We start from the raw sequence: 56,737 nt of genomic DNA on the forward strand, positions 1-56,737 counted from the left end.
ATACTCAGCAATCAGGAACCGCCATTTCTGAAGGTAGTTCCGTTCAATCGTCCGATCGAAGCTATTGTCGCGCATCGAACCCTCCCTGCTGGGCTGGATTCGATCACCGAATTAATGAACTTGCACAGCAACGATGAGTAAGACAAGCGTGTGTGTGAAATACTTCACACGCATCGGAGCCCTAAGGGACAATTGCGACGGCGAAGAGCGATGGGGCTTCGCCAGTCTGCCTATGCTGCAAGCAAGACGCGACGCGGTCTTCTCGCTCGCCTTAGCAACTGATTTGGCCTCGCGGCCGGCGCGGCTTGCGTCCCGAGGACAGAATTCAGACCTGATCGCGCCCAGCTCTGCACCTTCCCCAACTTGGCCAAGTTTCTGCCAATGAAAAGCGCGATACGTTTTGCAATTGCTCCTCATCCTGATACCCCTTGTCGTTCTCCCGGAAAGAAGTGGAGTAAAGTTTGGTGCTGGGCCTTCTTGTCCTCCTGATCCTTCTGTCGATGTCCTTCGCCGCCGGCTATTTCACGCGCGATCATCTCTCGCGTAGACGACGCGAACAGGCGCGCAGGTGGAAGGGCTATGTGGAGCCCGAATGGGTGCGGCCGGCGAACTCGAATGAAGCTATATCTCGCCCGGAAACTTCTCCCGCCGAGCTCGGCGATTTGGGACAAATGCTCGATCGCTGGGAGAGCAGAGCCCGAGCCCGGAAATCAGGGGCCTCTTCTTGACGAGGCGGTGAGACCTGCATCAACCACCGAGCAGGCGCGTTCTGTTCAGCGCGGCTATGACGAGCGACGGCCAATACCCCACGCGCCTTCCTCCCACCTCGCCTACCTGCCATCCCAAAACGCAGCTTGTGCGCCGCAACAGTCCCGCTACATAGGCCTCTGCGAATGCAGAGGTAGCTTCCTTGTCCGACGTCAATGCCGACAGTTGGGTGTCCTCGGGACACCGCCCGATGGGGTTTCCGGAATTCGTCGTCGTGATCGCCGCCATCATGGCGCTGAATCCGCTCGCGATGGACATGATGCTGCCGGCGCTGCCGAACATCGGTGCTGCTTTTCATATTCCCGTCGCCAACCATCTCCAGCTCGTGCTGTCGACATTCCTGATCGGGTTCGGCGCCGGGCAGTTCGTGATGGGGCCGCTATCGGACCGGTTCGGCCGACGGCCGGTGCTGCTCGGCGGCATGACGGTCTATGCGATCGCGAGCGTGCTCGCGGTCGCGGCGCCCTCGTTCGAAACGCTGCTGCTGGCGCGCGCGCTGCAGGGGCTCGGCACCTCGGCGACGCGGGTGATCGCAACCTCGATCGTGCGCGACTGCTATGTCGGCCGGCGCATGGCGAGCGTGATGTCGCTGGCGATGATGGTGTTCATCGCCGTGCCCGTGATCGCACCATCCTTTGGACAAGCCGTGCTGCTGGTGACGCATTGGCGAGGCATCTTCATCGTGCTGATGGCCTATGGCCTGCTCGCGCTCGGCTGGACCGTGCTGCGCCTGCCGGAGACCTTGCCCGAGAGCGAGCGGAAGTCACTGGCGCCGCGCGAGGTGCTCGACGCCTTCCGCCAGACGCTGACCAACCGGCAGACGCTCGGCTACGCGATCGCCGCGGGCTTCGTCATCGGCTCGCTGTTCGCCTTCGTGTTCTGTGCGCAGCAGGTGTTCACCGGCATCTACCATCTGGGCCATTATTTTCCGCTCGCCTTCGCGGCGATCGCTGCCGGCACTGCCATCGCAGGCTTTGCGAATGCGCGGCTCGTCGGCCGCCTCGGCATGCGCGTGATCTCGCACGGTGCGCTGGTCGGCTACGCGCTCGTCGCCGGCCTCATGCTGCTCACCGCGAGCCTGCACGTGCTGCCGCTGTGGCTGTTCATGGCGCTCTCGGCACTGATGATGTTCTCGTTCGGCATGATGATCGCCAATTTCACCGCGCTGGCGATGGAGCCGCAGGGCCACATCGCCGGCACCGCCTCCTCGCTCTACGGCTCGATCACGACGCTGTTCGGCATCGTTGTCGGCATGACGATCGGCCAGAGTTTCAACGGAACATTGCTGCCGTTCTCGGCCGGCTTCTTCCTGTGCACGCTGGCCGCGCTCGCCGTCGTCGCCATCGTGGAGAAGGGCCGGCTGTTCCAGCCGCATTATCGCGCGAACGCTTGAGCCGCGCGCGGGGAACTTCGCCCGCTCCCCCATGTTGTCATGCAGCAATCGGAGTTACGACATGGAACCGAAGACCAAGAACCAACCGGCCAAGAACGCCGAGGAGGTCGAACAGGATAACAGGGAACGGCAAGAGACCACCCTGCCCTTCGCAAGCGAAGGGCTCGAGCAGCTCCGCGACAGCCATTGTTGAGAAAGCGCGCTATCGCTGAGAAACTGCGTTATCGCGGCGCGCGCTTGCTTGCGCTGAAATCATCCGCAGTGCTCGCAGGCGGCTCGGTCACATCATCATGCGGCGGGACGAGCAGCAGGACCAGCTTGCGCGTTACGCCGCCCTGGCCGAGCAGTTGCGCCTGAAGGCTGAATTCGCGCCGAACGAAATCCCCGGCACGCGCAGACGTCTGTTCCATCCAGCGAAGGCAATCGGGCTGGTCGCGGAAGCACAGCGCCGCCCAGCCACGCTCCAGCGTTCTCTTGCGAGGCAGGCCCCATGTATATTGATAGGCGAACGGCCGCGAGTACTGCGGACGATCGGGGCTGTAGAAGGCGGCGGCAAAAGCGAGCGCATCGTCGCCGCTGACGGCTAACAGCGGCACGCCGGTGAGATCGCGCCACTGCCGCGTGAGCTCGGCGGCCGCCTCGTGATAATATTCGCGGCCCTCTTCATAGCCGTGCGCGTTGCGGTAGAGGGCATGGATGGGGGCCACGACCACGAGGGCAACGACGCTGACGCCCGCAACCAACACCGTAGCATTGACGGCATAGAAGCGCTCGATCGGATAGCGCGTGCCGCACACGATCAGCACGACGAACAGGAACAGGCCCTGCAGGGCCCATAGCGACGGCAGGTCGGTGCCCACGGCGAGCGAGGTCAGCATCGGAAAGAGCAACGTGCCGAGCGCGACGTAGAACAGCAGCTTCAATCCCGGATCCATCGCGCCGAAGTCGGCCGGCAGGCGCTTCAAGCGGTCTCCCGCAATCATCACCCAGGTGACCGCTGCCGCGCTCATCGCCGCGACGAGCCCAAGCGCAAACGACTTCACCTCGCCCAATGCCGTGGCGAGGTCGGCATTGGCATGCGCCAAGGCGTAAGAGAAGGTCGGGGCACCCGTGGTCGCGAGCCAGTGAAGATGCGGCGATAGAGCCAGAAGACCCGTGACGGCGGAGATCCAGGGCGAAGCCGAAGCGAAATAGGCTCGCCGCGCCGGATGCGTCGCTGCAGCCAGCACGAAGCTCGCGACCAGGAAAACCGAATAATATTTTCCGACCATCGCCAGCGCCGTCGCAAGACCCACGGCAACGGCCCAGCGCGCCGCGCGCGTCTCGTAGGCACGCAGGAAGCAGAAGGTCGCGAGCGGCCAGGTCGCCAGCAGCACGCTGTTGGCGTTGAAGCGCTGGGCGTGGAATTGATAGGCCGGCGTCAGCATCAACAGCAGCAGCACCAGAATGCGCTTGTGGCCGCTCACGAAGCGGCGCGAGATCAGGTCGACGAACCACAACGCCAGCGCGGCATTCGTCATCGCCATCAACTGCATCGACCAGTCGCTCAAAGGGAAGATCGCGGTCCAGGTGGCCGCTACCCACCCCATCAGCGGCGGATGTTTTGGATAACCCCAGGCAAAATGCCGACCCAGCGTCCAGGCCTCAAGCGTATCGGGATGCAGACCGGCGCCGAAATAGGCGACCACGAGATAGAGCGTCCAGACTGCGGTGAAGGCCGCGAGCAGCAGCGGCACGGCCCAGCCGGCCTCCACACCGTCGAGCCAATGCAGGAAAGGACGGCGCCAGCGCGCAGGCGCGCGGTCCGAGCGTTCGGCCATCGCCTGGAATGCAAAATCTATCGGCACGTCATTTCGAATCGACCGAGGAAAAGAAGCGGCGGAGCGGCGCCATCTATTTCAGCCAACGGAACAAATAGCAACGATCGGAAACTGGAACGGTTAAAGGCGCAGCTCGCCGCACACAAAAAAACTGGCCGGGGCAACTGCCCCGGCCAGTTTCAGCCTCGTCCGCTCGGAAAGGGTCGTGCCCTACTCGGACTTGTCCACGTTCCACCAGACCGGCGTTGCCGGGCCATCCAGCACACCGGTGAGCGACTTGCGCCAGCCGCTCGGCAGCAGATATTGGCCGAGCGGGATGTAGATCACCTGCTCGTAGGCCTCCTGCTGGATGTCGGCAGCGATCTTCTTCTGCTCGTCGAGCGAGCCCGCACGCACAAAGGCATCCTTGAGCTGTTCGATCTTGGCGTCCTCCGCCCAGCCGAACCAGCCGCCCTTCTTGCCCTGACCGCCGATCGAGAGATTGGCGATCGGGTTGGAGACGTCGGCGGCGACCCAGTTGGTGAAGAACATGTTCCAACCGCCCTCTTTCGGCGGCTTCTGGCTGGCACGACGGCTCACCACGGTCTGCCAGTCGGTCGCCTGAAAGTCGACCTTGAATCCGGCTTCACGCAGCAGCTGCGCCACCACGATCGGCTGCGCCTTCAGCGTGGTGACGTCGCCGGGTCCCATGATCACGACCGGCGTGCCGTCATAGCCGGCCTCGGCGAGCAGCTTCTTGGCTTCCGCCATGCCATTGCCCTTGATCAGGGTCTCGGCGCCGGCGTCGGTCGCAAGCGGCGTATCGCACACGAAGAAGGCACCGCAGACCTTCTGGTATTTCGGGTTGCCGACGAGCGCGTCGAGCACGTCCTTCTGGTTCATCGCCAGCAAGGCAGCTCGGCGCAGCTTCACGTTGTCGAACGGCGGATAAAGGAAGTTCATCCGTCCGAGCGTCTGGAAGCCGAACTTGTTCGAGACCTCGATCGTGAGTTCCTTGTTCGCCTCCAGGATCGGCAGCATGTCGTACGGCAGATTTTCGATGAAATCGATGTCGCCCGATTGCAGCGCGTTCACCGCGGTCTGCGAGTCCGGCATCGTGATCCACTCGACGCGGTCGACCTTCACCACCTTAGCCCCGGCGGTCCAGCTCGACGGCTCCTTGCGCGGCACGTAATCGGTGTTCTTCTCGTAGACCGCCTTCACGCCCGGCTGGAACTCAGCCTGCACGAACTTGAAGGGACCGGAGCCGATCTGCTCGGGGATCTGCTTGTCCGGCGGCGTCTCGGCGAGGCGCTTCGGCATCATGAAGGCGACGCGCGAGGACGGCTTGCCGATGGAGTCGAGCACGAGGCCGTAGGGCTCCTTCAGCTTCAGCGTGATGGTCTTGGCATCGGTCGCCTCGAGGCTGGCGGTGAAGTCCATCAGTTTCTGGCCCATGCCGTCGACCTTGGCCCAGCGCTGCAGCGAGGCGACGCAGTCCTCGGCCGTCACGGGCGTGCCGTCATGCCATTTCAAACCGTCGCGCAGCGTGAAGGTGTAGGTGAGCTTGTCGTCGGAGATCTTCCAGTCCGCCATCTGCGGCTGGATCTTGAAATTCGAATCGGTCGCGATCAACGTGTCGTAGACCATGTAGCCATGATCGCGAGTGATGTAGGCCGTGGTGAAGATGGGATCGATGATCCTGAGGTCGGAGTGCATCACCGCCGTGATGGTCTTGCCTGCGGCAAGGACCGGCGAGCCCAGTGCGGTGAGCGCGACGGCCGACAGCGCGAGTTTGGAGACGATTGCGCTGCGTCCCCGGCGCAAGAAGTGGAACATCGAAGTTTCTCCTGACGTGAAACTGGTCAAAGGCAGGTTATTGGTTGAGCATTCGGATCGTTCTTTAGGCGAACCAACCTCATGCGATACCTTTTTCTTTTCGAGACTTGCAGAGCGCATCGAGGGCGTCAATCCGCTTTCGCTGCATGCCCATGCAAGCGCGCGTACGGGCTCCGTGTTTACGCGTTTCGCTCTACAACGAGTTTCACCGGTCGTTTCCTGACTGCACTGCAACGCACGTTCCGCGCGTGCGAAGCCTGAAGAGGCCATCCATGAATCCAGCCAACCTTCCGTTCGATTCCGAAGTGATGCTGCAAGGTCTGCGCGCATGGGTCGAGTGCGAAAGCCCGACCTGGGACGCGGCTGCCGTGAACCGCATGCTCGACCTCGCTGCGCGCGACATGGCGATCATGGGTGCGACGATCGAGCGCATCGCCGGACGACAAGGTTTTGGCGGCGCCGTGCGCGCACGCTTTCCCCATCCGAAGCAAGGCGAGCCCGGCATCCTGATCGCCGGGCACATGGACACCGTGCACCCCGTCGGCACCATCGAGAAGCTGAGATGGCGGCGCGAGGGCAACAAGTGCTACGGCCCCGGCATCTTCGACATGAAGGGCGGCAACTACCTCTCGCTCGAAGCCATCAGGCAATTGGCCCGCGCCTCCTTCGTAACGCCGCTGCCGATCACAGTGCTGTTCACGCCCGACGAGGAAGTCGGCACGCCATCGACCCGCGACATCATCGAGGCCGAGGCTGCCCGCAATAAATACGTTCTGGTGCCCGAGCCGGGCCGTCCCGACAACGGCGTCGTCACCGGCCGCTACGCGATCGCGCGCTTCAACCTCGAAGCAACGGGTCGGCCAAGCCACGCCGGCGCGACGCTCTCGTCGGGTCGTTCAGCGATACGGGAAATGGCCAGGCAGATCCTCGCGATCGACGCGATGACCACGGAGGATTGCACCTTCTCGGTTGGCATCGTGCATGGCGGACAGTGGGTCAATTGCGTCGCCACCACCTGCACCGGCGAAGCGCTCTCGATGGCCAAGCGCCAGGCCGACCTCGACCGTGGGGTAGAGAAGATGCTGGCGTTGTCGGGCACAGCCAACGACGTGAGCTTCAACGTGACGCGCGGCGTCACCCGCCCGGTGTGGGAACCGGATGCCGGCACCATGGCACTCTATGAGAAGGCGCGCGGCATCGCACGCGAGCTCGGCGCCGAGCTGCCGCATGCCAGTGCCGGCGGCGGCTCCGATGGCAATTTCACCGGCGCGATGGGCATCCCGACCCTCGACGGCCTCGGCGTGCGTGGCGCCAATGCCCACACGCTCGACGAGCACATCGAGATCGACAGTCTCGCCGAGCGCGGCCGATTGATGGCGGGGCTGCTCGCGACGCTGGCGTGACGGCGCAGCCGTCATTCCGCGGCGCGTCGAAGATGCGAACCCGGAACGACACTGTGGGGTCTCGCAAAGCGAGTTGGCTGCGTCGCACAAAGCGCGACCACAATGGCATGGGAATTGCTGAATTTGGGTCACAGGCAGAACCATGCCATGATGGCGGGCGCTGCCGGTTTGACTCCAATCTGACGGATCCAACTTGCTCGGATATCTCGTTCGTCGCATCCTCGCCGCCGTTCCCGTGATGGGCGTGGTCGCGCTGTTCGTCTTCCTGCTGCTCCGGCTCACCCCGGGCGATCCCGCCGCGATCCTCGCCGGCGACAACGCGACGCCCGAGCGGCTCGAGCGCATTCGCGCCTCGCTCGGCCTCAACGACCCCTTGATCGTGCAGTTCATCACCTGGATCAACAAGCTGCTGCACGGCGATCTCGGGACATCTCTGATCTCCAACCTGCCGGTGCTGAAGATGATCGGCCAGCGCGTCGAGCCGTCGATCTCGATCGCGCTCTCCACCATCATCCTCGCCGTCGTCGTCGCCGTGCCGCTCGGCGTGATCGCGGCCTGGAAGCACGGCACCTGGATCGACCGCTTCGTGATGGGCCTCTCGGTGCTCGGCTTCTCCGTGCCGGTGTTCGTGGTCGGCTATGTCCTGATCGAGATTTTCGCAATCGACCTGCGCTGGGTGCCGGTGCAAGGCTTCAAGAGCATCACGGCCGGCTTCGGACCGTTCTTCGAGCGCATCATCCTGCCGACCTGCGCACTGTCCTTCATCTATATCGCGCTGATCGCGCGCATGACGCGGGCGGCGATGCTCGACGTGCTCGGCGAAGACTATGTGCGTACCGCACGGGCCAAGGGCATTGGCGAGGTCGCGGTGATGATGCGGCATGCGCTGCGCAATGCCGCGGTACCCGTGATCACCGTGATCGGCACCGGCTTTGCGCTCCTGATCTCCGGCGTCGTCGTCACCGAAAGCGTGTTCAACATTCCCGGCATCGGCCGCCTCACGGTGGATGCGGTGCTGGCGCGTGACTATCCGGTGATCCAGGCCATGATCCTGCTGACGTCGCTGATCTATGTCGTCGTCAACCTCCTGATCGACGTCGCCTACACCCTCCTTGATCCGCGGATCAGGTATTGAGGCTCGAGCATGTCGGTTGGTACTCTTCCCCAGTCGTCCATCCCCATCACCTCGCCGCTACGGCCGCGGTTCGGTTTCCTCACGTCGACGCCGATCATCGCGGCTGCGACGATCTGCCTCGCGCTGATCGCACTGATCTCGATCCTTGCGCCGCTGATCGCGCCGCATGATCCGGTCCTGCTCGCGCCCTCGCAGCGGCTGAAGCCGGCCTCGGCGCAATTCCTGCTCGGCACCGACGCCTTCGGCCGCGATCTATTGTCGCGCGTGATCTATGGCGGCCGCGTCTCGCTGCTGATCGGCATCGGCTCCGCGGTTTTGTCGATCGCCATTGGTCTGGCGATCGGCCTCGTTGCAGGCTTCTTCAAGCTGGTCGATTCCATCATGATGCGCGTCATGGACGGTCTGATGGCGATGCCGAGCATCCTGCTCGCGATTGCCGTCGTATCGCTGTCGGGCGCCAGCATCTGGACCGTACTGGTCGCGATCACGATTCCGGAGATTCCGCGCGTGGCGCGCCTGGTGCGCTCCGTCGTCCTGTCGGCGCGCGAAGAGCCTTACGTGGAAGCGGCGATCTCGGTCGGCTCTTCCCTGCCGAAGATCATGTGGCGCCACCTGATGCCGAACACGATCGCGCCGCTGATCGTGCAAGGTACTTATGTCTGCGCCTCCGCGATCCTCACAGAAGCCATCCTCTCCTTCCTCGGCGCCGGCATCTCGCCGGAGACGCCGACCTGGGGCAACATCATGGCCGAGGGACGCCAGTTCTTCCAGATCAAGCCCTCGCTGATCTTCTGGCCGGGCCTGTTGCTGTCGCTCGCGATCCTCAGCATCAATCTGATCGGCGACGCCGCCCGCGATGCACTCGACCCCCGCATGAAGCAGCGGGAGGGCAAGTGATTTGTCTCGCCGCCCCTCCCCTTGTTCCGTCATTGCGAGCCACCGGGTCCGCGCGAAGCGCGGCCCGATGACAAGCTCCGCGAAGCAATCCAGGCTGTATCCGCGGAAAGATTCTGGATTGCTTCGTCGCTCAACGCAAAATTGCCTCGCAATTTTGTCGCGAGTTCCTCGCAATGACGACGGAGTAATTTGATGACCAACACCGTCCTCGACATCAACGACCTCACCGTCTCCATCGGCAAGACGCCGAATGGCCCGAAGATCATCGACGGCATCTCCATCCAGGTGCGCGAGCGCGAGACGCTGTGCCTCGTCGGCGAAAGCGGCTCCGGCAAGTCGGTGACCTCGCTCACCGTGATGGGCCTGTTGCAGAAGGGCTCGCTGAGGCCGACCGGCGGCAGCGTCAAGCTCGTCGGCGAGGAACTCCTCACCGCAACGGACCGCCGCCTGAGGCAGTTGCGCGCCACGCAAATGGCGATGATCTTCCAGGAGCCGATGACCGCGCTCAACCCGGTCGTTCCTGTCGGCCGCCAGATCGACGAGGTGCTGCGCGCCCACACCAGTCTCGACGCCAAAGCCCGGCGCAAGCGCATCCTGGAGATGATGGAGCAGGTCCGGCTGCCGCAGGTCGAGCGCATCTTCGCCTCCTTTCCGCACCGCCTCTCCGGCGGCCAGCGCCAGCGCATCATGATCGCGATGGCGCTGGTGCTGGAGCCGAAACTGCTGATCGCCGATGAGCCGACCACCGCGCTCGACGTCACCACGCAGAAGCAAATCCTCACCTTGATCCGCGACCTCCAGCGCGACCACGGCACTGCCGTGCTGTTCATCACCCACGACATGGGCGTGGTCGCGGAAATTGCCGACCGCGTCGCAGTGATGCGGCAGGGCCGCCTGGTCGAAACCGGCACGCTTGATTCCGTGCTGCGCAATCCCACGATGGAATACACCCGCAACCTGCTCGCCTCGGTGCCGAGCCTGGTGCCGCGCGCGGCGCGGCCCGAAACCAAGGAGCCGGTGGTGCTGGAGGCCAACGACCTCAGCAAGGTCTATCGCGAGCGCACGTTCTTCGGCAAAGGCCGAGAGGTGGTCGCCGCCGACAAGGTCACCCTGACGCTTCGCAAGGGCCGCACCCTCGGCATCGTCGGCGAAAGCGGCTCGGGCAAGTCGACGGTGGCGCGCTGCATCGTCCGCCTGATCGATCCGACCTCCGGCGGCGTGCGCCTCGCGGGCCGCGAAATCTCCGACCTGTCGCGGCGGCTGCTCCAGCCGCATCGCCAAAAGATCCAGATCGTGTTCCAGGATCCCTACCGCTCGCTCAACCCGCGCGTCAGCGTCGGCGAAAGCATCGCTGAGGGGCCGATCAACTACGGCGTCTCGCGGGTCGATGCGCTGAAGCGGGCGCGTGAGCTCTTGGAGCTGGTCGGCCTGCCGGCTGATGCGGTGGCGCGCTATCCGCACCAGTTTTCGGGCGGCCAGCGCCAGCGCATCGCCATTGCACGCGCGCTCGCGCTCGATCCCGACGTGCTGGTTGCGGATGAAGCGGTCTCCGCACTCGACGTCTCCGTGCAGGCACAGGTGCTGGAACTTCTCGACGAGATCCAGAAGCGGCTCGGCATCGCGATCCTGTTCATCACCCACGACCTGCGCGTTGCCGCGCAAATCTGCGACGAGGTCGTCGTGATGCAGCACGGCCGCGTGGTGGAACAGGGCCCGGCAGCAGAAGTGCTGACGCATCCGAAGGAAGCCTACACCAAGTCCCTGCTCGATGCGGCGCCAGGCCGCGGCTGGGATTTCGCCAATTTCCGGCCGGTGGAAGGCGTGGCGGCAACGGCGTAGCCGCCCCCACGCAACGTCGAGAGTGGAGAGGCACCATTCCTCCCCAATGTCGTCCTGCCGAAAGCCAGGACCCGGCCTTCGCCGGGACGACACTGAAGATGTGGCTGCTTGTCGGCCCCAATAAAAGCGACGCGTCGCACACATTCCCAAAACAGCTTGAGGCCATGCGCAGTGCGATGGCCTCGCTTGCTTGCTCTTGCCGCAAAGGTGCGTAACGTCGCTCGCATCCGCATCAAACCGAATGGGCGGTTTTCACACCTCCGTCACGCCAAGAAATCAAGGACAAGATGCCCACCATCGACCGCATCGACGGCTATGCCGACGAACTCACCGCCATCCGCCGCGACCTGCACGCCCATCCCGAGATCGGCTTCGAGGAGGTCCGCACCTCCGGCATCGTCGCAGACAAGCTGAAGAGCTGGGGCATCGAGGTGCATCGCGGCCTTGGCGGCACCGGCGTCATCGGCGTCATCAGGGGCAAGGGCACCGGCAACAAACGCATTGGCCTTCGCGCGGATATGGACGCGCTGCCGATGGAAGAGAACACCAATCTGAAATGGCGCTCCACCATTCCCGGCCGCTTCCACGGCTGCGGCCATGACGGTCACACCACCATGCTGCTCGGCACCGCGCGCTATCTCGCCGAGACCAGGAACTTCGACGGCACCGTGCATCTGATCTTCCAGCCGGCCGAGGAAGGCCTCGGCGGCGCGCGCGCCATGATCAAGGACGGGCTGTTCGAGAAATTTCCCTGCGACGAGCTCTACGGCCTGCACAACGCGCCCGACCTCAACCACGGCGAGATTGCGATCCTGCCGGGTCCGGCCATGGCCAGCGCCGACTTCTTCGATCTTCGCATCACTGGCTATGGTGCACATGGTGCGATGCCCGAGCGCTCAAAGGACGCTGTGATCATCGCAACCACGCTGGCGCAGGCGATCCAGACCGTCGTCAGCCGCAACGTCGAGCCGCTCCAGGCCGCGGTGGTGTCCATCACCCAGATCCATGCGGGGTCGGCCTACAACGTCATCCCCGGCGAGGCGCATCTTTGCGGCACCATCCGCACCTTCTCGAATGACGTCCGCATCCTGATCAGCGAACGCATCCGCACGATCTGCGCCGGCATCGCGGCTGCCTATCAATGCGAGATCGATGTCGACATTCGCGACACCTTCGGCGTCCTGGTCAACCAGGTCGAGCAGTCCAAGGTCGTCGAAGAGGTCGCGCGCACCGTCGTCGACCCCGCCAAGGTGATCACGCGCACCCAGCCGAAGATGGGCAGCGAGGATTTCGCCGACATGCTGCAGACCATCCCTGGCGCCTATTTCTGGGTCGGCCATGACGGCTCCGTGCCGGTGCACAACCCCGGCTTCGTGCTCGACGACAAGATCCTGCCGATCGGCGCCAGCATGTTCGCCCGCATCATCGAGACCCGCATGCCGGTCGGCGGCCATGCATAAGCACCGCGCCGACGAGAAGGTCACCTCGCTGCACGATCTGTCCGCGGTCGATCTGATCGCGGGCTACAAGGCCAGGCAGTTCTCGCCGAGCGAGGTCCTCGACGATTTGATCGCGCATATTGCAACGTGGGAGCCGCACCTCAAGGCGCTCTACGCCTTCGATCCCGACGGCGCGCGCGAGGCCGCAAAGGCCTCGACCGCGCGCTGGTCCGGCGGCGAGCCGTCCGGTCCGCTCGACGGCGTGCCGGTCACGGTAAAGGACAACATCGCGACCAAGGGCGTGCCGGTGCCGCTGGGCGCGGCGAGCGTGAAGCTCGTGCCGGCGGCGAAGGATGCCCCGCCGGCTGCGCGCCTGCGCGAAGCCGGTGCGATCATCTTCGCCAAGACCACCATGCCGGATTACGGCATGCTGTCGTCGGGACTTTCCAGCTTCCACGCGCTGGCGCGCAACCCCTGGGACCTTTCGAAAAATCCCGGCGGCTCGAGTGCGGGTGCCGGCGCCGCTGCCGCGGCCGGTTACGGTCCCCTGCATCTCGGCACCGATATCGGCGGCTCGGTGCGGCTGCCGGCCGGCTGGTGCGGCCTCGTTGGATTGAAGCCGAGCTTCGGCCGCGTGCCGATCGATCCGGCATATGTCGGCCGTGTCGCAGGGCCGATGACCCGCACCGTCGACGATTGCGCGCTGATGATGAGCGTGATCGCAAAGCCGGACCGCCGCGACGGCATGAGCCTGCCCACCGACACAATCAACTGGAAGACTCTGGAAAAATCGGCGCGAAAACTGCGCATCGGGCTGATGCTCGATCTCGGCGTCGGCCTGCCATTGGAAAAGCCGGTGCGAGACGTCGCGGTGAAAGCCGCCAAGGCGTTCGAATCCGCCGGCGCCGTCGTCACCGAGGTCGACGGCATCTTGACGCGCGAGATGCTCGATGGCCTCGACAATTTCTGGCGTGCGCGGATGTGGGACGATCTTTCGAAGCTCGCACCTGCCGAGCAAGCCAAGGTGCTGCCCTACATCTTCAAATGGGGCGAGTCCGGCGCGAGGCTCTCCGGCGTCGAGGTGATCCACGGCTTCAACCAGACCATGGCGATCCGCACGGCCGCGGCAAAGCTGTTCTGCGAGCTAGACTATGTGATCTCGCCGACCGCGCCGAACGTGAATTTCCCAGCGGAGCTCGCCTCGCCCACCAACGATCCCATGAAGCCGTTCGAGCACATCTGCTATACCGTGCCGTGGAATATGTCGGAGAATCCGGCAATTTCCATCAATGGCGGCTTCGACGCCAAGGGTTTTCCGATCGGCGTGCAGATCGTCGGCCGCCGCTTCGACGACATCGGCGTGCTTGGCCTGGCCAAGGCATTCGAGGGCCTGCGCGGTGCTCAAAGGCCCTGGCCGTCGCCGCCGGCGAAATAGCGACGCAGCACAAATTGTCATGCGCGGGCTCGCCCCCCCGCATCCATCCTTCTCGAAAGATGGATTGCCGGGTCAAGCCCGGCAATGACAGAATTGATTCAAGAAGTCCAAAGGGAAGGAAACCACCATGGCGTATGAGACGATCAAATACGAGGTCGCCGACGAGATCCTGACCATCACGCTGAACAGGCCGGAGAAGCTCAACGCATTCAACGCGAAAATGCAGGCGGAGCTGATCGAGGCGTTCGACGCGGCCGACAGGGACGACAACATCCGCGCCATCATCGTCACCGGCGAAGGCCGCGCCTTCTGCGCCGGTGCCGATCTCTCCTCCGGCGCCGACACCTTCGACCGCGACGCGCGGCGCGGTCCCGTGAAGCGGCTCGCGAGCGGCCAGGTCGACTACAGCGATCCGCAGGCGCGCGATGGCGGCGGCCAGGTGACGCTGCGCATCTTCAAGAGCCTGAAGCCGGTGATTGCCGCGGTGAACGGGCCAGCGGTCGGCATCGGCGTCACGATGCAGCTTGCGATGGACATCCGCATTGCCTCGGAGGCGGCGCGCTTCGGCTTCGTATTCTCCCAGCGCGGCATCGTGCCGGAGGCTGCGTCGAGCTGGTTCCTGCCGCGCCTCGTCGGCATCTCGCAGGCGCTCGAATGGTGCTACACCGGCCGCGTCTTCCCGGCGCAGGAGGCACTGGCCGGGCGGCTGGTGAGTAAAGTGGTGCCACCGGATGACCTCCTGCCGACCGCGCGTGCGCTGGCAAAGGAGATCGCGGCCAAGACCGCGCCGGTGTCGATCGCGCTGATCCGGCAGATGATGTGGCGCATGATGGGCGCCGACGATCCGATGGAAGCGCACAAGGTCGACAGCCGCGGCATCTATACCCGCGGCCGCTCCGACGACGTCAAGGAAGGCGTCATGTCGTTCCTGGAGAAGCGTCCCGCGCAGTTCAAGAACAAGGTGTCGAGCGACATGCCGGACTATTTTCCGTGGTGGACGGAGCGCGAGTACAAGTGAGGCTGGAGCCGACGATGCCGCAAGACGGCGTCGTCCTCCTGCACGGGATCAGCCGGACGGCGCGCTCATTTCGCAAAATGGAAATGGCGATCGAACGCGCCGGCTACGCAACGCTCAACCTCGACTACGCCAGCCGTCGCAGGGCGCTTCAAGAGCTCGCGGACGACATTCATCCCGCGATCGTTTCGTTTGCCGGCGCAGTCGGCGGCTCCGTGCATTTCGTCTGCCACTCCATGGGCGGCCTTGTGGCGCGCGCCTATCTTGCGCGGCACCGGATGCAAAACCTCGGGCGCGTCGTGATGCTGGGAACGCCCAATGGCGGCAGCGAGATCGCCGATCGCCTGATGGGCTCCTTCCCCTACCGCGCGTTCCTCGGTCCGGCCGGACAGCAGCTCGGCACCCATCGCGACGTCGCGACTGCGGCCCTGCTGCCGCCAATCGACTATCCGCTCGGTATTATCGCCGGTGACCGCTCGATCTATCCAGTGGCCGGCGCCTTGCTGCCGCGCCCCCACGACGGGCGCGTCGCGGTCTCGAACACCACGGTCGACGGCATGGCGGACCACATGGTGGTGCACGCCTCGCATCCGTGGCTGATACGAAATGAGGAGGCGATCGCTGCCACCATCGCCTTCCTGCAAAACGGATGCTTCCCGACGCGTTCGTGAGCGTAGTTCGGGATCGTAGGATGGGCAAAGCAACGCGTGCCCACCGCTTCTGTCGAAATCGTTGAGAGATGGTGGGCACGGCGCCAGAGCGCCTTTGCCCACCCCACGCTGCCTCAATCCATCACCAGCGCCACGCGGCCGATCGCCTTGCGGTCGATGAGCAGCCGCATCGCCTTCGCGTAATCCTGCAGCGGCAGGCGATGGGAGACGTTGGGCCGCAGCTTGCCCGCCTCGGCCCATGCGAGCAGCGCCTTGAGGCGCACCTCGCCCAGCGCCGGATTCTTCCGCACCGCTTCACCGGCGCGCACACCCAGCACGCTCGCCCCCTTGATCAGCAGCAGATTTGTCTTCGCCGAGCCGATGCCGCCGGTGAAGCCGATCACCAGGAGGCGCGCGCCCCACGCGATGCATCGCATCGAGTTCTCGAAGACCTCGCCGCCGACCGGATCGAACACCACGTCGGCGCCCCGACCGTCGGTGATGCGCTTGACGGCATCACGGAACGGCTCGCGCGCATAGAGCACGAGGTGATCAGCTCCCCTTTCCTTCGCAATCGCAAGCTTCTCGTCCGATGACGCGCAGGCAATCACCGTCGCGCCCAGCATCTTGCCGAGCTCGACCGCTGCTAACCCCACACCGCCGCCGGCGCCGTGCACAAGCAGCACCTCGCCAGGCTCGACCTTGCCGCGATCGATCAGCGCATGATAGGCGGTGCCGTGGCCGGCGAGAAAAGTCGCACCTTCCGCGTAGTCGAACGTCGACGGCATCGGTACGAGCTGTGAGCTGACGACAACCGCTTCGTCGGCATAGGCGCCGTAGCGCATCTTCACGACGACCCTGTCGCCCACCGCAACGCCGCGCGCCGCAGCGGCAACCTCGGTCACATCGCCCGCGGCCTCGACGCCCGGCGTGAACGGCAACTCGGGCTTGAGCTGATATTCGCCGGCCGCCATCAGAATATCCGGAAAGTTGAGGCCGGCGGCGCGGATCGCAACCCGCACCTCGCCGTCCCCGAGCGGTCGCGACGGGAAGGTTTCGAGCCGCAAGCTTTCGGGCGGGCCAAGCTCGCGGCAAACGACAGCCCGCACCATCAAGCCGCACTCGCCTTGCGACGAAGCAGCGCCTCGCGGATCAGAGGCAGCCGGTCATTGCCGAAATACATGTCGGTCTTGTCGAGAAAGATCGTAGGTGAGCCGAAGCCACCACGCGCAACGATCTCTTCCGTGTTGGCCTTGAGCTGGTCCTTGATCGCCTGCTCGGAAATGCCGGCGAAGAATTTTTGCGCGTCGACGCCGAGCCTCTTGCAGATGTCTGCGAGAACGGCGTCCTGCGAGATATCCTTGTCGGCGTCCCAATAGGTTTCGAACACCGCGGTTGCAAATGGCACCATATCCTTGCCGAGCCAGATGCAACCGCGCATCGCCTTCACGCTGTTCACCGGAAACACCGTCGGCGGCATCTTGATCGACAGGCCAGCCGAGCGCGCCCAGTCGTTGAGGTCCTTCAGCATGTAGCGCGCCTTCAACGGCACCGGCTTCTCGCGCTGCGCGTAGACGCTGGGGTTGACGCTGTTGAAGATGCCGCCGACCAGGATCGGCCGCCAAGACACCTCGACGCCGAGCTCCTTTGCCAGCGGCTGGATGTTGTGGAAGGCGAGATAGGTCCAGGGGCTCGAGCAGTCGAAGAAGAACTCGATCATGGGGTTTCCTGTTCGCCGGAATAGAGGGCGACTTTTGTCGTTCTGTACCTCGACGTTAAGACATGGCAGGAAGGTGCGCAATGACATCAGATGCGGAGGGCGCCATGCTGTTTCCAACCACCATCGCCGGCTCCTTGCCGAAACCTGAATGGCTCGCCGAGCCGAACATGCTCTGGGCGCCCTGGAAATCGAAGGACGACGAGCTCCTGCGCGCCAAGCGCGACGCGACGCTGATCTGGCTGAAGGTCCAGGAAGACGCCGGCATCGACATCGTCACCGAGGGCGAGCAGGCGCGGCAGCATTTCGTGCACGGCTTTCTCGAGAAGATCGAGGGCATCGACTTCGCACACAAGGTCGAGATGGGAATCCGCAAGGATCGCTACAAGGCGATGGTGCCGCAGGTGGTCGCGCCGTTGCAGCTCAAAGATCGCGTCCATCACTTCGAAGCGCGCGTGGCGCGGACGCACACCAGGAAGAAGCTGAAATTCACCCTGCCCGGCCCGATGACCATCATCGACACCATCGCCGACCGCTACTACGGCGATCGCGTGAAGATGGCCTTTGCCTTCGCCGATCTTCTGAACGCGGAAGCCAGAGCGCTGCAGGCCGACGGCGTCGATCTCATCCAGTTCGATGAGCCCGCCTTCAACGTCTACATGGACGAGGTCAACGACTGGGGCATCAAGGCTCTGGAGCGTGCCGCTGAGGGCCTCACTTGCGCAACCGCCGTGCACATCTGCTACGGCTACGGCATCAAGGCCAACACCGACTGGAAAGAAACGCTAGGCAACCAATGGCGGCAGTATGAGCAGATCTTTCCCGCGATCGATGCCAGCTCGATCCAGCAGGTTGCAATCGAATGCCGCAATTCCAAGGTGCCGCTCGATCTGCTCGCGCTTTTGAAGGGCAAGATCGTGCAGGCCGGCGTTATCGATGTTGCCAGCGACACGGTCGAGACGGCCGACGACGTCGTGCAGGTGATCGACGCGGTGTCGAAATTCGTACCCAAGAGCAACATCATCGCGACCACCAATTGCGGCATGGCACCGATGCGGCGGGAGATCGCGGAAGCTAAGCTGATGGCACTCGGCGCCGGCGCCGCGCTCGCGCGCGAGAGGCTGGGTTGATGCTCAGCATCGCGCTGCCGGCAGCGGTCGCGCGACCGAGATACGACCCGGGCAACGAAGCTGCGTGAGGCGAGGACACTGCCCGAACTCCCTTCCCCCTTGCGGGGAAGGGGGTGCCACAAGCGCTGACCTCGCCCGCGGCTACCCCCTCCCTAGCCCTCCCCCGCAAGGGGGGAGGGAACAGACTTTGCGCTGGGATGGAGCACGGGTTCATATCCGGCATTGATCGCCCGCAGCGTCGAGGGAGGTGTAAGCAGCATTCCTTCGTCGAGGTCACGCTTCGCCTCCACATACCCCGCCGGCGACCACAAGAGCACCCTGCCCTGCGTCACCAGAAAGCTCTCCTCGCCTTGGCTCACCATCGCACCGACGGGAAGCTGGTCGAGCGGCATCAGCAGCGCGTGCAGTCGTTTCTTACCGTGATCGAGCCGCTCGTGGTGCAGCACCGCGTCGATGTCGTGCATGCGGACATCATGCACGCGATTGCCTTTTTCCCATGCGGCCCGGAAGCGATTGGCGTCGTCTCGCCGGCAATAGAAGCAGGGACGATGTCCGGCAGCGAGCGCGGTGGCCTCATCCAGGAAGAACAGCTCGGTCCAGCTCCGCGTTGCCATCACCTCGCGGCGACGGCCGCGGAATTCGCACGTGCAGGTCAGCCAGGCCGGCGTCGACCAGCGCTTCCTGAGCAGCGTCTTCGTCGCGGGGTCGTGGATGATGCCGCGGTTGCCCGTGAACATGCCGCGATGCGGGGTGGCGATGATCTCGCCCGTCGGCGTGACGCGGTTTTGCAGCGGCACTATTTTGGTGGCGCCGTGGTGACGCGCATTTTCCACAGGTTCCAGACACGGTCGAGAACCTGCAGATTGATCGCATCAGCCTTGGCGCCCTCGGCTTCCGTCAGATAATTCACCTCGCCGCCAAGCGCGATCGCCTGTGATTGCAGCCGCGCATTGACGTCGGTGTAGTAGGCGCGGAAAACCGCGACTTTTACCGACGGGCCGACGGTGGCATCGCCATGGCCGCGCATCAGCACCACCGACTTGTCGGCGAGCGCGAGCGCCAGCCCCTTGCCGATGGCCGAATTGCTGACCAGCATGTTGGTCTCGCCGAATTCTTTGCGGATATCCCAGACCGGCGCGCCAGCGGCGAGGAACGCCGCATTGTGGAAGACGGGGCGCAAGCCGACCTGGCTGATCGTAAAGGGGATCACGCCAGGCGAGTGCGTATGCACGACCGCCATGACGTCCGGCCGGGCCTTGTAGATCTCACTGTGGATGAAGCGCTCCAGGAAGACGCCGCGCCCCTTGGCATCGACGGCATTGCCGTCGAGATCGAACTCCATGATGTCGCCGGCGCTGACGAGCGCCGGCGCCAGCGAGCGCGACATCAGGAAGTGATTGGGATCCTTGGGATCACGGGCGCTGACATGGCCAAAACCATCAAGCACGCCGAGGTCGGCGAGAACGCGGCTGCCGACCACGATGTCCTCGATCACGGCAGGGTCGAGAGCCGAGGCCTGGCGATCCTGGCATCGGGCCTCAGCCGTGAGCAGCGTCGCCGCGAAGGTGACGACGAAGCCGAACCATGCCAACCGAGCGTGTCCAGCCATGGCCGATCAGCCTGCTTGCTTACGCCGCGCCGTCGCGGAGCGGCGGGTGGTAGGACAGTGCAGTGTCCCAGGGGAAGAAGATCCAGGTGTCCTGCGAGACTTCCGTAATGAAGGTGTCGACCAGCGGACGTCCTTTGGGCTTGGCGTAGACCGTAGCAAAATGCGCATCGGGCAGCATCTCGCGGACGAGCTTGCCAGTCTTGCCGGTGTCGACGAGGTCGTCGACGATCAGAAGACCCTTGCCCGTGCCGCCACCGAGCTTCATCGCCGCTTCGGAAATGCCCTTGAGAACCTGCAAATCACCCTGCTTGTCATGGTCGTAGCTGGCAATGCAGACCGTGTCGATGACGCGCACCCCGAGCTCGCGCGCCACGATCGCAGCCGGCACCAGGCCGCCGCGGGTGATCGCGATCACCGCATGGAACGGGCCCACTTCGTTGAGGCGCCAGGTCAGAGCCCGGCAGTCCCGGTGAAACTGGTCCCATGAGACCGGAAAGGCCTTGCCGGCCCGCTCCTGCGCACTCAGTTCCGGCGCCTGGCCCATCGTCGTCTCCATTCGTCTCAAGCGTCTTCTGCTAGCGGCTAATGTTCAATCCCGCCAGCATTTCCTTCACCGCCGCCATCGCCGCCGCCAGCTTCTCAGGATCGCGCGAGCGCACCACCAGGTTGGTATTCGGCTTCTGCTCCTCGTCCATGAACGGATAGCTGCCGATGATGGTGTCGGGATGGGCGCCGGCGATCGTCCGCAAGGGGCCGCCAATGTCGCCTTCCCGCGCATTGGCGCGGACCGACTCGGAGAGCATGCGCACGCCCGACTTCAGCTTGGGCGAAACGATATCCATCATCGCCTGCATGATCGACGGCACGCCCGCCATCACGATGACGTTGCCGATCTTGAAGCCGGGGGCGAGAATGGTCGCACTCTGGATCAGCTCGGCGCCTTCGGGGATGCGGGCCATGCGCAGGCGCGCCTCGTTGAGGTCCTGCTCGCTCCAGCGCTCGCGAAAGCGTGCGACCACCTCGGGGTGATGGTCGATGCCGACGCCGAAGGCCTTTGCCACGCTGTCGGCGGTGATGTCGTCATGGGTCGGCCCGATGCCGCCGGTGGTGAAGACGTAGGTGTAGCGATGCCGCAGTGCATCCAACGCGGCGATGATGTCGGGCTCGTCATCGGAGACGACACGGACCTCCTTCAGGTCGATGCCGATGTTGGTCAGGTATTCGGCGATGAAGCCGATATTCTTGTCCTTGGTCCGGCCGGACAGGATCTCATCCCCAATGACCAGAATGCCCGCCGTGACGATCTCGCTCATAAAACCTGTCCCTCACCTGTCGCGCCGACTTTGCCGAGGTAACGCCTTGAAGTCACGCGGTTTTGCTGCCGAAATAAGCAGTCTTCAGCCATTTTTTCAGGCACCTTTCCGGCCATCCCCAGCAAATGCCCACAGTCCGTGCTTATCGCGCTGGCCCGGCCCTTGCTACTAGCGGGGTAAGTCATGCACTCTCGCAAGCATGGCCACGGAAAACAGTCGGGATCTATGGCAGTCGCGTTTGACGAAATGAACATTCCCGGCGGGGACCTGCGCCCCGCCTATCAGGAGCTGGCACGCTGGCTCAAGGAGACGCCTCCCGAGGCGCTCGAATATCGCCGTCAGGAAGCGGAGCTGCTGTTCCGCCGGATCGGCATCACCTTCGCGGTCTATGGGGATACCGAGTCAACGGAGCGGCTAATTCCCTTCGACGTGATTCCCAGGATCATGTCGGGCAAGGAATGGGCGCTCCTGGAGAGGGGCCTGAAGCAGCGCGTGCGCGCGCTGAACATGTTCCTGCGCGACATCTATCATGGCCGCGATATCCTGCGGGCCGGGGTCGTGCCCGACGACCTGATCTTCCACAACCCGGTGTTCCGGCCCGAGATGAACGGCCAGCAGGTGCCGCACGACGTCTACGTGCACATCGCCGGCATCGACATCGTCCGGGTCGACGCCAACGACTTCATCGTGCTCGAGGACAATGCGCGCACGCCATCCGGCGTGTCCTACATGCTGGAAAACCGCGAGATCATGATGCGGCTGTTTCCGGACCTGTTCGCCCGCCACAAGGTGGCGCCGGTCGAGCGCTATCCGGACGAGTTGCTTGCGGCCTTGCGCTCGGTCGCGCCGCTCAGCGCCTCGGCCGAGCCGACGGTCGCCCTGCTTACGCCCGGCGTCTACAACTCCGCCTATTACGAGCACTCTTTCCTCGCGGACAAGCTCGGCATCGAGCTCGTCGAGGGCAGAGATCTCATCGTCAAGAACAACGAAGTGTTCATGCGCACGACGGAAGGGTTGAAACGGGTCGACGTGATCTATCGCCGCGTCGACGACGACTTCCTCGATCCCCTCACCTTCCGTCCCGATTCCGTACTCGGCGTGCCGGGGCTGATGTCGGCCTATGCCGCCGGCAACATCACGCTAGCCAACGCCGTCGGCACAGGCATCGCCGACGACAAGGCGATCTACTCCTACATGCCGGACATCGTGAAATTCTATCTCGGCGAGGAGCCGATCCTGAAGAACGTGCCGACCTGGCGCTGCCGCGAGCCGAAAGACCTCGCCTATGTGCTCGACAATTTGAGCGAGCTCGTCGTCAAGGAGGTGCACGGCTCCGGCGGTTACGGCATGCTGATCGGCCCCGCAGCGACGAAGGCAACCATCGAAGCCTTCCGCGAGAAGCTGAAGCGCGAGCCCGAAGGGTTCATCGCGCAGCCGACGCTGGCGCTGTCGACCTGCCCGACCTGCACCGCAAGCGGCCTTGCGCCGCGCCATGTGGACTTGCGGCCCTTCGTGCTGACGGGCAGCGAGCGCACCACCGTCGTGCCGGGCGGGCTGACCCGCGTGGCGCTGAAGGAAGGCTCTCTGGTCGTGAATTCGAGCCAGGGCGGCGGCACCAAAGATACCTGGATACTGGACGAGTAGAGAGAATGCTGTCGCGTACCGCCGAAAACCTCTACTGGCTCGCCCGTTATGTCGAGCGCGCCGAGTATCTCGCGCGCACCATCGATGCGACGCTGCGCGTCACCGCCCTGCCGGCGACCTATGTCGGCAAGACCAACGAATGGGACTCGGCGCTGCTGACCGCCGGCGTCGCCGCAAGCTTCTATCAACAGTATCAGGAAGCCAACGAGACCAACGTCATCGAATATCTCTCGTTCTCTTCGGACAACCCGTCCTCGATCAGGAACTGCATCGAGGCGGCGCGGCTGAACTCGCGCTCGGTGCGCACAGCACTGACCAGCGAGATGTGGGACACCATCAACTCGGCCTGGATCGAGCTCCAGGCCGTCTGGAGCAAGGGGACGTCCACGCGCGAAGACCTGGCGAAGTTCCTGCGCTTCGTGCAGGAGACCTCGCTCCGCTTCGACGGTTCGGCCTATCGGACCATGCTGCGCAACGACGCCTATTGGTTCTCGCGGCTCGGCCTTCATCTCGAACGCGCCGACAACACCGCGCGCATTCTCGACGTGAAATACCACGTGCTGCTGCCGGAGGAAGAACACGTCGGCGGCCCGCTTGACTTCTATCAGTGGAGCTCGATCCTGCGCTCGGTGTCGGCGCTCACCGCCTATCACTGGGTCTATCGCGAGACATTGAAACCCTGGCTGATCGCCGATCTCCTCATCCTCAACGACACGCTGCCGCGGTCGCTGGCGAGCTGCTACGGCAATCTGGTACGCAATCTCGACCAGATCGGCGTCGCCTACGGCCGCCAGGGCCCGGCCCAGCGCCACGCCCGCGGCATCCGCAACCGGCTGGAACACTCCAACATGAACGACATTTTCCAGCACGGCGTGCATGAATTCATTCAGGAATTCATCGCGGACAATTCAAGGCTGGGCGAAATCGTCACGAAGCAGTATTTGATCTGATACACGCTGTCATTCCGGGGCGCGCGAAGCGCGAACCCGGAATCTCGAGATTCCGGGTTCGGCTCTTCGAGCCGCCCCGGAATGACGATGCAAAGAAAACCCGGTCCATCATGCGCCTGCGAATCCAGCACACCACGACCTATCGCTACGAGCCGGCGGCAACGAGCGTGATCCAGATCCTGCGCATGACGCCCGGCAGCCATGACGGGCAATATGTGGCGGAATGGCAGATCGACGTCTCCACCGACACCAAGCTCGACATGCACGAGGACGCATTCGGCAACGTCACTCATGTGCTGTCCTGCGGTCCCGTCGCCGACATCAGGATCAGCGCCGAAGGCCTGATCGAGACCCATGACACGGGCGGCGTGCTGCGCGGCGCCGACGAGCGCTTTCCGGCGGCGCTGTTCTTGCGCTCGACCGAGCTCACGGCGGTCAATCCGGCGATGGCAAGCTTTGCCCGTCAATTGCGCAGCGAGGCCGAGAGCGACACGCTCGGCTTCCTGCACGCGCTGATGTCGGAGGTCAGCGAGCACATGACGTTCGACGAGGACCCGACCAACAGCGGCACCTCGGCGGTGGAGGCGTTCACGCTCAAGCGCGGCGTCTGCCAGGACTACGCGCACATCTTCATCGCCTGCGCCCGCACCGCCGGCGTGCCGGCACGGTTCGTCTCCGGCCATTTCCTGCGCTCGGACGGCACTGTCCATCAGGACGCCGGCCATGCCTGGGCGGAGGCTTTCGTGCCGGATCTCGGCTGGGTCGGTTTCGATCCCGCCAACTGCATCTGCTCGACCGATGCCCATGTCCGCGTCGCGATCGGGCTCGACTATCTCGGCGCGGCGCCGGTGCGCGGCACCCGCTATGGCGGCGGCGCGGAGACGCTGACGGTCGCGGTGAAGGTGGATCAGGCCGGACGTTCGGGACAGTCGCAATCGCAGTGGCAGGGGTAAGACCCCGTCATTGCCGAGGTCTAATACTCGCAATTCCTGTAGTCGGACGCCTCGCAGGCCTGCATCATCTCTTTGGCGCGCGCCATGTCTTCCGGCGTCATCGTCGCGGAGACGGTCTTGAGCTCCGTCTTGGCCGTGGCATCGCCGCGGGAGGCAGCAAGACTGAGCCACATGAAGGCGTGCGCCGAGCTCTTCGCCACACCCTGCCCGCGCCGGTACATCGCGCCCAGCATGCCTTGTGCCTTTGCATTGCCGGCCTTCGCCATGCCGCGGAACACCTGGACCGCCGGCACATAGTCGCCGCGGTTATAGGCGGCCATGCCGTCTTCCCACGGGCCGGCCATGGCCGCATGGCTCGTCACGGCCAGCGCAGCCGCGATCAGGCTGCCGATCACCAGCTTTCTCATCTTCCCCTCCCTCGTCCCCTCGCCTTGCCTTCTAATGGGTTGGTACGGCGCCCGCCAAGGAAAGGTTTCACCGGGCCCGCGCTCGGGGAAATGGGGTTGGAGGGCCCCGCGAAATTGGCTACTAGTCTTGCGCAACTTGTTCGCGTTCGGGGACTGAAATGACCTATTGCTGCGGAATCCTGGTTCGGGAAGGTCTGGTCATGATCGCCGACACCCGGACCAATGCGGGGCTGGACAACGTCTCGACCTTCCGCAAGCTGCACATCTTCTCCAAGCCCGGCGAGCGCATCATGGCGATTGCGAGCGCCGGCAACCTCGCGATCAGCCAGTCGGTGCTGTCGACGCTCACCGAGGGTCTCGAGGACCCCGACACCGGCGACATTGAGACGCTGATGAACGCACCGACCATGTTCCAGGCAGCGCAGCGCATTGGCCGCGCCATCCGGGCCGTGCATTCGACCGAGGCGGCGCCGCTCAAGGCCGAGGACATCAATTTCGACGTCTCGTTCCTGTTCGGCGGCCAGATCAAGGGCTCGCGCATGCGGCTGTTCATGGTCTACCCGGCCGGCAACTTCATCGAATGCACCACCGACACGCCTTACCTGCAGATCGGCGAGCACAAATACGGCAAGCCGGTGCTCGACCGCGCCATGCATTACGACGTCGAGCTTTATGAAGCGCTGAAGACCGGCCTGATCTCGATGGACTCGACCATGCGTTCCAACCTCGGCGTGGGACTTCCCATCGACGTTCTGGTCGCACGCACGGATGTCTGCGACGCCGATCTCAACCATCGTATCGAGGCGGGCGAGCCCTATTTCCACGACCTGCGCTCGCGCTGGTCGGCGGCGTTGCGCGCCGCGCATCAGAACATTCCGCGGCCGCCCTACAAGAACGACAAAGAACCCAAAACCTGACAGAGAAGAAAAGGCAGGAAACGATGAGCGAAGCGAAAAAGATCGCAGTGGTGACCGGCGCCGGCACCGGTGTCGGACGCGCAGCCGCACTGGCGCTGATGAACGCCGGCTTCACCGTGGTGCTGGCGGGACGCCGGCTCGACAAGCTCGAGGAGACCGCAAAGCTCGGCCCTGCCGGCAAAAGTCTCAGCGTCTCCGCCGACATGACCAACCCGGGCTCGATCGCAGCGCTGTTCGCCAAGGTGAAGGATGCCTATGGCAGGCTGGACGTGCTCTTCAACAACGCCGGCATGGGCGCCCCTCCAGTGAACTTCGAGGATCTCAGCCTGGAGCAGTGGCAGGCGGTGGTGAATACCAACCTCACCGGACCGTTCCTCTGCACCCAGCACGCCTTCCGCATCATGAAGGACCAGAACCCGCGCGGCGGCCGCATCATCAACAACGGCTCGATCTCCGCACACGCGCCGCGGCCGTTCTCGGCGGCCTACACCTCGACCAAGCACGCGATCACGGGCCTCACCAGGGCTTCCAACCTCGACGGCCGCGCCTATGACATCGCCGTCGGCCAGGTCGACATCGGCAATGCCGCGACCCCGATGACCGAGCGCATGGTCGACGGCCCCGGCGTGATGCAGCCCGATGGCACGATGAAGCACGAGCCGCGCATGGACGCGAAGGCGGTCGGCGATGCCGTCGCCTACATGGCCGGCTTGCCGCTCGATGCCAACGTGCTGTTCATGACGGTCATGGCAACCAAGATGCCGTTCGTGGGACGCGGGTAGCCTAAAAACTGAAAAAACAACCCGATGCACAGTAGGTGTCGAAGGGACTCCGACCGTCGTCGGCAAGCGGGGTGAAGTGGCTCAAACCCGTGAGCTGCCTCCGCAATCGTCATTGCGAGCGAAGCAATCCAGAATCCCTCCGCGGGAAACAGTCTGGATTGCTTCGTCGCTTCGCTCCTCGCAATGACGGAAGAGACAGCGGTATCGAGTCACTCCAGCCGCTCCACGTTCCGCAGGCTCGGAAACAGCTTCATCCACAACAGCGCGACCGCGATGGTGCCAATGCCGCCGAGCACGGCGGCCGGCATGGCGCCGAACAGCGCGGCGGTGAGCCCGCTCTCGAACTGGCCGAGCTGGTTCGAGGCGTTGATGAAGAGGAAGTTGACCGCCCCGACGCGGCCACGCATCTCGTCTGGCGTTGCGAGCTGCACCAGCGAGAAACGGATCACGACGCTGATCGTGTCGGCCGCTCCCAGCACCGCGAGCGCCAGCACCGACAGCCACATCCACTGCGACAGCGCGAACACCACCGTCCCGATGCCGAACACGATTACCGCCTGAAACATCCTGATGCCGACGTGACGTGAAATGGCGTGACGCGCCAGCACCATGGTCATCAAGAGCGCACCGACCGCAGGCGCGGCGCGCAGGACGCCGAGACCAAGAGGCCCAGCCTCGAGAATATCGCGGGCATAGATCGGCAACAGCGCGGTGACGCCGCCGAACAGCACCGCGAAAAGATCGAGCGAAATGGTGCCGAGGATCGCCGGATTGGATCGGATGAAACGGACGCCGGCGTAGATGTCGTCGTCCGCGGCGTCCTTGGCGATCGCCTGCGGGCCCGGCTGGATGAAACCGGTCAGGACCATGCCGAGAATCCAGAACACCACCATCACGGCATAGGCGAAGTGCGGCGCGACCGCATAGGCAAAGCCGCCGAGCGCCGGTCCGGTGATGGTCGCGACCTGCCCCGCGCCGCTGGCAACCGCAGTCGCCCGCTGGAGCGAGCCCTGTGGCGCGATCAACGGCAGCAGCGCCGCGGTGGTCGGACTTTCGAAGGCACCGGCGATACCGAGTGCGAAGGTGGCGACGAAGATCTGCGCCTCGCCGATGGCGCCCAGATATGTGCTCGCGGCGAGATAGAGCGCGGTCGCGGCTTCCGCGAGCTGGCAGAGCTGGACGACGCGCTTGCGCTCAAAACGGTCGGCTGCGTGGCCCGCGACGAATACCAGAAGCGCGGTCGGCAGGAATTGCACCAGCCCGACCATGCCCAGTGCAAAGGCGCTTCCCGTGAGGTCGTAGATCTGCCAGCCGATCGCGACCGCGGCGATCTGGCTGGAGAAGCGCGACAGGCTGCGCGAAAGCAGGAAGAATAGAAATGGCGGATGCTTGAGGAGTTCGCCGGCGCTGACCGGCGGGTTCGCGGACATTGGCTGCTCTTGAGCGAGGCCCGTGGCGCCCCGTGCGGCTGGTGTTGAGATCGACGCGTGACTGAGGCAGGAGGTCTTGTCAACAACCGGTCGGCCTCCTCCCGCTCCGGCATTGCCTTTGCAACGGCCCGGCTGCCATAATCATTGCGGGATTGGGGACGTCATGCTGCGACTGCAATCGGCACTCGGCATTTTCGCATTGCTGGCGATCGCGTGGACGCTGGCGGAGAACCGTCGCGCGGTTTCGCTGCGCCAGGCGGGAATCGGTCTCATTGTCACCTTCATCACCGCGACCGTCCTGCTCAAGCTGCCGTTCGTCGCGCATGCCTTCGGCGCCATCAACGACGCAGTCAGCGCGATCTCGGCGGCCTCGCGCGCCGGTACGTCGTTCGTATTCGGCTATATCGGCGGCGGCCCCCTGCCCTTCGACCTCAAGGCACCTGGCGCGGACTTCATCCTCGCGTTCCAGGCGCTGCCGATCGTGCTCGTGATGAGCGTACTGACAACGCTGCTGTTCTATTGGCGCGTGCTGCCGCCGATCGTGCGCGGCATGGCGTGGCTGCTCGAACGCACGCTAGGGGTCGGCGGCGCAGTCGGGCTGTCGACCGCGGCGAACATCTTCCTCGGCATGGTGGAGGCGCCGCTGTTCGTGCGGCCGTATCTGGCGCAGATGACGCGCAGCGAATTGTTTCTGGTAATGACCGGCGGCATGGCCGGCATCGCCGGCACGGTGCTGGTGCTCTATGCGACGCTGCTTGCGCCGCTGATTCCGGATGCGGCGGCACATTTCGTCATCGCCTCGGTGCTTGGCGCACCGGCCGCGATCCTCGTCAGCCTGATCATGGTGCCGGAGACCTCTGATCGGCTCACCGGCGGCTCGCTGGAAGACCCTGACATGCACGCTTCCGGCACGATGGACGCGATCGTCAAGGGCACCTCCGCAGGGATCGAGCTGCTGCTCAATATCGTAGCCATGCTGATCGTACTGGTGGCGCTGGTGTACCTGGTCAACGCCGTGCTCGGCCTGCTGCCGAATGTCGGCGGCGCTGCGATCTCGCTGCAACGACTGCTCGGGCTCGTGATGGCACCGGTGTGCTGGCTGTTGGGCCTGCCATGGGACCAGGCGGTCACGGCGGGCAGCCTGATGGGCACCAAGACCGTGCTCAATGAGCTGATCGCCTATGTCGACCTGTCAAAACTCGGCCCCGACGCGCTCGATCCGCGCTCGCGCCTGATCATGCTCTATGCGATGTGCGGCTTCGCCAACTTCGGGAGCCTCGGCATCATGATCGGCGGCCTCGGCGTCATGGCCCCGGAGCGGCGCGATGAGATCAACGCGCTCGGGCTGAAGTCGATCGTATCAGGGACGCTGACGACGTGTCTGATGGGCGCGATCGTGGGCGTGTTGACGTAAACTCTATCCCCACGTCATTCCGGGCTCGCGCTGCGCGCGCCGCGGAATGACAAGTGGAGCACAAGGGAAACCGTCATTGCGAGCGAAGCGAAGCAATCCAGAAATGCATCCCCGCAGATAGTCTGGACTGCTTCGTCGCTTCGCTCCTCGCAATGACGACGAAGAGGGTACTAAGCCTTCATCTCCACCGTCTTGAACTCGGCCGGCAGGATGATCTCCAGCAGTTCGACGTCGTCGGAATAGTCGAGGATCATGTGCTTGATCTTCGGCGGCTGGGTCCAGGCGCTGCCTTGCTTCATCAGCGTCTCGCCCTCACCGTCCATGTAGGTCTTCACCCAGCCCTTGAGCACGTAGACCATCTGGAATTCGACGTCGTGATAGTGGAGCTTTGACACCTCGGCCGGATTGCACGGCGGCAGCAGGCGGATGACATGGGCTTGCGCGAGACCATGCGTTGCCGCAGCGATACCGAGATCGCGATACTGCGCGTAGGCGCGCAGGCCGTCGGCTTTGAAATCTTCTTCGCGGTGATGACTGACGGCGATGCGCTGCTTGGGACGCTGGCGCGCTTTCGCCGGTGTCGTGCGAGCTTTCGCCTTCACCGCCTTGCGGGCTGAAGATCGCGTGGCGACCTTGTTGCCGTGCCACTTCTTCTTCACCGCCGATTGTGCCGCGCTGCGCGATATCACCTTCCGCTTGGCCATTGTCTCCTCCCGTTCTTGTTCTGATGGAGAGAGGCTAGCATACAATTCGAAATCGTAGGTTGGGTTAGCCGAAGGCGTAACCCACCGCTTCTCTCGATGCGTGGAGAGCAAAGAGGTGGGTTACGCTTCCGCCTTCGCTCTGCGAGCTACGGCGGACAAGTCGCCAACCCACCCTGCACGTCCGATCGTCAGTGCAGCCTGAACACGCCATCGACCGCGCGCAGCTCGGCAGGCTTGATCAGCTTGGAATGCGCCACCGTCACCGAATAGAGCGGACCGTCGAGCTTCTCTTCCCAGAAGGCGAGGAAATCCGTCAGCGCCGGGAATTTCGGAAACAGATCGTAGTTCTGCCAGATGTAGGTCTGGAGCAGCGAGGGATGATCCGGCATCCGATAAAGAATTTGCGCCGTCGTCAGCCCGTAACCCAGCAATTGTTTCCGGAAGTCGTCGGAAACACCCCCAACCCGCAAGCCCATGCCAGCCTCCTTTGCAGGAGCGCATTTTCAAGGGGTGGCTTACTCGGACTGCCCCAAAGAGCCACCCGGAAACGATGCGCTCACATGAGAGAAATGTGACGCACACTACCAACCCATCTCAAGCCCAAAAGTTTAACAAGTTGTTGAAATTCAATGCTTTAGCAGCAGATCGCGGCGCCTGCTAATAGCCCGGCGGGGTCCGGTTAACGATGGAAAATGTTTTTGGCAGACGAGACTTCTGAGTGCTGATTTTTCTGCTAGAAGCCCTTGCTCCCGTAAAAAACCTGTCCTATCTCATCCTCGCCCGCGCTAGCACTCGCGGGCAGCGACTGCTAACATCCAAAAATCTCCATCTCGTGCAAATGCTTAGGAGGACTGCATGAAATTCCGTCCGCTTCACGACCGCGTCGTGGTCAAGCGCATCGACGCAGAAGAGAAGACCGCTGGCGGCATCATCATTCCCGATACGGCCAAGGAAAAGCCCTCTCAGGGCGAAGTCATCGCCGTCGGCCCCGGTGGCCGCGACGAAAGCGGCAAGCTGATCCCGATCGACGTCCAGGTCGGCGACCGCGTGCTGTTCGGCAAGTGGTCGGGCACCGAGGTCAAGATCGACGGCCAGGACCTGTTGATCATGAAGGAAAGCGACATCATGGGCGTGCTCGAAGCTCCCGCTTCGAAGAAGAAGGCCGCCTAACTCAACTGCTCGCACCGCTCACCCCTGAGGAGCGCCTGCCGGGCGCCTCGCCAAGGGTGAGATGAGACCAAGACAACTCAGGGAAACCAATATGTCAGCCAAAGAAGTGAAATTCGGCGTCGACGCCCGCGACCGCATGCTGCGCGGCGTCGAGATCCTCGCCAACGCGGTGAAGGTCACGCTCGGTCCGAAGGGCCGCAACGTCGTCCTCGACAAGTCGTTCGGCGCTCCCCGCATCACCAAGGACGGCGTCACCGTCGCCAAGGAGATCGAGCTCGACGACAAGTTCGAGAACATGGGCGCGCAGATGGTGCGCGAAGTCGCCTCCAAGTCCGCTGACGCGGCCGGCGACGGCACCACCACCGCGACCGTGCTCGCGGCTGCGATCGTCCGTGAAGGCGCCAAGGCGGTTGCCGCCGGCATGAACCCGATGGACCTCAAGCGCGGGATCGACCTCGCCGTCGACGCCGTCGTCGCGGACCTCCAGAAGAACTCCAAGAAGGTCACCTCGAACGAGGAGATTGCCCAGGTCGGCACCATCTCGGCCAACGGCGACCAGGAGATCGGCAAGTTCCTCTCCGACGCCATGAAGAAGGTCGGCAACGAGGGTGTCATCACCGTCGAGGAAGCCAAGTCGCTCGAGACCGAGCTCGACGTGGTCGAGGGCATGCAGTTCGACCGCGGCTACATCTCGCCCTACTTCGTCACCAACGCCGACAAGATGCGCGTTGAGATGGACGACGCCTACATCCTCATCAACGAGAAGAAGCTCTCCTCGCTGAACGAGCTGCTGCCGCTGCTCGAGGCCGTGGTGCAGACCGGCAAGCCGCTGGTCATCGTTGCCGAGGACGTCGAAGGCGAAGCGCTCGCGACCCTGGTCGTGAACCGCCTGCGGGGCGGCCTGAAGGTCGCGGCCGTCAAGGCTCCGGGCTTCGGCGATCGCCGCAAGGCCATGCTGCAGGACATCGCGATCCTGACCGGCGGCCAGGCGATCTCGGAAGATCTCGGCATTAAGCTCGAGAACGTCACGCTCAACATGCTCGGTCGCGCCAAGAAGGTGATGATCGACAAGGAGAACACCACGATCGTGAACGGCGCCGGCAAGAAGGCCGACATCGAGGCGCGCGTGGCCCAGATCAAGGCGCAGATCGAGGAAACCACCTCGGACTACGACCGCGAGAAGCTCCAGGAGCGTCTTGCCAAGCTCGCGGGCGGCGTCGCGGTGATCCGCGTCGGCGGCGCGACCGAGGTCGAGGTCAAGGAACGCAAGGATCGCGTTGATGACGCGATGCATGCGACCCGCGCTGCGGTCGAGGAAGGCATTGTCCCGGGCGGCGGCGTCGCCCTGCTCCGTGCCTCCGAGCAGCTCAAGGGTCTGCGCACCAAGAACGACGACCAGAAGACCGGCGTCGAGATCGTGCGCAAGGCGCTGTCCGCGCCGGCCCGCCAGATCGCGATCAACGCCGGTGAAGACGGCTCAGTGATCGTCGGCAAGATCCTCGAGAAGGATCAGTATGCCTACGGCTTCGACTCCCAGACCGGCGAGTACGGCAACCTGGTGTCGAAGGGCATCATCGACCCGACCAAGGTCGTGCGCACCGCGATCCAGAACGCCTCCTCCGTGGCGGCGCTGCTGATCACCACCGAGGCCATGGTCGCCGAGCTGCCGAAGAAGGCCGCTGCCGGCCCCGCCATGCCCCCGGGCGGCGGCATGGGCGGCATGGACTTCTGATCCAGCCGTTCCGGCAAATCCAAGAAATGCGAAACCCCGGCATCGATGCCGGGGTTTTTGTTTTGCTTCGGCATCTCTCCCCTCGTCATTCCGGCGCACGACGAAGTCGCGAGCCCGGAATGACAGCTGAGAGATCCAGCATCCCTCACTTCACCGCACGATCGTGCCGATCCGCTCGTATCGGATGCTGGACGGCTCGCTCGGCCCGCCCGCCTCCCGCGAGAAGAAGATCATACCCACGCGGCCAACGACGTTCTCGATCGGGATGTAGCCCACGGCCGACTGCGTGCGGCTATCGGTCGAGTTGTCCCGGTTGTCGCCAAGCATGAACAGATGCCCGGCTGGCACCGTGAAGACGTTGGTATTGTCGTAGTAGCCGTTGTCGATGCAGTCGAACGTCTCGTAGCTCACGCCGTTCGGCAACGTCTCGCGCCAACGCTTGGCGTAACCCAGCTCCCCGCCGCACGCGCCCTCTCCAAGGACGTCGCTCAAGCGCTCGCGTTTCACCGCCACCCCGTTGATCAAGAGCTGGCCATTCTGCATCTGAATGCGATCGCCGGATAATCCAACGACGCGCTTGACGTAGTCGGTCCTTTCATCCCTCGGCAACCGAAAGACGACCATGTCCCCTAGCGCGGGCGCGGAGCCGAACACGCGGCCCGAGAACGACGGTTGCCCGAATGGCATCGAAAAGCGGGCGTATCCATATGCAAACTTGTTTGCGAAGAAATAGTCGCCGGGCAGCAAGGTGGGAATGTTCGACCCCGACGGAATGCTGAACGGCTGGAACAGAAACGTCCTGATCAAGAGCGCGACGACCGCGGGCAAGCAGAGCGCGGCAATCCCGTAGGCTACGACGCTGCGAAGGACGCCGAAGCGCTCCAAGCGACCCAGCATCAATACGGTCATCACAAGCGACCACAGACTGCAAAGAACACTTGTGAGCACAAGAACTGCCGTCAGCCCCGATGAAGCCCCCCTCACGCCGAGCATGAGCAAGCCCGCAGATACCGCGATGGCCAATACCGCCCCGGCGATTAACGGTAGCATTCCCCACGCCAACGCGGCACGTAGTCCTGCAGCCGATGCCGTCCCTCCCATGACGCGTCCGACACCGCTGGCGACCCAAGCGGAGAGGTACAGATTCAAGATGCTGAGAGCGCCACCTACGACAAGGCTAGTCAGCAGGACACGCCAGTCGGTCAACGTCTGATAGACCCCTAGGCTCAGCAAATAGCTGACGCCGGAGGCTAGCCCTCCAAGTGCTGCCAGCACAAGCACCATCGGGCTAGACGTCCTGTCGACGACACCCTCGATGGTTTGCCGCGGTCTCCACCAGATCGTTAGAAACGGAGACCGTTCTCTCGTCAAATCGTTCAGGGCCGTCTCCGGCATTTTCAAATCCCCGCCACCAAGCTTCGCCAACCGTCGGCCTTTGACCAACAACTTCTCCGACGGAGCGCTACTCTCCCCTCGTCATTCCGGGGCGCGCGAAGCGCGAGCCCGGGATGACGATGTGGATAGTACGCTACCTCACCGCTTTCCAGAACGGCTCCATGCGCGGGTCTCGTAGCTGAGTCGTTGGCCTGCGGCCGGATGGTCTCCTGAAGCGTCGTCATCGCCTGCACTGCCCGAGATTGTCCTCGCCGCAGGATGACGCAACCTGTGCGCGCGCAATCCTGAGCCTGCCTGATTCGGTCGTCTGGCCGTCGGGCTGCGTTCAACGTATCCGCTCGGCGGCGGCCTCCCGACTCAGCCGCTGCGAAAGTCATTCGGCGCGCCGGCGAAGCGGCGGCGGAAGCTACGGTTGAAATAGGAGATGTCGTTGAAGCCACAGGCGAGCGCGATGTCACTGACCCTGAGGGCGTCGTTGCGTCGATCCGACAGCATGGCGCGGGCTTTCCCCAGCCGGAGTTCGAGCACGCGCTCGGTAAAACTCTGGCCGCTCTCGTGCAATAGCTTCTGGATGTAGCTCGGCGAAACGCCGATCAAGGTGGCGAGGCGTTGCACCGAGAAGGCAGGATCGGCAAAGCTTTTGGCGATCATGGCGGTAATCTCGGCATGGCGCGCCGATCGCACGCCGCGCATCTGCGCCATCGCCTCCGCATCGCCGGACGCACCTAGCGCGAGCACCACGAGATCCTCGATCGTGTCGAGCACGTGCCTGGCCAGTGCCGGATCGTCAGTGGCCATATCGGGCTCGTCCAGGAGGCAGAGATAGCGACGCAGATGCCGAAGCGCCGGCAGGTCCCCGTCGAGCGAGTTGCCGACGAGCACCTCAGCGCGGGCGCCAAGCGCACCGAGCATGCGCCGGGGAAACGCCATCACGACATAATCGCTGGCGCCGATATAGCCGTAGGCCTCGTCGGCACGGTAGAATAGCGGCTGCGCGTCCAGCACGAGGGACTCTGTGCCGCGCTGGACAAAACGATGCTGGGTCTTGGCGAGGTTGAAGCCGATGCTGAGCTTCTCGTCGCCCGTCGTCGCGATCTGGTGGGTTTCGCGCTGGCCCGCATGCGGCGTGCCGCGAAACCGGCACATGCCGAAATCACCGATGCGGGTAAAACTCCAGCGGCCGGTGAACGGATCGCTCGACAGCCGCTTGAGGTCATCGATCCGACCGCAATAAGTCTCCTGCCAGAGCCGGAAACGAGTGTCCTCGTCGGATTCGGCCGAAACGCCGCCCGTCGCAATCGTGAATTTCTGAATCGCCAAGCCTTGCCCCAAAAAGCCTTGCCCCAAAAAGCCTTGCCCCAAAAAGCCTTGCCCAAAAAGTCTCGCCCCGATCGCCCTTTCACGCCCTCACATTGGTGCGGTCCGTAACAAAAGGGTTCAAGCCATAACTTCCCGTCGCCTTCAAGCCCCTGCGGGGCGCCGAGCCCGGCGTGGCAGAACGGCGACAAACCGGCGAAATCGGCCCCAGGAGGCTCTAGTCCAAATCCAGTCCGGCCCAGAACAAGACAGCCCCGGTGGCCCATGCAAGTTGACCAAGCCACTTGATTCATTTGCAAATTCTGGGTGCGATGTGAAACTCCTGTCTGCCTCTCGATCCGCGCGCAAGAACGCGCTGCTGGCCTCATCGGCTCTTCTCACCGTCCCGTTCATGGGCGCTCCGCAGGCGATGGCCTGCGTTGCCGATGGCACGACCACAGTCACCATCGACTGTGCCGCCAACGCCGCAACGACGAACACCACCAACACGACCAGCACGAACACAACGACCAACGATCGCATCCAGTCGTTCGATGCCAACCTCGTCGGGACCGTCCGGTCGGGGGTGTCCATGTCAGGAGCAGGGCTCCAACTGACGGCAACGGGCACGACGCCTCACAGCATCGACATGACGAACAGCGGCGCGGTCAGCGTCGGCATCGCCGGCGTCACGACGGGCGCCCTGCAACTCGACGGCAATGGTGGCGCGATCACCTATGGCGGCGCAGGGACGGTGAACGGCGGCAACAGCAATATCGGCGTGTACATCGCCAATGTCGGCGGCAACATCACCTTCAACGGCACCGGCGCGATCTCGTCCGGCTTTTCGTCCGGCATCTATACGCAAACCACACTCAGCGGCGTCACCGCGCTGAACATCGCGAACGACGTGACCGGTACGGGTGTCTTCTTCGGCGCGATCGCAGCTACCGGCGTCAACGGCGCGACCACCGTCAACATGACCGCCGGGACCGTGGCCGGAAACACCGCCGCCATCGAAGCCTCCTCGTTCGGCACCGGCGGCGTGCGCGTCAACATGACGGGCGGCTCGATCGGCACGTCGGCAGGCGCGACCGGCGGCGACAGCGGCATCTACGCGCGAAGCACCGGCACCGCCGGCGACGTCCATGTCACCAGCGGGCAGATCTTCGCAAACTACACCGGCGTCTATGCGGGGATCTCCAACGCCGCGAGCACTGGCAACGTGCGGGTCGACGCCAACGGTGCGATCCTCGTCACCACCACGCCTGCCACCATCGACCAGGGCGCGATCTTCGCCACCAACGCCGGCAGCGGTACGACCACCATCAACGTCAACGCTGCCGTCGTGGCGCAGGGCAACGATGCCGTCGGCGTCAGCGCAAGCGGCAATGGAAGTGGCGCAGTCACCGTGAATATCGGTGCCGATATCAGTGCCGGCCCCACCATCGATAGCCGCGCCGTAACTGCCGGTGGAACCAATGGCACCACCACGATCAACATGACATCAGGCACGATCCTGACCGGCGGCGACGCCTTGCGAGCAACCTCGCTCGGCACCGGCAACGTTGTGGTCAACATGACGGGCGGACAGATCGGAGGACAGGGCTTCTTCACCGTTGGCGGCGTCGGCATTGCGGCGTCGAACCCGACGGGAGCGAGCGGCGGTATCAATGTCACGGCAGGAGCCATCCATACCAACTCGGACGGCATCCAGACCACGATCGGCAATGCCGCGAACAATTCCGACACCGTCATCATCGCGAACGGCGCGATCAGGGCCGAATTGCGCGGCATCTCAGCCACCAGCGGCGCGTTCGGCATCTATGCCAAAACGGCCGGCACGGGCTCGATCAGCATCACCACCAACGCCAGCGTTGTCGGCGCCCAAGGCGTTGGATTCAGCGGCGGCTCCAACAACAGCCTGACCAACTCGGTGACCGGCAACATCTCCACGCTCGCCGGGGTCAACGGCTATGCCGTGCTCGGCAGCACCGGCAACGAGACCGTCAGCAATTTCGGCACGATCAGTGGCATCGTCGACCTCGGTGGCGGCGCCAACAGCCTCACCAACCAGAGCTCCGGACTCTACAATGCGGGCGCTTTCGTCGTGGTCGGAGCCGGCAATAGCTTCACGAATAGCGGCCGCTACGCGCCCGGTGGCGCGGGCACGGTGGCGTACACCAGTGTCACCGGGAACTTCGTCCAGACCAGCAGCGGCATCTATATGGTCGACGTCTCACCGGTTGCGTCCGACAAGACGGGCGTAAGCGGCACCGCAAGCCTTGCCGGCACCGTGCAGGCGACTTTCACGCCGGGCAGCTATATCGCAAAGTCCTACACGATACTGTCGTCGAGCGGGCGCACCGGCACGTTTGCCAATTTGAGCACGATCGGCCTGCCATCGGGCTTCACGGCGAGCCTGTCCTACAACGCGACCGATGCGAAGCTCGACCTCACCGCGGCGCTTGGCAGCACGGGTGGTGGCGGCACCGGTGGCAGCAGCATCAGCATCCCCCTCACCCAAAACCAGTCCGCCGTTGCCACGACGCTGAACAACTATTTCAACGCCGGCAACGCGCTGCCGGCGCAATTCGTGACGCTGTTCGGCCTGAGCGGCACGTCGCTGGCGAACGGCCTCGACCAGATCTCGGGGGAAGTCGCGACCGGTGCGCCGACCGCGGGTTTTCGCGCAACCGATTCATTCCTCAACATGATGCTCGATCCGTTCCTGGAAACCCAGTTCGGCGAAGGACCATCGCGGCGGCGCGCGATCGGCTATGCATCGGAGCCGGCGCTTCCGCCGGCGGTTGCCGCGGCCAACAATGCGGTCGGCGCCACACCGGCGCCGGCCCTTGGCACCATCGAGCAACGCTGGGGCACATGGGCTGCGGCCTATGGCGCGCAAGCCAGGCGCAACGTGGACACGGTAGTCGGCAGCCACGCGCTCGACGCGCGCAATGGCGGCGGCGCGGCCGGTGTCGACTACCGCGTCTCCCCGAGCACGATCATCGGCGCCGCGATATCGGGCGGCTTCACCAATTGGGGCGTGGACACGCTCGGCTCGGGCCGCGGCGAGACATTCCAGGCCGGGCTCTACTCCTCGACCCAGCTCGGCAACGCTTACCTGTCGGCGGCGGCGGCCTATGGTTGGCACGACCTCAGCACAAATCGCACCGTGATGCTGCCGGGCGCGTTCGACCGGCTGGACGCCAGCTTCAAGGCGCAAAATTACGGCGGCCGCATCGAGGCCGGCTATCGCATCGCGCTGATGAATTTCGGTATTACGCCCTATGTCGCCGGACAGGCCCAGAGTTTTCACACGCCCGCCTACGCCGAGAGCGGCGTCGCCGGCGCCGGCGGCTTTGCCCTCGCCTACGCGGCGCAAACCTCGACCCAGATCCGCAGCGAGATCGGATCCCGCTTCGACAGCCAGTTCAGGCTGGACGGCGGTACGGAGCTGATCCTGCGCGGGCGTGCCGCCTGGCTGCACGATTTCTCCGAGCGGATCACCGCAAACGCCGCCTTCCAAGCGCTGCCGGGAACGGAGCTCACGGTGACTGGCGCAGCGCCAGTGCGCGACGCGGCACTCGTGTCACTCGGCAGCGAACTCCGTTTCGCACGCGGCTTCTCGCTCGCCTCGAAAGTGGATGCCGAGCTGTTTGGCCGCGGCAATGCCTATTCGGGAACGGCGACGTTGCGCTACGGCTGGTAGATCATGAAGGGCCGCCCGTGGGCGGCCCTTCAGTTTCACGCGCTCTCGGGAGCCCTCAGACGCACGAGCCGGATCAGGAAGGCATCGAGACCTTCGCCGCTAGCGGCATGGAGATCGATGCGGCCGACCTTCTCGACCAGCGGCTCCAGCTCCTTGAGCCGAAGCGGCAGTCTTCCGCGCGACGTCAAACCGGATTTGCGCGCCGTGGCAGAACTACAACACGGCGCGGGAATTGGCCGGAGCGACAGCCCAGTCCAAGAGCAGTCCTCCCGACGACAAGACAGCGGCCGGCACCCGACACATAAGTCACGCCAGTCGAACGGCGCGTCACCCATGACGAGCGAAACTTCGCGTCGGGCATGCGCCATATTGAACCGGGAATCATGATGAACAAGCCTGCCCTTGGACTGCTCGCCTTCCTTGCCTCGATGACCGCGGCGGCCGCTGCCGACCTGCCGGCGCGCAGCTATACGAAGGCGCCGGTGGCCGAAGCGTCCTACAACTGGACGGGATTCTACGCCGGCCTGAACGCGGGATATGCCTGGGGCACGTCCGATCCGTCGACCACGACAGAACTTACTGCCAGCAACTACTGGAATTCCACCGCCGTTCCGCAAGTCAACGCTTCGGGTGTCGGGAAGGTCAATCCGAAGGGCTTCGTTGGCGGCGGGCAGATCGGCTACAATGTCCAGGCCGGTTACTTCGTCAGCGGTGTCGAAGTCGACTTCGACGCCTTCAAACTCCGTGCCTCGCACACCTCGAGCAGCGTCTTCACCTGCTGCATCCTTCCCTACAGCATGACCCAGCGTGTCGGCACCGATTGGCTGGGCACGGTGCGGGGACGCTTCGGACTGGCCGCCAACAATTGGCTGTTCTACGGCACCGCCGGCGTCGCCTTCACCAATCTCAGCAACAACAGCTCCTATGTCGACAACGCCGCCGCGAGCGAGAACGTGACGCTGTCCGGCGTCAAGACCGGATGGGCAGCAGGCGCCGGCGTCGAGGTCGGTGTTGCGCGCAACTGGACGGTGCGGGCCGAATATCTGCATGTCGACTTCGCCAGCATCTCCAACACGACCCTGCTGGCGATCCCGAGGGACCGCTGCAACTGCACCAACATGTTCCACAGCGTCAACCTGACCGCCGACATGGTTCGCGCCGGGCTGAACTACAAGTTCGACTGACAACCGTGAGCACGGCCGCGGCAACCCGCAGCCGTGCTTAGCCGCTGCGACAATCGTTCGGGGCAGCCCCGAAGCGGCGGCGGAAACACCGGTTGAAATAGGAGATGTCGTTGAAGCCGCAGGTTAGCGCGATCGCGCTGACCTTGAGCCTGTCGTTGCGGCGGTCCGTCAACATGGCGCGGACCTTGGTCAACCTGAGCTCGAGCACCCGCTCGGTAAAGCTCTGGCCGCTCTCGTGCAAGAGCTTCTGGACGTAGTTCGGCGACACGCCGGTCATCGCCGCGACGCGCTGCACCGAGAAGCCCGGATCGGTAAACCCATTGGCGATCAGTGCTGTGATCTCGGCGTAGCGCGCCGAGCGCAGGCCGCGCATCTTCGCCATCGCCTCCGCGTCGCGGGAGGCGCCGAGCGCAAGCACGATCAGATCCTCAACCGTGTCGAGGACGTGATCGGCCAATGACTGATCGGAGGTCGCAAGGTCCGGCTCGTCGAGCAGGCAGAGATAGCGGCGCAGATGCCGCAGCGCCGGCAGCTCTCCATCGAGCGACCGGCCCAGCAGCGCCTCCGCCTTCGAACCCAACCCGCCAAGCATGCGCTTCGGAAACGCCGTCACGACATAGTCGCTGGCGCCCACATACGCGTAGGCCTCGTCCGCGCGATAGAACAGCGGCTGCGTGTCCGGGACGATGTGCTCCTTGCCGAGCTGGGAGAACCGGTGCGGGGTTCGCGCGAGGTTGAAGCCGAGACTGAGCTTCTCGTCGCCGACGGTTTCGATCTGGTGCGCCTCGCGCTGGCCGGCGTGAGGCGTGCCGCGAAACCTGCACATGCCGAAATCCCCGATACGGGTAAAGCTCCAGCTCCCTGCGAACGGATCGTTCGTCACTCGCTTCAGATCGTCGATGCGCCCGCAATAGGTGTCCTGCCAGAGACGGAGGCGCGTGTCCTCATCGAGCTGAGCCGAATGGCCGCCCGTCGAGATCGTGAATTTCTGTATCGCCAAGCCTGCGCCCCGATGCCCTTCTCAACCCCTGAACCATTTGGTCCGTCGAGGCGCGAAAGGGTTCAATGGACTGATCGAACTCGGGAAAAGCCCTTTGAAACAACGACGGGCCGCGCGCAGACGCGGCGCGTCGGGAGAGGCGATCGCAACGGAGATGACGCAGGACGATGGCGCCTTAAGCGTCACTCCACCCGCGCGAGCACGGCGAGCTTTCGGATGCCCTTGTTGCGATAGGCGTCGAGGAAGGCGGAGTAGTCGCGGAACGACACGCAGCCGTTGGAATCGCCGTTCGGTCCGAGCATGAAGGTGTGCGCGAGCAGACCGTCGCGGCCATAGATCGCGTTCTCTCCGCCGATCGGCGTCAGCCGCAACGCGGGCACGCCGTGAAACAGCGCCTCGCGCGGCTTGAGCATATAGATGTGCGGCGGCGTCACGCCGCGCATGCGGACGCGCGAGGAGCGCGGGTCGTCGAGATTGGAGCCGAGGCCGGAATGCGCCTCGAGCTTGGTGCCATCGGGCAGATACACAGTCTTGGCGGTGATGTCGTAGACCGCCGTGTCGCGGTCATAGGGCGGCGCACCGCCGAGCATCGGGTTCTGCTCCTTCGGCGCGATGCTGGCGGTCACGCTGGCGTCAGCCGACGCATAAGCCAGCAAGCCGCCTGACGGCTCGCGCTTGCCCCAGAGCTTCTCGACCATCGACTGCCGCGGTCCGGTGATCGCCATCACCGCCGCCTTCGCGCGATCGGCGAAAGACTTGGACTTCGCCTCCGGCACGCGCGCGGTCTCGGCCGGCTCGGCCGAAGCAACCTGGACCGGCGCATCTGCGCCACGCTTGGCCTTCGCGGCGTCTGCGATCTTGGCGGGGCCTTGCGCCTTGGGCGCTTCCGCAACCTTCACAGGCGCGGCGGGCCTCGTGGTCTCTTTGGCGTCCGCCACCTTGGTCGCCGGAGCCTGGAGCGCTGCGCTTGCCGCGTTGGATTCCACACCCTGCGGGGCGGCGGCGGCAAAACGCTCGTTGAACATTTCGCGGGTCATCGGCGTGACCACCTGCCCGCGATCGGGCAGCATCGCGAAGACTTCCTTCACCGCGGCGCCGGCCTCGCGTAGCGCGACCTTCGGCGCGCGCTTGATCACGGGCTCGTCATAGCCGGCGGTGCCAACGGTCGGATAGACGTTCGCGCCGAAGACATTGTTGTAGACGGTCCAGCCGGCACCCAGCACGAGGCAGCCGATCGCGGCGGCGCCGACGATGGTCTGGGGGGTCACTTTCCGGGAAGACTTCCGAGAAGGTTTCCGAGAAGAATTTTTGGACTTCCGTGCCGCGTTGCTTTGCGCAGCGATACTCGTACTCATTCGCCTTGCGTCCAGGACGGTGTCACTCAGTCCCCCTTCGAAGTGCCGCTGCTGGTCACGGTCCGAGTGCTGCATCTCGCAGAGGGTCGGAGCGTCATTAAGGCGACTTTTAGTTAAATGCGGATTAAGTTCGGGCAGATATGGGGCAACTCGTTCGGGTTGTCCCGTTTCGGGAAAAAGCCCGCAGAATTACGGACTTAGCAAAAACCGTTAACCATATTTCTCGGCCGGTTCAGCCGCATCTCATGACGCACCCAACCGCGGCCTTTTCGTGATCTTCGAGGCCGCCGGATCATAACGACGAAGCGTTGCGCGAGGCTGGCGCACACAACTCCGACGCGACGCGCAATGCGCCCGGTCCCCATCGAGGCGTACCGCGCGTCACGGCGCGCTGACCCAGAGTTGATTGCGCATGATCTGGAAAAGATCCCAGCGACAAATAGGTGCCACCTCGGCACTTTTCGGCAGCCTCCCCGTGTGATACGGTACCGTATCAACATCGCCTTGAAATCTGCCGAGCACGCCGATGGAGGCTGGCATGAGAAGGGTCGTACACGCCGGTTTTTGGACTCTGGCGTCGTGGTTCTTGTTGATCGGACAGGCTGTCGCGCAGCCTGCCGGCACGGGTTGCACGTCATCGCCGTCGGCCGCGGGAACGCAGATATGGCGCTGCGACAACGGCATCACGATCGTCGCGGAAAGTGGCGCCAGATTTGAACTTAAGGACGCCAACCGCGACGGACATATCGACTCGGTCGAATTGAGCAGCAAGGCGCTGCTGGTCGAAGTTCCCAAGAAGCCCGGCGGCAATCCCTTCAAGGTGCTGACGCCGCAGGCGATCGCAGCGGTGCGCGGCACGAAATGGGCCGTCGATGCCGCCGACGGCAGCAAGACGGCCGTGTTCGTTGCCGACGGACGTGTCGGCGTCAGCCGCAGGGCCCGCGGACGGGCCGTCGTGCTGGGACCGGGCGAAGGTGTCGACGTCGATGCGACCAGCATGGCGGAGGTCAAGCGCTGGGGCCAGCCACGCATCGACGCCCTGATGGCAAGGCTAGGACAATAGGACTCGGACAATAGAGGCTCGACAATAGGTGACAACAGAACGACGGGTATGAGTAGCCGACGCCTTCAGATCCTGGTTGCACTCGTCCTCACCGCGCTGTGGGGCGCCGCCATTTACGTCGCTCACGCGAACGGCCATCTGCGATTTCTCGATCGTCTCGAGGCGACGCTGACGGACTTGCGGACGCTGGCGCGCGGCGCGCAGCCTTCCCCCGATCTCGTCACCATCATTGCGATCGACGACACCGTCGTGAAGCGCGGCGGCCGCTATCCGCTTCCCCGCGCCGACCTCGCGCGCGTCGTCGATGCCGTCGCGCAGTTCAAGCCGAAGGTGATCGCCGTCGACCTCCTGCTGGTCGATCGTAGCGGCGAACTCGGCGATGCCGTGCTAGCGCGTTCGCTCGCCGCCGGCCCAATAGTGCTTGCCGCCGCGGCGATCTTTCCAACCGCCAGCGACAGCGTTGCGACGAGCAGCGAAGGCCCGCTCGCCGCCTTGCCGCAGGCTGAACGTTTCCTGCTGCCGCTACCGGCCTTCGCCGATCACGCCGAGGTCGGCATCGTCAACGTTGCGACGGGGCAGTCCGGCTCCCCGCTCTCGGTCCCGATGCTGTTCAGGACGGGCGACAAGGTCGAGCTGTCGTTTCCGCTGCGGGTGGCGAGCCGCGCGCTCGGCCAGCCGCTGACGATTGCGCCTGATCACCTCATGCTCGGCGAGCGCACGATCCCGACCGATACCGACTTTTCGCTGCCGATCACCTATTACGGCCCGCGCCGCACGATCCGCACGTTGAGCGCGCAGAACGTATTCGACGGCACGCTCGATCGCGAGGCGATCGCGAACCGGATCGTCGTGATCGGCGCATCGGTCGCCGGTGGCGGCGATTTCTTCCCGACGCCGTTCGATACCCTGATGCCCGGCGTCGAGGTCGTCTCGACCGCGATCACGCATCTCGTCGCCGGGGACGGTATCGTGCGCGACCGCAAGGTTCATATTGCAGACGCATTCGCCGCGATCCTGCTGCCAATGGTCCTGGTGGGCCTGCTTGCCTGGCGGCGAAGCGCGATCGGCCTCATTGCGGCGACCATGGTGGTGATGGCCTGGGCCGCTCTCAACCTGTTCGCGTTCACGCACGGCATCTGGCTCAACGCCGCAACCACGCTCGCGGCCGCAGTGCCGCCGGTTGCGATCTTCACCGCCGTGCAATTGTGGGCGGGCGGGCGCAGGACGCAGTACCTGACGGCAAGGAGCAGATCGCTGGCGCAATTCCAGGCGCCCGCCGTGCAGGAGTGGCTCGCGCGCGATCCCGATTTCCTCAGCGAGCCGGTCCACCAGAATGCCGCCATCGTCTTCATCGACCTCTCCGGCTTCACTGCGCTGAGCGAACGGCTCGATCCGGACACGCTGCGCGACCTGCTCAAGGCATTTCATGCGCTGGTCGACAGGACCGCGATCTCATCCGGTGGCATGATCACCGGATTTCTCGGCGATGGCGCCATGATCCTGTTCGGCCTGCCGCGCGCAACGCCTGACGACGCAGCCCGTGCCGTCAAATGCTCGATCGACCTGCACCGCATTGTGGAAGACTGGAGGGCATCGCTGCCCGCACCATACAGGGATCAGCTCGGTTTCAAGATCGGCGCGCATTTCGGCCCGATCGTCGCCTCGCGTCTCGGCGGAAGTCACCAGCACATCACCGCGACAGGCGACAACGTCAACGTGGCGAACCGGTTGATGGAGGTCGCCGCCCTGCATCATGCGCGGCTCGCATTCAGCGATACCCTGCTGGACGCGGCCGGCTTCCACGGCGATTCGCACGGCACTCTGACGGGACCGCTGCAGACGCAGGTGCGCGGCCGCGCCAGTGCGGTCACCGTCTGGTTCTGGCACGAAGAGCGGCAGCCGGGACAGGCTGCGGCTGAGGCCGACGTGGCCGGCTGAAAGCCCGACCCCCGTTACCGGGCCTCCGGCGGCGGCGACCGATCGAGAACCTCGCCCTTGGCGCCTTCCAGCAAATCAATCCCGTAGGTCTCGACGACAAGCGGCCCCCGCTTGCGCTGCAATTCCGCAACGCGCGTCACCTGCGAAAAGCTGTCATTGAGGAAGGGGTGACCGTCGGCGCGGATCTCGTCGACGTAGAGCAGCTTGCCGGCCAGGAGTTTCGGATCGGGCTCACCCATATTGACCCAGCGGATGCGCTGGTCCCGCTGCACCACGCAGGTGCCGCGCGGCAGATAGAAGGCCAGCCAGGCCGTAGTGCCATAGTCCGGCGCGAGGATGCAGGTCGCGCCGGTCTTTGCGCGGACCGCCTCGATATCGGATGCGAGCGCGCGCCAGCCGACGCCGACGCTGCGCACGGTGGCGTCGCGGCGATATCCGGAGAGCCAGCCGGTGTTGGCCTGCACGATGAGGGCCACAAACATCACGATGCCCGCGGGCGCTGCCCATTTCAGGCAGAACGCGACGAGGTCCTGCTGCCGCGGCTTCCATTGCCCGATGTGGGCAGCGACCGCGGCTGCGATCGCGAAGGCTGGATAGACCGGCGCGAACCAGTTGGCCTCGACGCGGGCATGCAGCGAATGCCAGACGAAATAGACGACGATGGTCCAGAACATCGTCTCGACCAGAATGCGCGAGGCCGACGCGCCGATCCGCCGCCAGGTCAGCACGTGCAGACCCATCGCACCGAGGATGAAGACGAGCGGCGTTGCGAATGCGAATTGCGTCGGAATGAGCTCGGCGATGAAGACGGGACGGAAATCCTCGACCCGCGCGCGGCCGAACTGCTTGAGGAACGACACCCATTGGTGATCGGCATTCCAGAGCACCACGGGCGAGAAGATCGCGAACGCGACGATGCCGCCGAGATAGGGCCACGGCGAGAGGAACCAGTGCCGAAGCTTCGGCACGGCCGCGAGCCAGATCAGGATCGCAACACCGAAGAACAGCGCGGTGTATTTCGACAGCAGCGCGGCGCCGACCGCAGCACCCACGGCGAGCCACCATACGCCGCGGCCGGTCTCCAGCACCTTTGCGAGGAAGAACAGCACGAAGCTGGAGGCGACCAGCAGCGGCGCATCGGGCGTGACGATCAGCGTGCCGACCGCGGCCATCAGCGTCGCGTTGAGCAGGATCGCGCTGGTTGCGGCAACGCGCGCGCCGCCGAACAGGATCGCGGCGGCGCCATACACCGCATAGCTCATGGGCAGCGCGAGCAGGATCGAGACCACCCGCACGCCGAGCTCGGTGTCTCCAGCGATCATGGTGCCGGCGCGGATGACGTAGGCGACCATCGGCGGGTGGTCGTAATAGCCGCCCGCCAGACTCTTCGACCACATCCAGTAATAGGCTTCGTCGAAGGTGATCGGCGTGAAGGCGGCGGCGACCAGCCGCAGCACGACGAGCCCAGCGATGATGAGCGCGGTGTTACGGACAATCCGCGCGTCGGCCCCGCCCATGATGCGCTATTTCTTGCGCCAGACGAACAGTCCGGACATCGCGTAGTTCCACACCACGCCCATCAGCGCACCGGCCATGCCGGCAAGCCACCAGATCGGTTCCTGGTCGTAGACCGAGAAGGCGACACCGACATTGGCGAACAGGCCGACGCTACAGACGATGTAGAAGGCGATCAGGCCGCGCAGGATCGCAAGGCCCTTCAGCCGCTGGTCGCGATAGGTGAGGAAGTTGTTGAGGACGAAGTTGCTGGTCATGGCGACGAGAGCGCCGGAGGCCTGCGCCTCCGCGAACGGCGCCTTGAAGATCTCGAGCGCGATGAACAGCGTCGCGAGATGCACGACGAGGCCGATGCCGCCGACCATCGCGAACAAGAGGAAGCGCAGCGACACCGCGTCGTTGGTGAGCTTCGCCAGCACCAGGCCCAGGAAGTCGAGCGCGACCATGGAATCGAGCTTGCTCTCGCCATGCTGGCGCGCGCCGAAGGTGTAGGGAATTTCGACTGTGCGCAGGCCACCGCGGGCGGAGGCGACGACATCGAGCAGTATCTTGAAGCCGTGCACCGAGAGCTTTGGCGCCAGTTCCTCGAATCGGTCGGTGCGGATCATGAAGAAGCCGCTCATGGGGTCGGCGACCTCGACCTTGAGCACCTGTTTTGCGACCTCGGTCGCAAGCGCGCTGGCGCCGGCGCGCTGCTTGTTGAAGCCTTCGCTCTTGTAGCCCTCGATATAGCGGCTACCGACCACGAGCTCGGCCTCTCCGCTCGCCAGCAGCGAGAGCATCTTCGGCAGTTGCGTCTCATCATGCTGGAGATCGGCGTCGATCACGGCCGCGTAAGCAGCGCTCGAAGCCAGAATGCCTTCGATGCAGGCGCCCGACAGGCCGCGGCGACCGATGCGGCGAATGCAGCGCACGCGGCTGTCGCGCCTTGCGAGCGAGCGCACCACGTCCCAGGTTCCGTCAGGCGAATTGTCGTCGACGAACACGACTTCCCAGGCGATGCCGGCCAGAGTCGCCTCCAGCCGCCGGTACAGGACCGTGACATTGTCGCGCTCGTTGAAGGTGGGGACGACGACGGAAAGTTCTGGCGACCGCGGCCCCGATTGCGGGGCTTGCGGCGGGGAATCGGGGCCCGGTCTGATCGCTTCATTCATGACGGGCAGCGTATATCCGCCGCGTCCCGCGATGCCAAGCCGGGGTTTTGAGGGTAAAGCACCCCAAAAGGGGCCCAAAAATGCCAACGACCCCAGAATAACGGACAGCGCGTACATCCGGCGCGGCCGAGCTATTCCAAGGTCGTTCCGGCGCCGGAGCGATGGGCTGCAACGTCGCCGTTACAGGGTAGATGGGAACGACAATGCCAGTCCGCAAGAGGGGCTTGGCTTATTGGTTCGGCACTTCTCGAATAACCGGCCCGCGCGGGGCGGGCGCGACCGGAGCTGCGGGTGCCGCGACCGCAGGCTGGGCCGCCGCCTTCGGCTTCGGCGGCTTGCCGTATTGTCCGATCGGACCGAACACGACGGCGACCGCCAGCACGATAGCTGCGACGATCGCGCCAAAAATGCCTCCGATCGACTCAGACGCCATGCCTGCCCATCCCCGTTGCAATGTATCGAAACAATATCATGGAAGCCCCAGCCGCCGGAAGAGGCCAGGTTCCAGCGGTTAATGCTCGAACGGCTAACGCTGAGGCGCCCTGTGCTTGGCGAAGGCCGTCACGATGTCCTTCTGCGCCGATTCTACCGCCCTGTTCGCGGTCGCGAGATGAGCGCCTGCATCGATGTTGGGATATTGCGTCGTCAGGTAGTCGAGCAACGCGACCCGATAATACTGCCGCTCGGAAGGACAGGCGCCCGCGACCGAGCGGGAAAAATCCTGTTCCGAAAGGCCCTGATTGCTGTCGCGTGAATATTCCCGCGCCAGGCAATGCCAATAGTCATCGCGGCCCTGGATCGCCAGCTTGTGCGCGCCTCCCGCATCATCGTCATCGGCAATGGCAGCAGACGTCATCATGACCATCGCCAGCGCGATCAGCATCCGCATCTTGTTCTCCTGTTATCGCAGATCCCGAGAGCGACCTTAGACGGGACGCCGCAACTGGCCAATCACATCTGGTTTGACTAGGATGCTGGCCCTCCCCCCATCCGCGCGAGATCCTCCGGTGGCCAAAGCAAAAACCGCGTCGCAAAAATCGGGCAACATCTTCATCGGCATCGGCGGCTGGACCTTCGAGCCCTGGCGCGGCGTGTTCTATCCCGAGAAGCTCACGCAGGCGAAGGAGCTGTCCTATGCCGCATCGAAGCTGACCTCGATCGAAATCAACGGCACCTATTACGGCTCGCAGAAGCCGGAAAGCTTTCGCAAATGGGCCTCCGAGGTGCCGGACGGATTCGTCTTCTCGGTCAAGGGACCGCGCTTTGCTACCAACCGCAGGGTGCTGGCGGAGGCCGGCGACTCCATCAAGCGATTCTACGATTCCGGCGTGCTGGAGCTGCGCGACCGCCTTGGCCCCGTACTCTGGCAGTTCGCGCCGACCAAGAAGTTCGACGGTGCTGATTTCGGCAAGTTCCTCGAACTGCTGCCGCGCAAGCTCGATGGCCGCGCGCTGCGCCATGTGGTCGAGGTCCGGCACGACAGCTTCTGCACGCCCGACTTCGTCGCGCTGCTGCGCGAGTTCGAGACGCCGGTTGTGTTCGCCGAGCACGGCAAATATCCGGCGATTGCGGATGTCGTCAGCGACTTCGTCTATGCGCGGCTTCAGAAGGGCAATGACGAGCTGAAGACCTGCTATCCGCCCAGGGATCTCGATGCCTGGGGCAAACGGTTTCAGGCCTGGGCTGAGGGAAGTGAACCGGATGACCTGCCGAAAGTTGACAAGGCGAAGCCCAAAAAGGAGCCGCGCGACGTGTTCGCCTATGTCATCCACGAGGGCAAGGTGCGCGCACCGGCCGGCGCCATGGAACTGATCGCGCGAGTCGCCTGAGATCTGGCATGGCCAAAGCGAAAAAGCTCTTCACCATCGGCTATGAGCAGACGCCGCCCAAGGCGGTGCTGGACGAGTTGGAGCAGGCCGGCGTCAAGTTGCTCGTCGACGTGCGCGCGGTGACGTCGTCGCGCCGGCCGGGCTTTTCCAAGAAGCAGCTCGCGGCCGGGCTCGACGAACGCGGCATCGCCTATGTCCATCTCGCAGCCCTGGGCACGCCGAAGGAAGGGCGCCTCGCCGCGCGCAGCGGCGAATACCAGCAGCTCGAGAAGATCTACTCGAAGCATCTCAAGACATCGCAGGCCAAGGAACAGCTCGACGAATTGTCGGCGCTGGTGACGAAGGCCGGTCCAGTCTGCCTGCTCTGCTACGAGCGCGACCACACCCACTGCCACCGCCAGATGATCGCGGAGATCATCGAGGAGCGCGATGGAGTGAAGGTGGAGAATTTGGTGGGGCGGCAGGTTTAGTCGGTTGACAAATGGATTCCGGGCTCAGCGCTTTCGCACTGCCCCGGAATGGCGAATTGTGTGAGATCTTACGCCTCACCCGCGAGCCGGAACGTCCCTTCCATCATCTGCACGCACTGGCCGCCCACGTGGGCCGAGACGATCTTGCCATCCTGCTTCACCACGCGCGTCAGCAGGAGGCTCGGCCGGCCCATGTCAAAACCCTGGCCGACCGTCAGCTTCAACTCGCTATCGCGTGCGGGATCGAGATCAGCGAACAGCGCGGCGGCCGCGACCGTGGCACTGCCGGTGGCGGGATCCTCGACGAGGCCGCTGGCGCCGCGCATGAACATCCGCGCCTGCCGCTCGCAAGGCGCCTCCGCCGCCGGCACGTCTCGGGTGTAGAACCACACCGAGCGGGCGCCGTCGCGCGGCAAGACCTTGCCGAAGGCCGCCGCGTCGGGCCGGGCCCGCTTGAGCGCCTCGCGCGAATGCAGCTCCATCACCAGAAACGCGTTTCCAACGCTGACGACCTGCGGCGCGTGGCTGTCGGTCTTGATGTCATCCGCACCGAGCGAGATGCAGCTCGCGGCTTCGGCAGCCGACAGCTGCGCAAGCCGCGCGAGCGGCTGCGGCGCAGTGAGCTCGGTTCTGGTCACCCGGCCCTCCTCCCTCACGATCTCGACCGGCACCAGCCCGGCCTTCTCCTCGAACAGCAGGCGCGACTTCGGCTCCTTTGCCATCGAGGCAAGCACGAAGGCGGTGCCGACATTGGGATGACCCGCAAAGGCGATCTCCAGCACCGGCGTGAAGATGCGCACCTCGGCATCGTTCGTCTTGTCGCGCGGCGGCAGCACGAAGGTGGTCTCGGAAAAGTTGAACTCGGTCGCGATCGCCTGCATCTGCTGCGTCGACAGCCCGCCGGCATCGAGCACGACGGCGAGCTGGTTGCCGCCAAAGGCGCGGTTGGTGAACACGTCGACGGTGATGTAGCGGCGCTGCATTTCTCTTCCCTCACACAAAGTGCAGCCACGACCAGCCGCATCGGCAGCATGTTACAGGCCGGCGATAGCAGCCGTCATGCCCCAAAATTCGGAGCACTCGGTGCAATCCGCGTGAGAGAAATTAGAAGAAGAGCTGATGCGGCGAGGCCAGCACCTGCGCGCGCTCGCCCTGATCCGGCACGAGTTCGTCGAGGAAGCGGCGGTTCTTCTCGTAAGTCTGCGTCGCCTCGAACTGCGTGTGCGGCCAGTCGCTGCCCCACAACAGGCGGTCGAGACCGTAAGCTGCGCGCAGCAGCGGGTAGGCTTCCTTCGCAAAGCTCTCGCCGGCGACGCCGTTGCGGTACGGCGCGGAGATCTTGAGCCAGACATTTCTGGTGGCACCCAGCTTCAGCACCGACTGGAAGCCGGGATCGGCGACCCCGAGTTTTGGATCGGGCAGCGCGAAGTGGTCGAGCACGACGGTGATGCCGCGATCGAGCAGCTGCGGCGCGAGTATTGCGAGATCGGTGGCGTTGCGCTGGATCTCGACCTGCCAGCTCAGCGACTTGACCGATGCAAGCAGCGCCTTCCATTCGGGCGCGCTGAGATCCGGCAAGGGCTGGCCGACGAGATTGAGACGGATGCCGACGACACCGGCGCGGTCGAGCGCGGCAAGCTCCTCCGAAGGCACCGCGGGATCGACGACGGCGATGCCGCGCAGCCGGCTGCCCGCCGCCTTCAGACATTCGACGAGATAGGAATTGTCGGTGCCGAGAAAGCTCGGCTGCACCAGCACGCCGTTGGTCGTGCCATTGCGATCGAGCTGCCGCAGATAGAGATCGAGCGGCGCGTCATAGTCCGGCGCGTAGCGCCGTCCGGGCGCAAGCTTCAGGCCGCGATGAAAGACGTGGGCATGGGTATCGATCGCAGGCATCATCACCTCACTCACCGCCTTGCCCGCACAGGCTATCACCGAGGCAAGGGCAGCAGCGCCCGCGCCGAATTGACGGCGCGTGAGGCCGCGTTGGCTTGTCGTCATGTTTGCTGCTCCACATTCGAAGGTCAGGCGCGTGAGCCGGCTGCGGCCTGCTCGAACACCTTGCCGCGGGTCTCGGGCAGCAGCAGCACAGCGATCAGCACCAGCGAATAGGCAAAGGCCGCGTCGATGCCGATCGCCGGCCCGAGGCCGATATGATCACTGAGATAGCCGACGAGGAACGGAAAGGCGGCGGAGACGACGCGGCCGAAATTGTAGCAGAAGCCGACGCCGGTACCGCGCACGCCGGCCGGATAGAGTTCGCTGAACAGCGCGGCCATGCTCGCCGGAATGCCCGCAGAGAAGAAGCCGAGGGGAAAGCCCAGCACCAGCATCTGTGAATTGGTCAGCGGCGCGAAGATGTAGACGAGCACGGTGACGATGCAGGCCGAGGCGAACAACGCGACATTCACGCGCCGGCCGATGCGGTCGCTGATGATGCCGCTCATCACGCAGCCGCAGAAGAAGGCGATGATGATGACGGCGAGATAGCCGCTCGAGCCCAGCACCGACAGATGCCGCACCTCGCGCAGGTATGTCGGCAGGAACGTCGTCAGCGCGGCGTAACCGCCATGCGCACCGATACCGAAGAGACCGCCGATCAAGGTCGCGCGCAGCACGTCACGATGGAAGATGCCGGCGAGCGTGGCGAAGAACGGCGGCTGGGTTGCACTCGCTCCCGCCCGCTGCGGCTCCTTCAGGCCACGGCGGATAAAGATGATGAGCAGCGCAGGCAACAGTCCGATCGCGAACAGGATCCGCCAGGCGATATCCGCCGGCGCATAGGTGAAGACCAGCGCGGACAGCAGCACGGCAGCGCCCCAGCCGACCGCCCAGGCGCTCTGCACCGAGCCAAGCGCCTTGCCGCGATGCTCGGGACGGATGATCTCGGCCATCAGCACCGCGCCGCAGGCCCATTCGGCACCGAAGCCGAGGCCCTGAATGGCCTTCAGGACCAGGAGTTGCGCAAAGCTCATCGCGAAAGCGCTGGCAAAGGTCGCAAGCGCGAAGGCAGCGACCGTGATCTGCAACGCCTTGACGCGCCCGAAGCGGTCACCGAGCGCACCGCCAAGCCAGCCGCCGAAGGCGCCGAAGAACAGCGTGACCGAGCCAAGCAGGCCGGCATCGGCCTTGCTGATGCCGAACGCCGCGATCAGCGCGGGGATCGCAAGGCCGAACATCTGCACGTCGAGCGCGTCGAGTGCCCAGCCGCCGAAGCTTGCCCAGAAGGTGCGCCGCTCGAGCGGCGAGCTTTCGCTGTACCAGTTTGCCATCGTCTCTTCCCTGAAATCGTTATTGCTTGGTGTCGTTGACGTCCGCGCTCACCGGATCTCGGCGTGGTAGCGGAAGCGATTGGCCGGCCCGCGCGAGCGGCGCCATTCGATCGGACGGCGTTCGAGATCGAGCGCGAGACGCTCGATGACGATCAGCGGTGCGTGGGCCTCGAGCCGCAACAGACGAGCCTGCATCTCGCTCGCGGTCTCGACCGTCAGGATTTCCTCGGCCGATACCACCACCTCGCCACAGCGCTCTTCATAGAGCGGATAAAGCAGGTCGCCGAACTCGGAGGGGTCGATGTCGAGGATCGCAGCGAAGCGCGACTTTTGCAGCCATATCTCCTCGGCAAGCAGCGGTACGTCGTCGATCAGGCGCAGGCGCGACAGGCTGATCACGGGTTCGCCCGTGGGGATACGCAGCGCGGATGCGACGGCGGAGGTTGCCGGCACGCATTTCCGCCTGAGGATGCGGCTCTGCGGCACGCGGCGCTCGCCGCTCTCGGACTGGAAACGGAAGAAACGGAACAGCGAAGAGTTGAAGCGCGCGCGGCGGACGAAGGTGCCGCGGCCCTGCTGGCGCTCCAGCACGGCATCGCTGACGAGCTGATCGATCGCCTTGCGTACCGTGCCGATCGCGACGCCGAAATGCGCGCCAAGTTCCGCTTCAGACGGGATCGGCTCGCCCGGCCGCCATTCATTCCGATTGATCCGCGCGGCGAGATCGTCGCGCAGGCGCTGATAGCGTGGCAGCCGGTCGTCGAGCGGTACTGAATTCATATAGTCATATAGATGACTAGATGAGAAATGAGTCAATGACTACCATATTACCTTAAACGTACGCCGTTATTCCAAGGCGCGCGAAGGGCGAATCCGGAATCTCGAGATTCCGGGTTCGGTGCTGCGCACCGCCCCGGAATGACGGGTAAGCAGGCTGCAATTCTGACAATTGGAGGATGCACCCTCACCCCAGCTGAAACACCGCCATGGGCCGCTCGTAGCCGCGCACCTCGACCTCTCCAAGCGCAACGGCATCGTCGCCGTCATCGCCGAGCACATCGCGCACCGCGGACGAAATCAGAAGCTGCGAGCCGAAATCCTTGTTCAGCGTCTCCAGTCGCGAGGCGAAGTTCACGGTGTCGCCGATCACGGTGTACTCCTTGCGCCGTGGCGAGCCGATGTTGCCGGCGACCACCTCGCCGAAATGAATGCCGATGCCGATCCGCAGCGGCCAGCTTGATTGCGCGTTGATGTGGTCCATCGCGGCAAGCATCTCGCGGCCGGCAGCCACGGCCCGGTGCGCTGCGTCGGATGCGGCGAGCGGCGCGCCGAACAGCGCGAGAAAGCCATCGCCCAGGAACTTGTTCACGATGCCGCCGTGGCGGTCGAGGATGTCGACCAGCACGGCGAAGGCGCCATCGAGCCGGTCGACCACGTCCTGCGGCGAGCGCGAGCGTGCACCTGCGGTGAAGCCGCGGAAGTCGACGAACATCACCGCGACACGCCTGATATCACCCGCAGTCGTGGTGCCCTCCGCCATCAGCCGCTCGACGACCTGCGGCGAGACATGCTGACCGAACAGGTTCGTCACCCTGTCGCGCGCGGTGGCCGCCATGATGCTTGCCGCGAACTGCCGGCGGAGCTGCGCGCCGACGGCGCCTGCGAGCACGCCGCAGACCAGGATGATGGCACTGCGCACCGCATGGAAATAGGCCTGAGGCTCGCCGGCGCCGCTGACGGGATCAAAATAGAGCGCGACGGCGAGGAGCTGGGCCGCCGCCACGAAGCCGGTGAAGGCCGACAACCAGAAATCGAGGCGCAGCGTCGAGAGAATGATGAAGATGAAATAGACGAGAGGCACCGCAAAACCGAGTGCCGGGATCGCCCCCATGCTCCGGATCTCCAGGACCAGGATGACTGTCGGCAGCGACGTCTCGATCAGCGTCCCGATGTACCGCCTGACCACCGGCACGTCCCGATCGAGCCTGAGATTTCGCCTGATCTGGGACTGAACCCAGACCTCGAACAGGACGAAGCCGATCAGCAAGCCGTAGACCTGGATCAGCC

General features: G+C 64.3%; 51 protein-coding genes and 1 pseudogene (1 of these 52 cut by a window edge). 25 read left to right on the top strand and 27 right to left on the bottom strand.

The features are described from left to right. The first annotated feature begins 910 nt into the window (after window positions 1–910). Window positions 911–2,161: a multidrug effflux MFS transporter gene (locus ACV1FX_RS18925; protein WP_473119066.1), complete on the top strand. Its 1,251-nt coding sequence runs from the start codon at window positions 911–913 to the stop codon at window positions 2,159–2,161. Window positions 2,162–2,222: 61 nt separating this feature from the next. Continuing rightward, window positions 2,223–2,354, top strand: coding sequence for a hypothetical protein (locus tag ACV1FX_RS18930; protein ID WP_473119067.1), 132 nt, complete (start codon window positions 2,223–2,225; stop codon window positions 2,352–2,354). Between the two features lie 28 nt (window positions 2,355–2,382). Here the strand turns inward: ACV1FX_RS18930 and ACV1FX_RS18935 are convergent, their stop codons facing one another. Continuing rightward, on the bottom strand, window positions 2,383–3,981 hold the full coding sequence (locus tag ACV1FX_RS18935; RefSeq protein ID WP_473119240.1) for a glycosyltransferase family 39 protein: 1,599 nt from the start codon (window positions 3,979–3,981) through the stop codon (window positions 2,383–2,385). 210 nt (window positions 3,982–4,191) lie between these two features. After that, window positions 4,192–5,799 (bottom strand): ABC transporter substrate-binding protein, encoded by a 1,608-nt coding sequence (locus tag ACV1FX_RS18940; RefSeq protein ID WP_473119068.1) that lies wholly within the window; start codon window positions 5,797–5,799, stop codon window positions 4,192–4,194. Window positions 5,800–6,071: 272 nt separating this feature from the next. Here ACV1FX_RS18940 and ACV1FX_RS18945 point away from each other — a divergent pair, with 272 nt between their 5' ends. From ACV1FX_RS18945 to ACV1FX_RS18980, 8 genes are all read left to right on the top strand, one after another. Beyond that, a complete protein-coding gene (locus ACV1FX_RS18945; RefSeq protein ID WP_473119069.1) occupies window positions 6,072–7,202 on the top strand; it encodes a M20/M25/M40 family metallo-hydrolase in 1,131 nt (376 codons plus the stop codon). A 193-nt stretch (window positions 7,203–7,395) separates the two neighbouring features. Continuing rightward, window positions 7,396–8,337 carry an ABC transporter permease gene (locus ACV1FX_RS18950; protein ID WP_473119070.1) on the top strand — a complete coding sequence of 314 codons (942 nt, stop codon included), beginning with the start codon at window positions 7,396–7,398 and terminating at the stop codon, window positions 8,335–8,337. 9 nt (window positions 8,338–8,346) lie between these two features. Next, a complete protein-coding gene (locus ACV1FX_RS18955; RefSeq protein ID WP_473119071.1) occupies window positions 8,347–9,234 on the top strand; it encodes an ABC transporter permease in 888 nt (295 codons plus the stop codon). Between the two features lie 192 nt (window positions 9,235–9,426). Next, the gene (locus ACV1FX_RS18960) at window positions 9,427–11,073 is read left to right on the top strand and encodes an ABC transporter ATP-binding protein (RefSeq protein WP_473119072.1); all 1,647 of its coding nucleotides are present in this window, start codon (window positions 9,427–9,429) and stop codon (window positions 11,071–11,073) included. 287 nt (window positions 11,074–11,360) lie between these two features. After that, window positions 11,361–12,533, top strand: coding sequence for a M20 aminoacylase family protein (locus tag ACV1FX_RS18965; RefSeq protein WP_473119073.1), 1,173 nt, complete (start codon window positions 11,361–11,363; stop codon window positions 12,531–12,533). Beyond that, window positions 12,526–13,947 (top strand): amidase, encoded by a 1,422-nt coding sequence (locus tag ACV1FX_RS18970; protein WP_473119074.1) that lies wholly within the window; start codon window positions 12,526–12,528, stop codon window positions 13,945–13,947. The genes ACV1FX_RS18965 and ACV1FX_RS18970 overlap by 8 nt, the downstream gene beginning before the upstream one ends. Window positions 13,948–14,074: 127 nt before the next feature. Further along, entirely contained in the window at window positions 14,075–14,965 is an 891-nt protein-coding gene (locus tag ACV1FX_RS18975) for a crotonase/enoyl-CoA hydratase family protein (RefSeq protein ID WP_473119075.1), read from the top strand. Between the two features lie 14 nt (window positions 14,966–14,979). Next, window positions 14,980–15,633, top strand: coding sequence for an alpha/beta fold hydrolase (locus ACV1FX_RS18980; protein WP_473119076.1), 654 nt, complete (start codon window positions 14,980–14,982; stop codon window positions 15,631–15,633). Between the two features lie 113 nt (window positions 15,634–15,746). Here ACV1FX_RS18980 and ACV1FX_RS18985 read toward each other — a convergent pair whose 3' ends face one another. Continuing rightward, the gene (locus ACV1FX_RS18985) at window positions 15,747–16,724 is read right to left on the bottom strand and encodes an NADPH:quinone oxidoreductase family protein (RefSeq protein ID WP_473119077.1); all 978 of its coding nucleotides are present in this window, start codon (window positions 16,722–16,724) and stop codon (window positions 15,747–15,749) included. After that, window positions 16,724–17,332, bottom strand: a complete 609-nt coding sequence (locus tag ACV1FX_RS18990; protein ID WP_473119078.1) for a DsbA family protein — start codon at window positions 17,330–17,332, stop codon at window positions 16,724–16,726. The genes ACV1FX_RS18985 and ACV1FX_RS18990 overlap by 1 nt, the downstream gene beginning before the upstream one ends. Window positions 17,333–17,436: 104 nt before the next feature. Here ACV1FX_RS18990 and ACV1FX_RS18995 point away from each other — a divergent pair, with 104 nt between their 5' ends. After that, the gene (locus ACV1FX_RS18995; protein ID WP_473119241.1) at window positions 17,437–18,459 is read left to right on the top strand and encodes a methionine synthase; all 1,023 of its coding nucleotides are present in this window, start codon (window positions 17,437–17,439) and stop codon (window positions 18,457–18,459) included. Window positions 18,460–18,611: 152 nt separating this feature from the next. Here the strand turns inward: ACV1FX_RS18995 and ACV1FX_RS19000 are convergent, their stop codons facing one another. From ACV1FX_RS19000 to ACV1FX_RS19015, 4 genes are read right to left on the bottom strand one after another with little or no spacing between them, the layout of a single operon-like run. After that, window positions 18,612–19,256 carry a hypothetical protein gene (locus ACV1FX_RS19000; protein WP_473119079.1) on the bottom strand — a complete coding sequence of 215 codons (645 nt, stop codon included), beginning with the start codon at window positions 19,254–19,256 and terminating at the stop codon, window positions 18,612–18,614. Beyond that, complete coding sequence (locus tag ACV1FX_RS19005) at window positions 19,256–20,068, bottom strand: class II aldolase/adducin family protein (RefSeq protein WP_473119080.1); 813 nt, start codon at window positions 20,066–20,068, stop codon at window positions 19,256–19,258. Before ACV1FX_RS19005 ends, ACV1FX_RS19000 begins: the two co-directional genes overlap by 1 nt. A gap of 19 nt (window positions 20,069–20,087) precedes the next feature. Further along, on the bottom strand, window positions 20,088–20,612 hold the full coding sequence (gpt, locus tag ACV1FX_RS19010) for a xanthine phosphoribosyltransferase (RefSeq protein WP_473119081.1): 525 nt from the start codon (window positions 20,610–20,612) through the stop codon (window positions 20,088–20,090). Between the two features lie 31 nt (window positions 20,613–20,643). Next, window positions 20,644–21,381: a competence/damage-inducible protein A gene (locus ACV1FX_RS19015; protein WP_473119082.1), complete on the bottom strand. Its 738-nt coding sequence runs from the start codon at window positions 21,379–21,381 to the stop codon at window positions 20,644–20,646. Between the two features lie 225 nt (window positions 21,382–21,606). Between ACV1FX_RS19015 and ACV1FX_RS19020 the strand changes: the two genes are divergently transcribed. From ACV1FX_RS19020 to ACV1FX_RS19030, 3 genes are all read left to right on the top strand, one after another. Then, window positions 21,607–23,025, top strand: a complete 1,419-nt coding sequence (locus tag ACV1FX_RS19020; RefSeq protein WP_473119083.1) for a circularly permuted type 2 ATP-grasp protein — start codon at window positions 21,607–21,609, stop codon at window positions 23,023–23,025. A 5-nt stretch (window positions 23,026–23,030) separates the two neighbouring features. Continuing rightward, window positions 23,031–23,975: an alpha-E domain-containing protein gene (locus tag ACV1FX_RS19025; RefSeq protein WP_473119084.1), complete on the top strand. Its 945-nt coding sequence runs from the start codon at window positions 23,031–23,033 to the stop codon at window positions 23,973–23,975. A 110-nt stretch (window positions 23,976–24,085) separates the two neighbouring features. Continuing rightward, on the top strand, window positions 24,086–24,928 hold the full coding sequence (locus tag ACV1FX_RS19030) for a transglutaminase family protein (protein ID WP_473119085.1): 843 nt from the start codon (window positions 24,086–24,088) through the stop codon (window positions 24,926–24,928). A gap of 20 nt (window positions 24,929–24,948) precedes the next feature. Here the strand turns inward: ACV1FX_RS19030 and ACV1FX_RS19035 are convergent, their stop codons facing one another. Beyond that, a complete protein-coding gene (locus ACV1FX_RS19035) occupies window positions 24,949–25,335 on the bottom strand; it encodes a hypothetical protein (RefSeq protein WP_473119086.1) in 387 nt (128 codons plus the stop codon). A 158-nt stretch (window positions 25,336–25,493) separates the two neighbouring features. Between ACV1FX_RS19035 and ACV1FX_RS19040 the strand changes: the two genes are divergently transcribed. Continuing rightward, on the top strand, window positions 25,494–26,252 hold the full coding sequence (locus tag ACV1FX_RS19040; RefSeq protein WP_473119087.1) for a proteasome-type protease: 759 nt from the start codon (window positions 25,494–25,496) through the stop codon (window positions 26,250–26,252). A gap of 23 nt (window positions 26,253–26,275) precedes the next feature. Then, entirely contained in the window at window positions 26,276–27,034 is a 759-nt protein-coding gene (locus ACV1FX_RS19045) for an SDR family oxidoreductase (RefSeq protein ID WP_473119088.1), read from the top strand. A 209-nt stretch (window positions 27,035–27,243) separates the two neighbouring features. Here ACV1FX_RS19045 and ACV1FX_RS19050 read toward each other — a convergent pair whose 3' ends face one another. Beyond that, window positions 27,244–28,464 (bottom strand): MFS transporter, encoded by a 1,221-nt coding sequence (locus ACV1FX_RS19050; protein ID WP_473119089.1) that lies wholly within the window; start codon window positions 28,462–28,464, stop codon window positions 27,244–27,246. 163 nt (window positions 28,465–28,627) lie between these two features. Here ACV1FX_RS19050 and ACV1FX_RS19055 point away from each other — a divergent pair, with 163 nt between their 5' ends. Further along, the gene (locus ACV1FX_RS19055; protein WP_473119090.1) at window positions 28,628–29,878 is read left to right on the top strand and encodes a NupC/NupG family nucleoside CNT transporter; all 1,251 of its coding nucleotides are present in this window, start codon (window positions 28,628–28,630) and stop codon (window positions 29,876–29,878) included. Window positions 29,879–30,048: 170 nt separating this feature from the next. Here the strand turns inward: ACV1FX_RS19055 and ACV1FX_RS19060 are convergent, their stop codons facing one another. Then, on the bottom strand, window positions 30,049–30,582 hold the full coding sequence (locus ACV1FX_RS19060; RefSeq protein WP_473119091.1) for a cupin domain-containing protein: 534 nt from the start codon (window positions 30,580–30,582) through the stop codon (window positions 30,049–30,051). 188 nt (window positions 30,583–30,770) lie between these two features. After that, window positions 30,771–31,058, bottom strand: coding sequence for an usg protein (locus ACV1FX_RS19065; protein ID WP_254105240.1), 288 nt, complete (start codon window positions 31,056–31,058; stop codon window positions 30,771–30,773). Between the two features lie 379 nt (window positions 31,059–31,437). Between ACV1FX_RS19065 and groES the strand changes: the two genes are divergently transcribed. Continuing rightward, on the top strand, window positions 31,438–31,752 hold the full coding sequence (gene groES, locus ACV1FX_RS19070) for a co-chaperone GroES (protein ID WP_212407848.1): 315 nt from the start codon (window positions 31,438–31,440) through the stop codon (window positions 31,750–31,752). A gap of 91 nt (window positions 31,753–31,843) precedes the next feature. Continuing rightward, entirely contained in the window at window positions 31,844–33,484 is a 1,641-nt protein-coding gene (groL, locus tag ACV1FX_RS19075) for a chaperonin GroEL (protein WP_473119092.1), read from the top strand. 150 nt (window positions 33,485–33,634) lie between these two features. On the opposite strand, the gene lepB is transcribed toward groL, so the two are convergent. Further along, on the bottom strand, window positions 33,635–34,393 hold the full coding sequence (lepB, locus tag ACV1FX_RS19080) for a signal peptidase I (RefSeq protein WP_473119242.1): 759 nt from the start codon (window positions 34,391–34,393) through the stop codon (window positions 33,635–33,637). Window positions 34,394–35,236: 843 nt separating this feature from the next. Next, window positions 35,237–36,199, bottom strand: a complete 963-nt coding sequence (locus ACV1FX_RS19085) for a helix-turn-helix transcriptional regulator (RefSeq protein WP_473119093.1) — start codon at window positions 36,197–36,199, stop codon at window positions 35,237–35,239. A gap of 310 nt (window positions 36,200–36,509) precedes the next feature. Between ACV1FX_RS19085 and ACV1FX_RS19090 the strand changes: the two genes are divergently transcribed. Then, the gene (locus ACV1FX_RS19090; protein WP_473119094.1) at window positions 36,510–39,890 is read left to right on the top strand and encodes an autotransporter outer membrane beta-barrel domain-containing protein; all 3,381 of its coding nucleotides are present in this window, start codon (window positions 36,510–36,512) and stop codon (window positions 39,888–39,890) included. A 35-nt stretch (window positions 39,891–39,925) separates the two neighbouring features. Here ACV1FX_RS19090 and ACV1FX_RS19095 read toward each other — a convergent pair. Then, window positions 39,926–40,060 (bottom strand): annotated as a pseudogene (locus ACV1FX_RS19095) (slipin family protein); the annotation flags it as partial. Window positions 40,061–40,276: 216 nt separating this feature from the next. Here ACV1FX_RS19095 and ACV1FX_RS19100 point away from each other — a divergent pair. Further along, window positions 40,277–41,074, top strand: a complete 798-nt coding sequence (locus tag ACV1FX_RS19100) for an outer membrane protein (protein WP_473119095.1) — start codon at window positions 40,277–40,279, stop codon at window positions 41,072–41,074. 37 nt (window positions 41,075–41,111) lie between these two features. On the opposite strand, the gene ACV1FX_RS19105 is transcribed toward ACV1FX_RS19100, so the two are convergent. The 3 genes from ACV1FX_RS19105 to ACV1FX_RS19115 form a co-directional block, all read right to left on the bottom strand. Next, window positions 41,112–42,074 carry a helix-turn-helix transcriptional regulator gene (locus tag ACV1FX_RS19105; protein ID WP_473119096.1) on the bottom strand — a complete coding sequence of 321 codons (963 nt, stop codon included), beginning with the start codon at window positions 42,072–42,074 and terminating at the stop codon, window positions 41,112–41,114. Between the two features lie 182 nt (window positions 42,075–42,256). Next, a complete protein-coding gene (locus ACV1FX_RS19110) occupies window positions 42,257–43,429 on the bottom strand; it encodes a DUF2778 domain-containing protein (protein WP_473119097.1) in 1,173 nt (390 codons plus the stop codon). Window positions 43,430–43,810: 381 nt separating this feature from the next. Next, window positions 43,811–43,969, bottom strand: coding sequence for a hypothetical protein (locus ACV1FX_RS19115; protein WP_473119098.1), 159 nt, complete (start codon window positions 43,967–43,969; stop codon window positions 43,811–43,813). On the opposite strand from ACV1FX_RS19115, the gene ACV1FX_RS19120 reads away from it, so the two are divergent. Both ACV1FX_RS19120 and ACV1FX_RS19125 read left to right on the top strand, forming a co-directional pair. Then, entirely contained in the window at window positions 43,968–44,492 is a 525-nt protein-coding gene (locus ACV1FX_RS19120) for a FecR domain-containing protein (protein ID WP_473119099.1), read from the top strand. The genes ACV1FX_RS19115 and ACV1FX_RS19120 overlap by 2 nt on opposite strands. A 48-nt stretch (window positions 44,493–44,540) precedes the next feature. After that, window positions 44,541–46,430 carry a CHASE2 domain-containing protein gene (locus ACV1FX_RS19125; RefSeq protein WP_473119100.1) on the top strand — a complete coding sequence of 630 codons (1,890 nt, stop codon included), beginning with the start codon at window positions 44,541–44,543 and terminating at the stop codon, window positions 46,428–46,430. Window positions 46,431–46,444: 14 nt separating this feature from the next. Here ACV1FX_RS19125 and ACV1FX_RS19130 read toward each other — a convergent pair whose 3' ends face one another. The 4 genes from ACV1FX_RS19130 to ACV1FX_RS19145 all read right to left on the bottom strand — a co-directional run bounded on the left by ACV1FX_RS19130 (window position 46,445) and on the right by ACV1FX_RS19145 (window position 49,988). Continuing rightward, window positions 46,445–47,947 carry a glycosyltransferase family 39 protein gene (locus ACV1FX_RS19130; RefSeq protein ID WP_473119101.1) on the bottom strand — a complete coding sequence of 501 codons (1,503 nt, stop codon included), beginning with the start codon at window positions 47,945–47,947 and terminating at the stop codon, window positions 46,445–46,447. 6 nt (window positions 47,948–47,953) lie between these two features. Next, a complete protein-coding gene (locus ACV1FX_RS19135; protein WP_473119102.1) occupies window positions 47,954–49,099 on the bottom strand; it encodes a glycosyltransferase family 2 protein in 1,146 nt (381 codons plus the stop codon). A 229-nt stretch (window positions 49,100–49,328) separates the two neighbouring features. Continuing rightward, window positions 49,329–49,532, bottom strand: coding sequence for a hypothetical protein (locus ACV1FX_RS19140; RefSeq protein ID WP_473119103.1), 204 nt, complete (start codon window positions 49,530–49,532; stop codon window positions 49,329–49,331). A gap of 93 nt (window positions 49,533–49,625) precedes the next feature. Further along, the gene (locus ACV1FX_RS19145) at window positions 49,626–49,988 is read right to left on the bottom strand and encodes a hypothetical protein (RefSeq protein WP_473119104.1); all 363 of its coding nucleotides are present in this window, start codon (window positions 49,986–49,988) and stop codon (window positions 49,626–49,628) included. Window positions 49,989–50,070: 82 nt separating this feature from the next. Here ACV1FX_RS19145 and ACV1FX_RS19150 point away from each other — a divergent pair, with 82 nt between their 5' ends. Beyond that, complete coding sequence (locus ACV1FX_RS19150; RefSeq protein ID WP_473119105.1) at window positions 50,071–50,928, top strand: DUF72 domain-containing protein; 858 nt, start codon at window positions 50,071–50,073, stop codon at window positions 50,926–50,928. 8 nt (window positions 50,929–50,936) lie between these two features. Next, entirely contained in the window at window positions 50,937–51,398 is a 462-nt protein-coding gene (locus ACV1FX_RS19155; RefSeq protein WP_473119106.1) for a DUF488 domain-containing protein, read from the top strand. A 68-nt stretch (window positions 51,399–51,466) separates the two neighbouring features. Here the strand turns inward: ACV1FX_RS19155 and ACV1FX_RS19160 are convergent, their stop codons facing one another. From ACV1FX_RS19160 to ACV1FX_RS19180, 5 genes are all read right to left on the bottom strand, one after another. After that, window positions 51,467–52,381: a PhzF family phenazine biosynthesis protein gene (locus tag ACV1FX_RS19160; protein ID WP_473119107.1), complete on the bottom strand. Its 915-nt coding sequence runs from the start codon at window positions 52,379–52,381 to the stop codon at window positions 51,467–51,469. A 121-nt stretch (window positions 52,382–52,502) separates the two neighbouring features. Further along, entirely contained in the window at window positions 52,503–53,399 is an 897-nt protein-coding gene (locus tag ACV1FX_RS19165) for an amidohydrolase family protein (protein WP_473119108.1), read from the bottom strand. A 23-nt stretch (window positions 53,400–53,422) separates the two neighbouring features. Further along, window positions 53,423–54,670 (bottom strand): MFS transporter, encoded by a 1,248-nt coding sequence (locus tag ACV1FX_RS19170; protein ID WP_473119109.1) that lies wholly within the window; start codon window positions 54,668–54,670, stop codon window positions 53,423–53,425. A gap of 48 nt (window positions 54,671–54,718) precedes the next feature. Further along, window positions 54,719–55,450, bottom strand: a complete 732-nt coding sequence (locus ACV1FX_RS19175; protein WP_473119110.1) for a GntR family transcriptional regulator — start codon at window positions 55,448–55,450, stop codon at window positions 54,719–54,721. A 184-nt stretch (window positions 55,451–55,634) separates the two neighbouring features. Continuing rightward, window positions 55,635–56,737 carry the 3' portion of an adenylate/guanylate cyclase domain-containing protein gene (locus ACV1FX_RS19180; RefSeq protein ID WP_473119111.1) on the bottom strand. The gene runs 205 nt beyond the window's last position, so 1,103 of the gene's 1,308 nt are visible here — the last part of the coding sequence; the start codon falls outside the window, past its right edge; the stop codon is at window positions 55,635–55,637.

The sequence above is a fragment of the Bradyrhizobium ingae genome, assembly GCF_055791185.1.

Coding starts and splice junctions, on each gene's coding strand:
- ACV1FX_RS18930 (WP_473119067.1), top strand. CDS start 2,223: ATGGAACCGAAGACCAAGAACCAACCGGCCAAGAACGCCGAGGAGGTC.
- ACV1FX_RS18935 (WP_473119240.1), bottom strand. CDS start 3,981: ATGGCCGAACGCTCGGACCGCGCGCCTGCGCGCTGGCGCCGTCCTTTC.
- ACV1FX_RS18940 (WP_473119068.1), bottom strand. CDS start 5,799: ATGTTCCACTTCTTGCGCCGGGGACGCAGCGCAATCGTCTCCAAACTC.
- ACV1FX_RS18945 (WP_473119069.1), top strand. CDS start 6,072: ATGAATCCAGCCAACCTTCCGTTCGATTCCGAAGTGATGCTGCAAGGT.
- ACV1FX_RS18955 (WP_473119071.1), top strand. CDS start 8,347: ATGTCGGTTGGTACTCTTCCCCAGTCGTCCATCCCCATCACCTCGCCG.
- ACV1FX_RS18960 (WP_473119072.1), top strand. CDS start 9,427: ATGACCAACACCGTCCTCGACATCAACGACCTCACCGTCTCCATCGGC.
- ACV1FX_RS18965 (WP_473119073.1), top strand. CDS start 11,361: ATGCCCACCATCGACCGCATCGACGGCTATGCCGACGAACTCACCGCC.
- ACV1FX_RS18970 (WP_473119074.1), top strand. CDS start 12,526: ATGCATAAGCACCGCGCCGACGAGAAGGTCACCTCGCTGCACGATCTG.
- ACV1FX_RS18975 (WP_473119075.1), top strand. CDS start 14,075: ATGGCGTATGAGACGATCAAATACGAGGTCGCCGACGAGATCCTGACC.
- ACV1FX_RS18980 (WP_473119076.1), top strand. CDS start 14,980: ATGCCGCAAGACGGCGTCGTCCTCCTGCACGGGATCAGCCGGACGGCG.
- ACV1FX_RS18985 (WP_473119077.1), bottom strand. CDS start 16,724: ATGGTGCGGGCTGTCGTTTGCCGCGAGCTTGGCCCGCCCGAAAGCTTG.
- ACV1FX_RS18990 (WP_473119078.1), bottom strand. CDS start 17,332: ATGATCGAGTTCTTCTTCGACTGCTCGAGCCCCTGGACCTATCTCGCC.
- ACV1FX_RS18995 (WP_473119241.1), top strand. CDS start 17,437: ATGCTGTTTCCAACCACCATCGCCGGCTCCTTGCCGAAACCTGAATGG.
- ACV1FX_RS19005 (WP_473119080.1), bottom strand. CDS start 20,068: ATGGCTGGACACGCTCGGTTGGCATGGTTCGGCTTCGTCGTCACCTTC.
- gpt (WP_473119081.1), bottom strand. CDS start 20,612: ATGGGCCAGGCGCCGGAACTGAGTGCGCAGGAGCGGGCCGGCAAGGCC.
- ACV1FX_RS19015 (WP_473119082.1), bottom strand. CDS start 21,381: ATGAGCGAGATCGTCACGGCGGGCATTCTGGTCATTGGGGATGAGATC.
- ACV1FX_RS19020 (WP_473119083.1), top strand. CDS start 21,607: ATGGCAGTCGCGTTTGACGAAATGAACATTCCCGGCGGGGACCTGCGC.
- ACV1FX_RS19025 (WP_473119084.1), top strand. CDS start 23,031: ATGCTGTCGCGTACCGCCGAAAACCTCTACTGGCTCGCCCGTTATGTC.
- ACV1FX_RS19030 (WP_473119085.1), top strand. CDS start 24,086: ATGCGCCTGCGAATCCAGCACACCACGACCTATCGCTACGAGCCGGCG.
- ACV1FX_RS19035 (WP_473119086.1), bottom strand. CDS start 25,335: ATGAGAAAGCTGGTGATCGGCAGCCTGATCGCGGCTGCGCTGGCCGTG.
- ACV1FX_RS19040 (WP_473119087.1), top strand. CDS start 25,494: ATGACCTATTGCTGCGGAATCCTGGTTCGGGAAGGTCTGGTCATGATC.
- ACV1FX_RS19045 (WP_473119088.1), top strand. CDS start 26,276: ATGAGCGAAGCGAAAAAGATCGCAGTGGTGACCGGCGCCGGCACCGGT.
- ACV1FX_RS19050 (WP_473119089.1), bottom strand. CDS start 28,464: ATGTCCGCGAACCCGCCGGTCAGCGCCGGCGAACTCCTCAAGCATCCG.
- ACV1FX_RS19055 (WP_473119090.1), top strand. CDS start 28,628: ATGCTGCGACTGCAATCGGCACTCGGCATTTTCGCATTGCTGGCGATC.
- ACV1FX_RS19060 (WP_473119091.1), bottom strand. CDS start 30,582: ATGGCCAAGCGGAAGGTGATATCGCGCAGCGCGGCACAATCGGCGGTG.
- ACV1FX_RS19065 (WP_254105240.1), bottom strand. CDS start 31,058: ATGGGCTTGCGGGTTGGGGGTGTTTCCGACGACTTCCGGAAACAATTG.
- groES (WP_212407848.1), top strand. CDS start 31,438: ATGAAATTCCGTCCGCTTCACGACCGCGTCGTGGTCAAGCGCATCGAC.
- groL (WP_473119092.1), top strand. CDS start 31,844: ATGTCAGCCAAAGAAGTGAAATTCGGCGTCGACGCCCGCGACCGCATG.
- lepB (WP_473119242.1), bottom strand. CDS start 34,393: ATGACCGTATTGATGCTGGGTCGCTTGGAGCGCTTCGGCGTCCTTCGC.
- ACV1FX_RS19100 (WP_473119095.1), top strand. CDS start 40,277: ATGAACAAGCCTGCCCTTGGACTGCTCGCCTTCCTTGCCTCGATGACC.
- ACV1FX_RS19110 (WP_473119097.1), bottom strand. CDS start 43,429: ATGAGTACGAGTATCGCTGCGCAAAGCAACGCGGCACGGAAGTCCAAA.
- ACV1FX_RS19120 (WP_473119099.1), top strand. CDS start 43,968: ATGAGAAGGGTCGTACACGCCGGTTTTTGGACTCTGGCGTCGTGGTTC.
- ACV1FX_RS19115 (WP_473119098.1), bottom strand. CDS start 43,969: ATGCCAGCCTCCATCGGCGTGCTCGGCAGATTTCAAGGCGATGTTGAT.
- ACV1FX_RS19125 (WP_473119100.1), top strand. CDS start 44,541: ATGAGTAGCCGACGCCTTCAGATCCTGGTTGCACTCGTCCTCACCGCG.
- ACV1FX_RS19130 (WP_473119101.1), bottom strand. CDS start 47,947: ATGGGCGGGGCCGACGCGCGGATTGTCCGTAACACCGCGCTCATCATC.
- ACV1FX_RS19135 (WP_473119102.1), bottom strand. CDS start 49,099: ATGAATGAAGCGATCAGACCGGGCCCCGATTCCCCGCCGCAAGCCCCG.
- ACV1FX_RS19140 (WP_473119103.1), bottom strand. CDS start 49,532: ATGGCGTCTGAGTCGATCGGAGGCATTTTTGGCGCGATCGTCGCAGCT.
- ACV1FX_RS19145 (WP_473119104.1), bottom strand. CDS start 49,988: ATGCGGATGCTGATCGCGCTGGCGATGGTCATGATGACGTCTGCTGCC.
- ACV1FX_RS19150 (WP_473119105.1), top strand. CDS start 50,071: ATGCTGGCCCTCCCCCCATCCGCGCGAGATCCTCCGGTGGCCAAAGCA.
- ACV1FX_RS19155 (WP_473119106.1), top strand. CDS start 50,937: ATGGCCAAAGCGAAAAAGCTCTTCACCATCGGCTATGAGCAGACGCCG.
- ACV1FX_RS19160 (WP_473119107.1), bottom strand. CDS start 52,381: ATGCAGCGCCGCTACATCACCGTCGACGTGTTCACCAACCGCGCCTTT.
- ACV1FX_RS19165 (WP_473119108.1), bottom strand. CDS start 53,399: ATGACGACAAGCCAACGCGGCCTCACGCGCCGTCAATTCGGCGCGGGC.
- ACV1FX_RS19170 (WP_473119109.1), bottom strand. CDS start 54,670: ATGGCAAACTGGTACAGCGAAAGCTCGCCGCTCGAGCGGCGCACCTTC.
- ACV1FX_RS19175 (WP_473119110.1), bottom strand. CDS start 55,450: ATGAATTCAGTACCGCTCGACGACCGGCTGCCACGCTATCAGCGCCTG.